Here is a 41,361-nt window from a genome sequence, read left to right as displayed (position 1 = left end):
CGTTTGTCTCCACCCGCATAGCGGGTGGGTTGAAGCTGGCCGCTGCGCGCCCAGCAGACTAAAGTCTTGAACCAAAAAGCCCGAGTGTCACTGAGACACCCGGGCTCGTGGAAAGGGGTTGATCCTTATTCGGACTTAGGCGGAAACTGCAGCGGAAGCAGTGTTGGTCTCGTCCTCGTCGGTCCAAGCGTGCTTGGGCATAGGACGGAAAATCTGGAAGAGCATCGCGACCAGCAGCACGATAGCCACAACCGTCCAGAAGCCAAACTGCCCAAGGACAAGCAGGTTATAGAACTGGTTGATGAACAGGCCGATCACCCAAGCGAAGGCGCACTCGTAGCCGAGGGCAATCGCGGTCCACTTGCCGGAATCCATCTGGTTGCGGATGGTACCCATAGCGGCAAAGCACGGAGCGCACAGCAGGTTGAACGCGCCGAAGGCAACGCAGGCGCCCATGGTGGGGAACATGCCGGCAAACGCGGTCCACAGGCTCGGGTCGGTCTCGCCCGCGTCGGCGACGGACAGCAGCGAGCCGGCGGTGGCGACGACGTTCTCCTTGGCGACGAGGCCAGAGACAGTCAGCGCGGTTGCCTGCCAGGTGCTAAAGCCGAGCGGGGCGAAGATCCAAGCGACCAGATTGCCCAGCATGGCGAGCACGGAGTAGTCCATGAACTCCTCGGGGATGCCGTCCATCGCAGGCAGGAAGCCAAAGGAGCCGTTGTAGCTACCAAAGTTGGAGAGGAACCAAACCACGACGGTGGACGCGAAGATGACCGTGCCGGCCTTCTTGATAAAGGCCCAGCAGCGCTCCCACACGTGCAGCGCCCAAGAGCGGATCGCCGGGAAGTGGTAAGCAGGAAGCTCCATAACAAACGGCGTCGGGCGACCGGCGAAGAGCTTGGTCTTCTTGAGCATGAGGCCCGAGGCGATGACGGCAAAGACGCCCAGGAAGTAGAAGAGCGGGCTGATCCACGCGGCGGTGGTGGAAGAATCGCCGATGATGGAACCCATGAGCAGGGCGATGATCGGCAGCTTAGCGCCACAGGGAATGAACGTGGTGGTCATGACCGTCATGCGGCGGTCCTTCTCGTTCTCGATGGTCTTGGTAGCCATGACGCCGGGGACGCCGCAGCCCGAGGACACGAGCATGGGGATAAAGGACTTACCGGACAGGCCAAAGCGGCGGAACACGCGGTCCATGATGAAGGCGACGCGGGCCATGTAGCCGCAGTCCTCCAGGAAGGACAGCATGACGAACAGCAGGAACATCTGCGGCACAAAGCCGAAGATGGCGCCCAGGCCGCCGACGATACCGTCGCAGACCAGCGAATCGACCAGGCCACCGTCCTCGGTGCCGCCCGCCACAAGGGCGTCGTGCACCACGGTGGTGATGCCGGGGACATAGGGGCCGTACTGTGCCGGGTCGACCGAGTCGGCATCGTCGCCCGCAGCCTCAACAGCTGCGTCATAGGCGTCGCGACCCTGACCGAGCACGTACCAGCCATCGGTACCAAAGAGCTGGTCGTTGGTGAAGTCGGTCACCGTGCCGCCCAGGGTGGAGACGGCGATGTAGTACACGCAGAACATGATGACCACAAAGATCGGCAGACCCAGGATACGGTTGGTAACCACGCGGTCGATCTTCTCGGAGGTGCTCATCTTGGCAGGAGCCTTGGTCATGCACTCGTCGATGATGTGGGCGATGACGCCGTAGCGCTCGCCGGTGATGATGGACTCGGCGTCGTCGTCGCAATCCTGCTCGCACTGGGCGACCAGCTGCTCTACGCGAGCGGCCTTCTCCTTGCTGAGGTTGATGAGCTTGCAGGCGTCCGCATCGCGCTCGAACAGCTTGACGGCGTAGTAGCGGCGCTTGTTGGCGGGAACGCTCGCCGGAAGGTTGTTCTCGATGTGGGACAGAACGTCCTCGATGGAGGAGTCGAACTTGTGCTCCGGCACCTGGCCCTTGGTGGCAGCGGACTTCTTGACCTGCTCGAACAGCTCCGTGATGCCCTTGTTCTTAAGAGCCGAGATCATCATAACCGGGCAGCCGAGCTTCTTGGAAAGCTTGTCGGTGTCGATCTTGTCGCCGTTCTTCTCGACCAGGTCGGCCATGTTGAGGGCGACGACCACGGGCAGGCCGGTCTCGATAACCTGAAGCGCCAGGTACAGGTTGCGCTCGAGGTTGGTGGCATCGACGACTTGGACGACCACATCGGGCTCGCCGCTCATGAGGTAATCGCGCGAGCACTGCTCCTCGGGGCTGTAGGGGGAAAGCGAGTAGATGCCAGGGAGGTCCGTGATGGTAACGTTCTTGTCGCTTAGGAGCTTGGCCTCCTTTTTCTCAACCGTGACGCCGGGCCAGTTGCCAACGTAGCCGTTGGCGCCGGTGATCAGGTTGAAAAGCGTGGTCTTGCCGCAGTTGGGGTTACCCGCCAGCGCGACATGGATCTGAGAATCCGCCATTCAATCCTTCTTCCTTGTGTGCCCGCGCTGCTTTCTCCGCGCAGGCTGGATAATGTGCTTCAAAGATGCTGCATTAAGTTAGAAAAACCTAACTTTATCTGCAGAAATATGCGCCACGAGTCCTTACTGAACCTCGACGACGGCGGCCTCCTCCTTGCGGATGGAAAGCTCGTAGCCGCGCACGTTGATCTCGACCGGATCGCCGAGCGGTGCAACCTTCACGACCTTGAACGAAGTGCCCTTGATGAGCCCCAGGTCCATAAGGTGGCGGCGAAGCGCACCCTCACCGTGAAGCTTGACGATGGTAGAGCTCTCGCCCACCTTAACGTCACCCAACGTCTTCATCCTCTTGTCCCCCTTTCGGTTTTTATGAAATGCTGCAGACTAGCCGACGGTCATGATGTGCATGGCAACCTTGGAATCGATACCAAAGCGTGCGCCCAGCACAGTGACGATGATATTGGCGCCACTCGAGCTCACCACGTGGATTTCGCTGCCCTCGACAAAGCCGAGGTCCTTGAGGTGGTGTTTCATGTCCTCATTGCCCTTTACACGGGACACGCGTACGGTTTCGCCCGCTTTTACCATCGAAAGCGGCATGGCCGGCATCTGCGGTCCGCAAGACATGAGTTGCTCCTAACGTCAGTTCGTCCTCAACATCGACGCGATAAAAGTTAACCACGTCTATGTTCGCTTTAGTAAACTAACACGTGGTTAACTTTTTGGAAAGGGTCCCCATTCAGATTTCGAAAAAGTTTCCTATACGAAACAAAAGGGCGCGGCAAAGGACCATCCTTTACCACGCCCTGTCATGCTTAAAGCGAGAGATTTCTGATCGATGCGACACAGGAGGCCTCATCTACGCCAGAAACGCGGAAGATGATGTCTTCGCCACATTCGCCGCAGAGTGCCATGAGCCCTATAACGTCGCGGCCATCGGTGTAGCGGTCACCAATCGAAACCGACACGTCACTACGGTGCTTGGCAATGATGTCATAGAGCAGCGCAACCGGGCGGGCATGTAATCCCAACGGATCTTTAATCGTCTTCGTAAACTCGACCATGTCCCCTCCCGCGGCATCGCACATTCGGCCGGCAAACCCAGCCACGTGGTAGTTATTGTAGCGTTAGATGCTTGTTGAGGGCGGGACGGAAATCGCATCCCATTTCGAGCGTCAATGATGGGACACAGTTTCCGCCAGAAGGCTCAACCGGAAAGTGCGACCCGTTATTTGGCTGGATTCTGGGACGCAGTTTCCGCTGAGCGACCCTGGCGGAAAGTACATCCCATTCTGGACGCAAATTCCGGGACGCAGTTTCCTCGACGTCCGGTCACCCCATGCCCTCACAACCTCGGCGCATAAAAAACGAGGGAAGGCACGCGTCCTTCCCTCGTTGCGGGCAATATGTAGCCGCTCGCCTACATCAGGCGCAGGCTGACGTCCTTGAGCTGGGCGCCGGAAACGGCACTCGGGGCGCCCGACATAAGGTCGGAGCCGCTGGCCGTCTTGGGGAACGCCATGACGTCGCGGATGGAGTCGGAGCCGGTGAGCAGCATGCACACGCGGTCCAGGCCCAAAGCGAAACCGCCCATCGGGGGCGCACCAAACTTGAGAGCCTCCATGAGGAAGCCAAACTGCGACTCGGCGCGCTCCTCGGTAAAGCCCAGGAGCTTGAGCATGGACATCTGCATCTCGGCGTTGTGGATACGCATACCACCGCCGCCGGCCTCAAAGCCGTCCATGACAAAGTCGTAGGTGCAAGAACCGGCCGCCAACGGGTCGGCCTCGATCTTGGCGATGTCAGTCTCGGTCGGCAGGGTAAAGGGCTGATGCTCGGCAGCGTAAGCCTTGCGGTCCTCATCCCAGTGGAACAGCGGGAAGTTGACGACCCACAGGAAGTCGTGGCCCTCGCGCTTGATCTCGAGCGCGTTGGCCATGTGGGAACGCATGCCACCCAGGATCTCGTCAGAGAGCAGGCGCGGGCCGGCGGCGAACATCACAAGGTCGCCGGGCTCGACATCCATGCGCTCGCGCAGAGCCGCCATCTCCTCGTCCGAGAAGAACTTGACGATGGGGCTGTTGATGGAGCCGTCCTCGCGGAAGGCGATCCAGGCCAGACCCTTGGCGCCAAACGTGGAGGCCACGCCGGCAAGCTTATCGATCTTGGCACGTGCCCAGGCACCGGCGCCCTTGGCGTTGATGGCCTTGACGACAGAGCCCTCCTCGTTTGCGGCGGTCGCAAAGACCTTGAACTTGGAGTTGGCAAAGATGTCGGTCAGGTCGACCAGGTGCATGCCGTAGCGGGTATCGGGCTTGTCGGAGCCATAGGTGTCCATGGCCTCCCAGTAGTTCATGCGACGCAGCGGCGTGGGCATCTCGACGCCCATGCGGCCGAAGGCATCGGACAGGACTTCTTCGAGCGCGCTCATGACATCGTTCTGGTCCACGAAGGACATCTCGATATCGACCTGGGTGAACTCGGGCTGGCGGTCGGCACGCAGGTCCTCGTCGCGGAAGCACTTGGCAACCTGATAGTAGCGCTCGACGCCACCGACCATAAGCAGCTGCTTCAGGAGCTGCGGGGACTGCGGCAGAGCGTAGAAGTTGCCCGGCTGAATACGGCTGGGAACGATGAAGTCGCGAGCGCCCTCGGGCGTGGACTTAAACAGGGAGGGCGTCTCGACCTCCATGAACTCACGGTTGTGCAGCGCCTCGCGAATGGCAAAGGTGAAGTCGGAGCGCAGCTTGAGGTTGGCCATCATCTCGGGACGGCGGAGGTCCAGATAGCGATAGCGCAGACGGGTGTCCTCGCTGGTCTCGATGCCGTCCTCGATCTGGAAAGGCGGGGTGACAGACGTGTTGAGCACCTCAGCGTGGTCGGTCAGGACCTCGATCTCGCCGGTCGCGAGCTTGGCGTTGGTGGTCTCCTCGCCACGGGAGCGCACGACGCCGTGAATCTTGATGGGCCACTCGGGACGCATGGTCTCGGCGATCTTAAAGGCATCGCCGTCGGAGTGCTCGGGGTCGAAAGTGAGCTGCGTGATGCCCTCGCGGTCGCGAAGGTCGCAGAAGATAAGGCCGCCGTGGTCGCGGCGACGGCTCACCCAACCGGTGAGGGTGACCTCTTCGCCCACGTTCTCGAAGCGAAGCTCGCCGCAGGTACGGGTGTGCATGGAATGCTCGTCAATGGGACGGGTCTGGCTCATACCAGTGATCCTCCTTTATGGATCTGTGCCGCCCCGTGTCGTTCCGGGCGGCGTCGTACAGATTTGCCCAGCCTGCGTAAACCGCGCAGCCAGACATGGCGTTCTATGTTATCGCACCCGCGTCGATGTGCCGCGAAAAAGTAGCTCTTACCCAAAGACTTGACGGAGACGAAACAATTGACGCACCGCGGCACCCGCCCGCGCTATTCACGTGCGACAATATGCCCCAATAAAACAGCACTTGGAAAGGCCCATCATGACTGCACGCCTCATTGTTATGGATATCGACTCCACGCTCATCAACCAGGAGGTCATCGACCTGTTGGGCGAGGAGGCCGGCGTGGGCGAGCAAGTTGCGCAAATCACCGATCGCGCTATGCGCGGCGAGCTGGACTTTAGGCAAGCGCTCGAGAAGCGCGTGGGGCTGCTCGCCGGCCTGGACGAGAGCGTGTTCGAGCGCACCTTTGAGCGCGTGACGTTTACCCCCGGCGCGTTGGAGCTTGTGCGCTCGGCACACAGCAAGGGCTGGAAGGTCGGCGTGGTGAGCGGCGGCTTCCACGAGGTCGCCGACAAGATCGTGGCCGCCGCGGGCATCGACTTCTGCCTGGCTAACCGCCTGGAGGTCGTGGACGGCAAGCTCACCGGTAAGTTGGCGGCAGACATTGTGACCAAGGAGTCCAAGCTCATCCAGCTGCTGGATTGGGCAGTCGAGTGCGGTGTCGATATGGCCCATACCGTCGCGATCGGTGACGGCGCCAACGACATCCCCATGATTCAGGCCGCAGGCACGGGCATCGCATTTTGCGCCAAGCCCAAGACGCGCGAGGCCGCCCCATTTGCCATCGACGAGCGCAACCTGATGCTCGCCATGGACATCATCCTGCGCGACTAGTCAGTTTGCCTCACAACTTCATCTAATCTGACATGTCAGATTTCCGAACAATTATGCTCTAATGTTCGGAAACAACCCTTCGCGTGCTAAACTTTTCTGCGTCGAAGGGAACTTATATGGACAAACGAGATCTTGAGCAATTGCTAAGTGACGTGGCAGACGGAAGCATTATGCCGGCCGATGCCCTCATGCGCATCCAGACGGCGCCGACCGCCGACCTGGGCTTTGCACAGCTCGATCTTTCGCGCGGGGTGCGCCAGGGAGCCGGCGAGGTTGTCTACGGTGCCGGTAAAACCGCCGAGCAGATTACCGCCATTATCGAAGCGCTGCGCGATGCCGGCCAGGAGCGCGTCCTGGTCACGCGCCTGGACAGCGAAAAAGCAGCCCGTACCTCGGAGCTCCTCGGCAACGGCATCGACCTGGGATATATCCCGAACACACAGCTCGCCCTCGTGGGCGGCAAGCCCTCCCCTACTGGCAACGGACGCATCGTCGTCGCCTGCGCCGGCACGAGCGACTTGCCCGTCGCCGAGGAAGCCGCGTTGACGGCCGAATTCTATGGCAACGAGGTCGACCGCCTCTACGACGTGGGTGTTGCCGGCCTGCACCGCCTGCTCGCGCATGCCGAGGAACTTGCACAGGCGCAGGTGGTCATCGCCATCGCCGGCATGGAGGGCGCGTTGGCGAGCGTGGTCGGCGGCCTGGTGAGCTGTCCGGTCATCGCCGTTCCCACCAGCGTGGGCTACGGCGCAAGTTTTGGTGGCGTAGCCGCACTGCTCGCCATGCTCAACTCCTGTGCCAGCGGCGTATCGGTCGTCAATATCGACAACGGCTTTGGTGCCGCCTACCAGGCAAGTCTTATCAATCATCTGAGCGCCGGCACACCCCGCGCCCGCTAAGGAGCATTCCATGTCCAATCATCAGCACACACTTATCATCGACGGCACCTCGGGCATCAGCGGCGATATGACCGTCGCGGCCCTGCTCGACCTGGGCGCCAGCGAGGAGCACCTGCGCGAACAGCTCGCTACGCTGCCGGTCGACGGCTTTACGATCGCCGTCACGCGTGCAAACAAGCATGGCATCGACGCCTGTGATTTTGACGTCCAGCTTGCAGAGGAGCTCGAGAACCACGACCACGATATGGCCTGGCTCTACGGCAACGAAGCAGCTGCCGAGCACACGCACGAGCACGAGCACGGGCATGAGCATGAGCATCACCATCATGATCATGGCGGGCACGAACACGAGCACTGCCATGAGCACGACCATGAGGGCCACGCCCATGAGCACGAAGATCATCACCACACCCACCACCATCACCACCGTTCTTTGGCGGATGTCGCCGCCATCATCGATGGCTCGCAGTTAAGCGATGGCGCCAAGCGCCGCGCGCTCGCCATCTTTACCGCGCTCGCCGCCGCCGAGGCCAAGGCCCACGGCAAAACGCCCGAGACCGTCATGTTCCACGAGGTAGGCGCCATCGACTCCATCGTCGACATCTGCTCGGTCGCCATCTGTCTCGATGACCTGGGTATCGAGGACATTGTCGTCGAGTCGCTCTCCGAGGGTCACGGCACCATCCACTGTGCCCACGGCCTTATGCCCATCCCGGTGCCCGCCGTCGTCAACCTATGCCAAGCAGGCAATATCGCCCTCACGCCCGCACCGGTCGCCGGCGAGCTCGTGACGCCCACGGGCGCCGCCATCGTCGCCGCACTGCGCACGTCCGAGCACCTACCGGCCCGCTACCGCATCGAGGCCGTCGGCTACGGCGCCGGTAAGCGCCCCTACGAGGGTTGCTCCGGCACGCTCCGTTGTCTGCTCGTTCACGTGGATGCATAGCCATGGATGCCCGCAAAGAAAAAAGCCGCGCTGCCATCGTTGCGGCGTTCTCCGAGCTGCTACGCGAAGTGGACTACGGCAAGATTACCGTCGGCGACATCATCGCGCGCGCTCACGTAGGCCGCGCGACATTCTACGGCCTCTTTAAGAGCAAAGACGACCTACTGTCCGAGCTCGTGAGCGACATCTGTACCCACGCCCTCGACGACGATGGCACACCGCTCGACGACCCACTCGTGCAGGTCGAGCATATCCTCAACAACCTCTGGGAGCGCCGCCAGGGCGTTCGAGCCCTCGTAGCCGGCGCCGGCTCCCGCGCCTTCGCCGACTGCTTACGCAAGACCATCATGTCACGAGCAGCCGAAACCGTCCCCGCCGACTCCACAGGCCCCGCTGGCACCATGGACCGCAGTTTCTTACTACACCACATAGCCTCAAGCTTCGTAGCCACCGTCCAATGGTGGGCCTGGCACAACTTCCAAGCAGACAAAGCCGACGTAGCCAAAGACTACTTATCAGCCATAAAGCCCCTCTTCAACTAGGTAACCACTCCACCCCAAAGAAAAACTTCATCCCAAAGCACCGCCCCACCCCAAGGCGCCACGTATCCCAAAGTGCCACTCTCACCCCAAAGCCCCGCCCAACCAAAAGCACAACCCATCCCAAAGTGCTAGCAGCAGCCCAACGCCCCTACCAGCAACAAGCCCCTCCCACCCAAATTCAGATATATATGTAGTGTTGCTTGTCCCAACGCGACTAAGATCCCGCAGCTGGCCGCATAGGGTAACTTCCCAGCGCATTCCGCAGGACGAAAGAACCCCCGCCGCACGAAGTGCGCAGCGGGGGTTCTTTCATGTCCGAGGACGCGCTGGGAAGTTACCCTATGCGGCCAGCGGACAACTATGTAGCCTCGGACTAGAACATGCCCAAGAAACCATGCACAAACAGCGCGGCCAGAGCGGCACCGACAAACGGAGCGATGCCAGGAACAAGCAGGCCGTACTTCCAGTTGTTGTCAGCCTTGTTCTTGATCGGCAGCACCTGATAGGCCATGCGAGGACCAAGGTCACGGGCCTGGTTCATGGCGAAGCCAGTGATACCGCCCATGCCCATGCCAACGGCCCAAACGATCAGGCCGACGCAGATGGCGAGCATCAAGACGTTCTCGCCAGCACGGTTAGCAGCAGCAAGGATGGCGCTGATGAACACAAAGGTGCAGATAGCCTCGCAGAAGAAGTTGCGGGCATAGTTCGTACCCTCGGTGGTGGGGTTGGTCGAGAAGATGTTGCGCTGGGCAATGGGATCGACGACACCATCGGAAGCCTTGAACTCATCGGCATACATCAACCACGCGATCACGGCACCCGCAAAGCCACCGAGCATATCGGCAATCATGAAGGGGATGCAGCTGCTCCACGGCACCAGGCCCACGATGCACTGGGCAAGCACCATGGCGGGGTTCATGCACACGGCGCCGCCAAAGATAAACAAGGCGACCGAGATGCCAAAAGACCAGGTGGTGATGGCAAACATGTGGCCGGAGCCCTGATACTTGGTGCCCTTAAGCACGGTATCGCAGTGCACGCCCACGCCAAAGATGATCATGAGGGCCGTTGCGCCGAATTCGCAGAGGAGTTTGGTAAGCATAAAACCTTATCTTTCTTGTCGGTTATAAACGATTCGTTTAGGCCGCGTACTAGTGCTGTGCGACGACAACGCCCAGGCCATCGGGAATGACGGCCACCTTGGCATCGGCACCCTTCATCTCAAAGGCGAGCTTGAGCGCCTCATCGAGGGTGTTAACCGGCGTCATGTGCATATCCTTGATCATCTGGTGATCGCACAGGTCGGTAACCATGATCACAGGGTGATGCGCCAGGATGCGGGCAAAGATCTGGCTCGTCCACTGATCGGGCAGGGTCTCGTCCTTAGGACGGTCGATGCAGGCGCGCTCAAACTCTGCCGGATCATTGTCGGCGATGTTGTGATAGAAGCCCTCGCCACCGTGACCGTCGGCACAACCGGCGACATCGATGATCACGCCGCCCTCGGGAAGCGTAGCCTCGGCAGAGCACATGCCCTTCACGGCCTGATAGATGTTCTGGTCGAGCGGGTAGCCGCCGTTGGTGGTAATGGCAATCTCGCACTCGACGGGCTCAACGCCGGCAAGGCTCTTCACGAACTCGCAGCCAGCCTCGTGCGCCTTGTGGATGTCGCCGGCAAAGGAGCCGATGACCTCGTGCTTGCCGTTGAGCACCACGTTGAGCACAAAGGCAAGGTGAGCCATCTCGGCAGCGGCAAACATGTCCTCGCTCACGTGGTTGTGGCACAGGTTGCCGGCACGCGAATGGGAATCGTTCACAAACTGACCGTTGTGGTTGTACATGATGGTCTTGTAGCTGGCGATACCAGGCAGGACGGACTTGCGGCTACCAGAGAAACCGGCAAAGAAGTGCGGCTCAATAAAGCCCTCGGCAAGCAGCAGATCGCAATCGGCAGCAATCTTGTTGATGATGCACTCGCCGCCAGAAGGCAGGGTGCCGATCTTTTTCATCATGCTGTCATCGGTCGCGACGTGCATAACGATTTCCTCGTTGGCAACGATCTCCTCGCCGTACTTGTTGACGAGCTCCTCGTGCGTCGACGGACGATGCATACCCGTAGCAACCAGAATACGCACGCGAGCCTCGGGCGCAGCAGAATGGATGTGATGCAGCAGAATAGGCATCGTCACACGCGAGGGAACGGGACGCGTATGATCGGAGCTAATGATGACGATATCCTTCTTGCCAGCACAAAGCTCCTCGAGCGAAGGCGAGCCATAAGGATTGGCAAGCGACTCCTCTACCAGCTCTTCCTGCGATTTCGTGGTCTTAAACTCGTTTTGATGACCTTCCATCACACCCGCGAAGTTCTTATCCTCGAGCTCCAGATGCAACGTCTTGTGGTCAAACGGCAGTTCACATTCAAACAATGACGAGCGCCCTCTTCCTTTTCAACTGACACACTAGATAAACCGTTGGAAGGATACGCCGCTCACCGAAAAACACCACCGTCCACCGACTCATTAACACAACGTTCATATTTGACCCACAACAAAACGACCGCGATCCCAAACGGAGCCGCGGCCGCTACAGTCGTAAGGCGAGAAGCGCGCCTTTCTTCTCCTCAGCTTTAATTCCAGAAGACCGAGGACGAAGGGGCCCGAAGGGTTTCCCTCTGAATGCATTCCGCAGCACGAAGCCCCCTTATCCGCAGCTCCGAAGGAGCAGGATAAGGGGGCTTCAAGTGCGAGGACGCATTCAGAGGGAAACCCTTCGGGTCCCGGTGAGAGCCACAGGGCTATCGATTACCCCGTGTTCTGCAATCCTGCCGAGACGCCGGTCACAGTCGAAAGAATCAGGCTCATGTACTCGGCCTTCTTCTCCTCGGCCATCTCGTCCTGGTTCATACGCACCTCGCGAAGGGCGCGGACCTGGGCGATGGACAGGGCGTCGACGTAGGGGTTACGCACGCGAACGGCGCAGCCGAGCACGCGGCGGCGCTGCAGCGGCCACTCGTCACCGACGATGGCAAGGACCCACTTACGCGTGAGCTGCATCTCGGTGAAGACCTTCTCGGACAGATCCTGGCGATCGCCCAGGTGCAGATACATCTTGGCGATGCGCTGGTCGGTCTTGGCAATCGACATCTCGATGTTGTCGATGAACGTGCGGAAGAACGGCCACTCCTGGTAGGCAGCCTTAAGCTGGTCAAGGTCGCCCAACTGCTCGCAGGCGGTGCCCAGGCCGTACCAAGCGGCCAGGTTAATGCGCGCTTGGCTCCAGCTGAAGATCCACGGAATGGTACGCAGGTCGTCGAGCGACTTGGCACCCAGACCGCGCTTGGCGGGACGCGAGCCGATCGGCAGCAGACCGACTTCGGTCAGCGGCGTCACGGTCGAGAACCACGGTGTAAAGTCCTCGGTGTTCAGCAGGTCCAGATAGCGCTCGTGGCTTGCGGTGTTGAGCTTCTCGGCCATACCCCAGAACTTCTGCGTGGTCTCGGTGTTGGTCTTCTCGACACTCGGGGCCGACTGCAAAAGCGTTGCGGCGGCAACGGACTCAACATGGCGCTGAGCCAGCGTGCGGTTGCCGTAACGGGCAAAGATGACCTCGCCCTGCTCGGTGAGCTTAAAGAAGCAGTTGACCGAACCCTTGGGCTGCGCCAGCACGGCCTTGTTGGCCGGGCCGCCGCCACGGCCCACGGCACCGCCGCGACCGTGCATGAGCACCAGGTCGATATTGTTCTTCTCGGCCCACTTGGCGATGCGCTCCTGCGCGGAGTGCAGCGCGAGCATGGCCGTGGTAGGACCGGCGTCCTTGGAGGAATCGGAGTAGCCCAGCATAACCTCCATGCGGCGGTTGGTCTGGGCAAGGCGCTTTTGCACCACGGGCAGCGTAAGCATCTGATCGAGCACGTCGACGCAGCCCTCGAGGTCCTCGAGCTGCTCGAACAACGGGATCACGTCGAGCTCGGGGACATCCTCCTCGTGTGCAAAGGACAGGTGCGCCAGCTCAAAGACGTCGGCCACATGCTGAGCGCTCTTGGTAAACGAGATGATGTAGCGGTGCGCCATCTTCTTGCCGTAGCGCTTTTGGATGGAGCCGATAGCGCGGAAGGTATCGATGACCTCGCGCGTCATGGGCTGCAGGTCGCCATGGATACCGTTCTCGTGGATATCCTTAAGGGCGCGGGCATGCACCACGGAGTGCTGACGGAACTCCATCTCGACCATATGGAAGCCGAAGGACTCGACCTGCCAGATGATGGTTTGGACCGGGCCGTAGGCAGCACGGACGGCACCGCAGGCGGCCAGCGAACGCTGGACGACGCGCAGGTCATCCAGGAACTCGTCGGCGCTGTGGTACATGGTGTCGGTGATACGACGGACGGTGGCGTTCAGGCGGTCGGCCATGACGAGCATGACGGCGCGATGCGGCTCGTGCTCGGAGATCAGCTCGGCGCGGGCCGTGTAACGAGGGCTCATCTCGACCTGATGGTTCCACAGGTTAATGAGCTCGGCCGACGGCTTGCTGTAGGTAGCCTCGAGCGTGAGGTTGCGGCCGATGTGGCGGCACTTGTCCTCGAGCTTGAGCACCATGTGCGTAAAGTACTTGGCGGCGACCTCACGGCTCACCTTGGCGGTGACGTTGGGGTTACCGTCGCGGTCGGAACCGATCCAGCTGCCGGGATGGAAGAACGCCGGGCACAGCGGCGGCACAGTACCGGCCTTGTCGCCCAGCACCCAATCGTCAAAACGACGATAGATAACGGGGATGACGTCGAACAGCGTGTTATCGAAGATGTCGATGATGGTATCGGCTTCCTCGACCGGCGTGGGCTTCTTGAGCGCGATGGGACTCGTACGCACCAGGGCGTCGATCTCCTGCAGCATATGGCGCTCGTTCTCCACCAGGTCGGAGCCGCCCAGACGCGGACGCTCCTCCAGCAGGTTGGAGATACGGCGGATCTTGCCCTCGACGGCCTTACGACGGGCCTCGGTGGGATGTGCGGTAAAGACAGGGTGGAACTCGAGCTTGTCGAGCAGCTCGTTGGCACCCTCGACACCCAGCTCATTCACCAGCTGGTGATAGGCAACGGTAAGCTCGTTGGCAGGATCGACCTCGGTATCGGTCGACGCACCGGCCTCGCGCTCGCGCAGCTGCGCCACACGGTAGTTCTCCTCCGACAGGTTTGCCAGATGGAAAAAGCTCGTAAAGGCGCGAACGATGACCTGCTGCTTATCGAGCGGCAAGCTGTCGATCAAATCGACGACCTCACGAAATGCCACGGCAGTGGGCTCGTCGGCGGTGGGCACGCCCTGCTCGTCGACGGCTTCGTCGGCAGCGCAGGTACCGGGGTTGCCGGCATTGACCACAATCTCGGCTGTCAAAATCTTGTCGAACAGGTCCGCGATCTCAGGATCATACTCGCTAAGCACACGGCGCTCCAGGCGCAAGAACAGCGCCAGATTGTCGCGCAGCTCCTCGGGGATCTCGATCTCGGCGAGACGCTCCCTGGACTCGGCATTCGAGCCGATTCGGTTAACGAGGCGGTTGACCACGGCAGCGACGCGCGCCGCGGCTTCGGGTACAGACTGGTTGCTTAGGTTCTCAGCCACGTTTCCTCCCATTCCTCCTTCTATGCACGTAACATGCGGTATTCATTATAGGCGCTTGAGAAATACTTTCGACACTGATTGCGCTTTACCACACAAAAGTATTTTCTGCATTGCAAAGGTTTTTGCCCTAAATGGTCGTATTTCTCGGTGGGCGGCATACGTAAACGGGGGCATTCCGCATAAAAGCGAAACACCCCCGTAACAATCGCTCTCCATGAGCAGGGCACGTTAGCAGGCCCGAAGCTCAAAAAGATGCGCTACAGGCGCTCGCGAACCGCCTCGACGACGTTGGCCAGATCGGCAAGGACCTCTTCATGGCTCTCCATGTCGCGCACCTTGACCTTGCCGGCGGCAAGCTCGTCGCCGCCCAGGACTAGGATGAGCTTGGCGCCTACCTTATCGGCCTGCTTAAACTGGGCCTTGAGCGAACGGCCCTGATAGTCGGCCTCGGTCACGATACCTGCGGCGCGAAGCTCCTGCGTAATGGCAAAGACGTTCTGGCGCAGCTCCTTGCCGGCGTTGGCGACATAGACGCACGGGGCCTCCTCGGCACCCAGATCGCTGCCAAAGGCCTGCAGGGCCAGCAGGGCGCGCTCAAAACCGACGGCAAAGCCGACGCCCGCCGTGGGCTTGCCACCCTCGAGCTCGACCAGACCGTCGTAGCGGCCGCCGCCGCCGATGGAGCCGACGCCGGCGCCAGGGGCCTCGACCTCAAAGACAGTACGGGTGTAGTAGTCCAGGCCGCGCACCAAGGTGGGATCCTCGACATACTCGATACCGGCGGCATCCAGATAGCGCTTGACCTGCTCGTAGTGCTCGCGGCACTCATCGCACAGGTTGTCACCCATCAGCGGAGCCTCGGCCATGATCTCGCGGCAGTGGTCGTTCTTGCAGTCGAAGGCACGCAGCGGGTTGAGCTCGGCGCGCTCGCGGCACTCATCGCACATCTCGTCGGCGTGATCGAGGATGAACTGCTTAACCTGCTCGCGATAAGCCGGACGGCACTGGGCGTCACCCATCGAGTTGATGAGCAGACGAAGCTTGGAAAGATCGAAGCCCAGGCGCTTGTAGAACTCCATGAGCATGATGATGCACTCGGCGTCTGCCGCCGGATCGGGAGCGCCGAGCCACTCGATGCCCACCTGGTGGAACTGGCGCAGGCGGCCCTTCTGGGGACGCTCGCCGCGGAACATGGCCTCGGCGTAGTAAGCCTTAAACGGCGTGGAGCCCTGGGGCACCAGATTGTTCTCGACGACGGCGCGCACCACGCCGGCCGTGCCCTCGGGGCGAAGTGCCAGGCGCTGCTTGGGCTTGAGTTTGGTGTCGGTGCCCTCGGTAAAGACGCGCTCCAGGTTGGCACCGCTGAACACGCGGAACATTTCCTTGCGCACGACGTCGGTCGACTGGCCGATACCGTGGACAAACACGTCAACCTGCTCGATCGCGGGCGTCTCGATGGGTTTAAAACCAAACGGCTCGAACACGCCGGCCGCAATCTGCTGCATCTTTTGCCAGGCGCGCATCTCGGCGCCGATAAGGTCGCGGGTTCCCTCCGCCTTCTGTGCCTGCATGGGCAAACACCTTTCTTTTGTATCGCGTCATAGGTAACGGTCATTATACGGCACAAAGCAGCAACGCGGCGGCGCGTCTGACCGAACGAGGGTATGGGGACTCGTTCGGCCAGACGCGCCGCCGCTGTTTGTGATCCGTTTTCCTCCGTCCCCTTCGGATCACGTGATCTGTTGGGGACGGAGGAAAAGGGACCATTTCGTAGGCCCGTGGCCGCCTTGGAAACCGAATGATGGTACGAGCATCCATTCGGCTTCCAAGGCGGCCACGGACAGAACGGAGCGAACAGAAAAGAGCGACGGACGTCTACTCCCCCGCCACGCTCGCGCGCAGCTTGGCGGCGATGGGCTCGGATGCCAGCAGGAACACGAGCATGACCACGGAGCACGCCAGGCACACGATCCAGGTGCTCGCAAAGGAGCCCGTGGCATCGAACAGCACGCCCGAGACGATGGCGCCCACGGTGCCCAAGATTGCCTTGAAAGACAAGGGCATAGGCCTTATGGCCATGCCCGCAGGCTTGAAAGACAAGGTTGGGCGCTACCGGTGGTCGGCGATATAGCCCAAAGCGACTGCCGCATAAGCCGCGGCGCCGAGCGGCAGCTCGGCATCGCTAAAGCGTGCCTTGGGATGGTGTTGGGCAAAGTGCTCGTCCGTATCGGTCACAGCTGCGCCCACGGTAAAGTACGCACTCGGGATCTCGCTCGAGATCAGCGCGAAGTCCTCGCTCGCCATGGCGTGGAACAGCGGCAGGAAGGCGGCCTTGGGCAGCACCGCGCTCACGTAGCCAAGCGACGCCTGGGTCATGTCGTCATCGAGTACGAGCGGGGGAACATCCGAGAGTGTCTCGAGGGTCGCCGGCGTGCGATACGTTGCGGCCACGCCGTTAACGACCTCGGCGATACGCTCCTTGAGATGAGCCATGAGCTCGACATCGAAGCCACGCAGCGTTCCCTCGAGCACACAAGTGTCGGGGATGACATTTGCGGCCTGACCGCCGGCGAACTTGCCAACGGTAAGCGCGACCTCCTTAGCCGCCGGCACTTCGCGAGCGATAAGCTCCTGAAGCGCCAGATGCACATGCACGCCGGCCGTGATGGGGTCGATGCAAATCTCGGGGCTCGAGCCATGGCCGCCCTTGCCCTGAAGCGTGATACGAAAACCGTACACGCCCGAGAGCGCCGGGCTGCCGTAGAGCACCAGGCCGAGCGGCGACTGGCTATTGACATGCATGGCAAAGGCGACCTGAGGACGCGGGTTCTGCAGCAGACCGTCGGCGATGGCGGCGCGGGCACCCTCAAAGGTTTCCTCGCCCGGCTGGAACAGCAACTTAACCGTAGCGTTGGCATCAACAAGCTCTGCCTCGCGAGCTTTGAGCATACGAGCCGCACCAAGCAGCGCCGTCGCGTGCATATCGTGACCGCAAGCGTGCATGCAGCCGTTGGTGGATGCAAAGGGCTCGCCGGATTCCTCGGCAACGGGCAGGGCGTCCATGTCGCCACGAAGCATGATGACCGTACCGGCCTGCTCATTCGTGCAGACGCCATTGCCTTGGGCCGCGGCGGCACCGGCGCCGACAAGGCCCACAACGCAGGAACCATCGACGAGCGTTGCAAATGGGATGTCCATCTCGGTCAGGCGCGCTTGGATATACGTAGAGGTCTGCGGGAGGCTATTACCCAGCTCGGGCATCTGATGTAAATCGTGTCGCCACGCAGCGAGCTCGTCTGCAAAAGCCTGAGCTTCTGCAACAAGACCGTCACCGATAGCGGTCTGCGCCGCCGCGGTGGCCTTGGGCGCTGATTGCGGTTGAAGATCGGACAGTGCTGGTGCCATAGATGCCCTCCAGTAACGTTTTTGCAGCAAGCACTTTGATAGCGTAAAGTGCAAGGTACTACTTTAAGGGCGACGCATAAAAAATGCCGCCCCGGGAGGCGGCGCAACAAATTGTTTACAATTGCGGACGCGGCTTTCGACGCAAAAAATCGAAATGCGTCTCGCTCAAGATAATCGAAAGAAAGATGAGCGCGAAGCCGGCGAGCAGGCGCGAGGCGAGCGCCTCCCCCATCAGCAGCACCGAGAACAGCACGCCCGAAGGCGACTCCATCGAAAGGAGCAGTGAGCCCGTCGAGGCCGAGACATGCGCCAGGCCGACGTTTTGGATGAGCAGAGCCGCGCATGTGCAACCAACCGAGAGAAACGCCATCGCGCTGATAAAGCTCGGCGTCCACACGGACAGAGGCGCTTGGGTCTCGAATAGCAGCGACGTTGCCAGGCTCAGCACGCCGTTGCCCACAAACATCCAAAACGTGATGACGTTGATGTCCATTTTGCGACCGTACTTGGCAGTCACCGCCATCTGGATGGCGAAAAAGACCGCACCCGCCAGCGTAATGACATCACCGATGTTGAATTCAACGCTATCGAGCGCCACCAAGCCAATGCCCGCCAAGCACAGCAGCGCCGCGCCCAGGTTATAGCGGGTGAGTTTTTCGCCGCTCAGAAAATAGCTCGCGAACGGCACAACGATGCAATACGTGCCCGTCAAAAAAGCATTCTTGCCCGCCGTGGTGTGCGCCAGACCGACTGTCTGCAGGGCGTAGGCGGCCCACATAAGTGCGCCCATGCCAAGTCCGACGATAAGGTTGCGGGCGTTGAGGTGCGCGATGATGCGCTTGTGGAAGATGAAAAACATGACCAACGCCGCAGGCAGAAAGCGCACGTAGAGCAGTTCGAACACCGGAATGGTGTCGAGCGCGTCCTTCATGGTCGTAAAGGAGTAGCCCCAGACGACTGCCACCGAAAGCAGCAGGACTTTCCAGAACAGCGGCGAGCGAGCGCCGGCGCCGCGGGAGGTGCCGCCCGCGCCCAGGTCCTCGCGAGCAACAGGGCTATCGGGCATCATTTCGATATTGTCAGTGGCATGCTGGGCCATAGGGCATCCTCGCGCTCAATCTGGGCGTGGTGTCCGCACGCGCATGGCTGCGTGCCGCCTCATGGTCAAATAAAAGCAGGGCGCACCGGACCCCCGGCACGCCCCGCTACTGTAGCAACAACCAAGCAGCCCGTGCAATTCACTACGCTAAAGCATCGGGTTGGAAGATCTCGATGTTCCGACGGTGTTTACGTTGCTGAACTAAATCAATTTGGTTGACTCCAGTTTTTCGATGATCCAGTCGTTGGCTTTGATGACCGGGCGGCGGAAGACGACGCCCAGGGCCAGCGACGGAATCAGATAGCTCGCCAGAATGCCTAGCTCAATCCAATACTCCATATGGTAGGCACCGGCCATAGCGGCGTGCATGGCGTTGATGCCGTGAGTAAACGGCAGGAACGGATAGATCGCCTGGAACACGGGGCCGGTCATCTCGATGGGGAACGTGCCGCCCGAACCGCCGACCTGCATGACCAGCAGCACGACGGCGAGCGCCTTGCCGATATCGCCAAACGAAACCGTAAGCGTGTAGACGATATTGGAGAACACGAGACTCGCGACCCAGCCCGCCAGCACAAACTGCAGCGGGTCGTCGCACTGGATGCCAAAGAACAGGATGTCGCCCGCGCACACGAGCGTTGCCTGCAGCAGGGCCAGACCGCCAAAGAACAGGTAACGGCCCAGGTAGATCTCGTGCAAGCGCACGGGGATGAGCTCGTTGATAAGCTCATCGTCAACCGAGACCTTCATCATGGCCGCCAGCACGATCGAGCCGACCCAGAGCGACAGAATCGTGTAGAACGGTGCCATGGCCGAACCGTAGTTGCGGATCGGATAGACCGGCTTGCGATCGAGCGCGACGGGGCCGGAAAGCGACACGGCCAGACCCTCGGGATCATTGCCGATCATCGTCTTGATCGTAGCGAGGTCATCCGACATCAAGGCACCGTCGAGCTCGTCCTTAAACGCACTGATCTTGTCCGACGCCTCGCCTAGCTGATCGGAAGCCTTGTTGACCAGCTTGGCGGCCTTGGAGAGGCCCTTCGCCAACGAGCCGGATGCATCGGTGAGGCCGCCTACGGCGCTATCCAGGTCGCCCGAGATGCCATCAAGCGAGTCCAGAATGCCCGAAACCGTCTTCTTGAGCTCCTTGGCCTTAACCGAGAACGTGGAATCGTAATCGGATTTGGCACCCGCGATGCCGGCCTTGGCATCAGCGATGGCCTGATCGACCTCGGCACGCGAGTTGTTGACCTCGGCCATGCTATCGGAGAGAGACTTCGCGGTAGCCGCCAGATCCTTGGCATTGTTGCGGTACTCAACGGCGATTCTGCCCAGCGACGTCGCGGCGGACTTGAGGCCGTCTTTGAGCTTGTCATCACTCACCTGGTCGGCAAGGTTGCGGAGCCGATCGGCCATCGCATCGATATCGTCAGCACGCGTATTGAGCGCCGCTGCGGCTTCGTTGAGCTGAGACACCGTAAGGTCAACATGCTGGTTTGCGGTGTCGAACGCCTTCGCGAGCTCGGCAGACACATTGTCGAACGAACCCGCACTTCCATCGATTGCGGCATCGATGGCATCGTTTGCCGCCTTAAGCGCTTCTTTGGAATCATCGATGCCGCTTTTGGCATGTTCCATGAGCTGCTTTGTCGACTCATCGACGGCACCGGTCTGCTTGAGCATGCCGCTCGCCGACGTCAGCGAATCGGACGTGGAGCTCAAAATGCCCGCCAGCGACGAAGCATTTGCCTGAACGTCTCGCAGGTCCTCAATCGAATCGCCAAGCGTCGAGGACAGGTTGGCGATAAAGTTGCTGACCTGGTCGGTGCTCATGTAATCGAGCAGGCTGGACACCGTCTTAAGACCGATGCTCGTAATGGTCTCGGTAAAAGTTTCGTTAACCTGGCTCTGAACGGCACTCGAACCCTTCTCGGTCACGATCTGCGCAATGGCGTTGGCCTTCTGGTTCTCGTAAAACTCGATATCGGCGTGTTTCACGTCGGTCGAGAAAAGCGTCATCATGTCAGCGCTAAACGTTTTGGGGATAACGACGGCAGCATAGTACGCGCCCGACTTAACGCCCTCGATAGCCTTTTCGCGATTGTTGAGCACAACCCAATCGAAGCTCTCGTTGCCGCGTAGGGTGGCGGTCACGTTTTCGCCCACGTTAACCTCGACGGGGATCAAATCGCTCTCGTAACCCTCATCGGTGTTGACCACGGCGATCTTAAGATTGCCGGTGTTGCCGTACGGATCCCAGCTGCCGGCGATGTTAAACCACGCGTACAGACACGGTACGATAATGAGGCCCATCACGACAACCAAGCCGATCACGGAGCGAGACACGTTTTGGACATCGCGCTTAAACAGATGCAGGATGTTCTTCATTTATGCCTCACCTCCTTTGGAGTGCTTGCCAAGCGCGGTGGTATCTCCATCATTTGTGGCTGTGCTGTCGCTGCCCTGAGATTTATGGTGCGAGCCGATATGCGGCAAGCGGCCCGTGGACTGATCGCCGCCCTTGGCACCACGCTCGCTGGCGTTGAGGCCAAACATGTGGCGGGCGGCAGGAATGGCGGCCGTGTGTTCGCGCATCTCGCGACGCAGGTCCTCATCCGAAAGCGCCGAGATGCGCATCTGGGTATTGAGGCTCGCTCGGATATATTCGATATTGATCAGCCAGCCGCAGATGGCAATAACCGAGATGATCCAAATGACAAGCAGGATGATCTTGCCGTTATTGTCGATATCGAGAACCGTCGACAGGACAAAGAGCAGGACCTGAACGCCCACCACGGCGGCAAAACCGCCCTTGATGTAGTACGGGTAGCGATGTTCAAAGGCGACCGCATGATCGAGCAGTTCGCGACGGTACGAATCGGAATCGAGCATGACGCGCATGGCCGTGCGCAGCGAGTAGCGCTGGCGCGGCAGGTCGTTGGACTCGCAAATCATCATACCGGTCGTGGAGAGCTGTTTATCAAAGAGCAGGTTAAGGTTGAGCAGCAGCGGACGCAGCTGCAGGCCGATAAAGAGCGCCACGATCAAGAACACGCCCAAGATGCACAGGTTGAACAGGTAGTTGAACGAGTACATGCCGCCGACGGTCTCGCGCAGCAGATTGATGCCGTAGGTAAAGGGCAGCAGCGGATGCAGCCATTGGAAGAAGCCGGGCATCATCTCGATGGGATACATGCCCGACGAACCGGGAATCTGCACGATAACCAGGATGACGCCAATCGCCTTGCCGATATGCTTAAACGTAGTGGACAGCGCATAGATGATGTTGACGTACGTAAACGAGATGGCGATGCCACCCAGCACGAACAGCAGTGGGTTGACGCACTGTACGCCAATGACCAAATCACCCACCGTAACGATGATGGCCTGCAACGCGCCCAGGATCACCAGGAGCATCCAACGACCGAAGTAGCCCTGGCGCGCCGTAAAGCTGCCAATGCCCTCGCGATCGACCTCGAGCTTGTAGATGGCGATGAGTACGTAACCGCCCACCCAAAGCGCAAGGTTAGTGTAGAAGGGGGCGATACCCGAACCAAAGCTCTTGACCGGATAGATCGACTTGGACGCGAGCTCAACCGGAGATGCCATGAAGTCTGCGACGTCATTGACGTCGACGCCCATCAGGTCGGCCAGCTCGCCCATGGACTCGGAGGTCTGTAGCGCCGCGATGTCGTTGGCGGCGGTTGCGAGCTTGTCCTGGACCTTGGCAAGCGAGGAATCGGTCTGGGACAGCGTGGTCTTGGCCTGGCCGAGCGTAGCGCTAAGCTGCGCCAACGTGCCGCGCGCATTTGCAAGTGTAGGTGTCATACCCGAGACGATACCGGTCAGGTCGCCCGAAACGGCAGCAAAAGAGTCGAGCGCGCTCGAGGCCTTCGGCAGCGCGTTTTGGCCCAAGTCCGTCTGGGCTTGGCCAAGGTTGGTCGCACCGGTATGAATTGCGTTATTGATAGCGTCACTGGCACCCGAAACAGCCGCTGCGTCATTCGCCATGGCGCTCGACTGCGCGGACAGACCGTCCTTGATGCTCTGAAGCTTTTCATTCTGCTCTCGAAGCAAATCGATGGTCGATACAATGCGCGCGTCAATTTCCTCGGAACCTGTCGACGTGTCATTGGCGAGAATCTCCAAGTGCCCGATAACGGCCTTATTGTGGTCGATCGTCGCTTGAAGAGACTCGAGCGAGTTGTCGATACGGGTGGTCGTAGATGTGACCGCGCCCGTCAGCTTGCCGATGGCAGCGTTCGCAGAGGCCGACGTCTTGGTGAGCGCAAGGCTGCCTTCCGAGAGCGCCTTGGAGAGCGAGGTGATGGAGTTGCCCGCCGTGGTGCGAGCTTCGCTCAGCAGGTCGTTGCCCTGGGAGATCGCCTGCGTCAGCGACGGTGCCTGGCCTTGCAAGCCGGCAAGTGCCGCATCAGCCGAGGCGATAGCGCCACTCGTCTTATCGATGGCGGCATTCATATCGCCAATCGAATCGCGCACCTCGCCCAAGGTGTCGGACGCCTCGGACACCGAACTTGCCAGCGAGTCCTGAGTCTGGGTTGCCTTGTCCTTTAAATCGACTCCGGCATCCTTGGCAATGCTGGCAACGGTCTCGCCCACCGTGGAGACAAATTCCGAGTTGATCTGCTCCTCGATGGTGCTTGCACCGGTGTCGGTAACCTTGGGCGCAATAGCGCTCTTCTTCTCATTGACGTAGTACGTAAGCTTGGGCTGATGGTAGTTACCGTCGAGCATCGAAACCAGGTTATCCGAGAAGTTCTTGGGGATTACGATGGCCGCATAGTACTCACCGCTCTCGACGCCCTCCTTGGCATCGGACGCCGAATCGACGAAGGTCCAGCCCAGCTGATCGTTCTCCTTGAGCTGATCGACGACCTGGTCGCCCGCGTTGAGCTCGCCCACCAAGTCGTTTTGGGTGCCCCGATCGTTGTTGGCGATGGCAATCTTGATACCCTGGGTGTTTCCGTACGGATCCCAGTTGGCCACGATGTTGTACCAGGCATACAGCGAGGGAATAACGCACACGCCAAGGGTAACCACCAAGGCGACGGGGTTCACAAGCAGTCGCTTAATGTCGCGCTTAAATATCGCAAAGGACACCTTTGCATTGGATAGTTTGCTGCCGAGACTCACGCTTGGACCATCCATCCTGTCGTTAAATCGAATCGTACTATCGACAACCATTGTACGTAGGCGCTTTAGCGTCTCAGAGCACAATGGTATTGAGTTTTGCGGGTAGCAATATACTACGAAGACAAATTAACGTACAGTTGTACAGTATCTTAAATTTCAGCAGGTCACAAAACCACAACCCGCACAAATTAGCAATTCAAATAGTCATCGGGGACGTTCTTAAATGACTAGTCAAACAAGAACGTCCCCAATGACTACTTAGGACCACGGCAACGTCGATGTTTTGGCAATGCCAGACACTATGACCCAATCCAGGGGCACGGAAACGACAGGAGCCCCCGCTCGTGACCGCGGGTCGGGGCTGCGACAATGTTGTTGAAGTGCCAGAGGCGCAGCCGCGCCGCAACGAGGTTGGGAGGCTCCCGTGCCTAGATATTCTACCGCCTTCGGAATGGACGTACACCTCAGGTCCACCACCGTCTGCGCGCTCGACGCGGAGACGGGCGAGGCAGTGACGAGGAGGTTCCGCGGCAACCCGTGGGGCGAGGTCGCGGAGTGGATGTCGGGCTTCCCCGGCCCGTCGCTCGCCGCCTACGAGAGCGGCTACCTCGGCTTCGCCCCGCAGAGGGAGCTGTCGGCCCTCGGCGTCGACTGCGTCGTCGCGGCCGTCTCCAAGGTCCCGAGGTCGGCGGCAGACCTCTCGTCCAAGAACGACCGCAACGACGCGGCCAGGATGGACAAGGCGATACTGTCGCACGATATCTCCCCGGTATGGGTGCCGTCCCCCGAGATCGAGGGGCTCAGGGACCTCGCCGGGGCCCACGACGCCGCGACTGCGAGGCTCGCGGCGGCGAAGCAGCGGCTCCTGGCGTTCCTGGCCCGCCGCGGCTACGCCTACGGCGGCACGACGCCGGCCGGCAACCCCCGGAGGTACTGGACGTACGGCTTCCTCAGGTGGCTCGACGGCATACACCCCGCCGACGACGGCGGCATCCGGGCGCTTGCGGCGCTGAGGAGCGAGGTCGAGGCGGCCGACGAGACGAGGGAGGCCGTCCTCGCCGAATACAGGGCCGCCGTCGCGGCGGGCCCCCTCTCGGCCGAGGTCGAGGCGCTCCAGTCGATCAAGGGGTGCGGGTTCGCGCTCGCCGCCGCCTTCGCGGCCGAGGTCGGCGACTTCTCGAGGTTCCGCTCCGGCAGGCAGGTGACGGCCTACTTCGGCCTCGCCCCGAAGCAGAGGTCGAGCGCGGACTCCGTGCGCCTCGGCGGGATCAGCGGGGCCGGCAACGCCCTCGTCAGGAGGCTGGCCGTCGAGGGGTCCTGGAGCTACGTCCAGGCGAGCCACCAACCGAAGCTGATGCCCAAGGGCAGCGGCGTCCCGCTCGAGATAAGGATGCACGGGAGGAAGGGTTCCGAGCGCCTGCTCCGGCGCCGCGAGGAGATGCTCGCCAGGGGCATGCCCCAGGCGAAGGCGAACGCCGCCACCGCCGCCGAGCTCGTGAGGTGGCTGTGGGCCCTCGGCGCGATGTGCCGGGAGGCAACCGAATAGACATAGCCACCGTCCCGGCGAGCCGGGCAGCCTTCGGGGATACCCCCGTTCTCGCTGTGCGCGCGGCGGCCGCCGCATCCGCGTCGACAGACTTGGGGAGCCCCGCCGAAGGAGAGGATTGCGGGCCGCCGGAGCGGTATCCGCGGATATGAGACTGAGCCGAAGGCGTCGACGACATGCCGGGGGCGGACCGGGACGGGTTCAACGGCAGGCCCCGCCGACCGATTGCAAGCGGTCGGCGGGGCCATTGTGACTCTTGACAGCGGATTGGGTCATATGAGCGAGCGGGCGCCAGAGCGAACAAATTGGCATGAAAAGAGGACGGCATAGACCTTCTGGTCATGCCGTCCTCTTTGAATGACAAGTTGTCGCTCTAGCGCCCGCGCAGCGTCGACTGGTCCGCCGTTCGTTAGAACGGCGGAACTGAGGGCAGCGTCGAGCCGTTACGCGGTTTGGTAAAACCGCGTAAATACCTAACTACATCAAGTTGCAAACAGCCGCCGCGAAGGCAACGGGATCCTCGGGGAGAATGCCCTCGACCAGCAGGGCCTGGTCATAGAGCAGACCGGAGTACTGCTTGATCTTGTCGGCGTCGCCTGCCTTCTGGGCAGCGACAAGCTTGTCAAAGACCGGGTGCTTGGCGTTGAGCTCGAGCACGCGTTGGCTCTTGGGCATGCCGTCGGGCGCGCCCTCGGGTCCCTTCTGGAGCACCTTCTCCATCTCGAGCGAAAGTGGGCCCTCGGTGGTGATGCAAGCGGGGGCATCGGTCAGACGCGCGGAGACGGCAACTTTCTCGACCTTGTCACCGAGTGCCTCCTTCATAGCGCTAAAGAGGTCCTCGTTTTCCTTGGTGGCGTCCTCGGCCTCCTTCTTCTCGTCCTCGGTCGCCAGATCAAGATCGCCAGTCGCAACGTTCTTGAGCTCCAGATGACGATCCTCGACCTCGGGCTCGGCACCGTCGGCCACAGCCTTCTCGGCAGCCTCGCGGGCAGCATCGTCCTCGTAGATCTTGGGCATATCGGCAGCAACGTACTCACGCATAGCTTGGAACGTGAACTCATCCACATCCTGCGTCAGCAGCAGCACGTCATAGCCGCGGTCGAGCACGCCCTTTACCACGGGCATCTTGGCCAAGCGCTCGCGCGAATCGCCGGCGGCGTAGTAGATGGCCTTCTGATCCTCGGGCATGCCCTTGGCATACTCGGCCAGGGTAATCATCTTCTGTTCCTTGGCAGACCAGAACAGCAACAGGTCGGCGAGCTCATCGGCCTTCATGCCATAGCTCGAGTAGATGCCGTACTTAAGGCCGCGGCCAAAGTTCTCAAAGAACTTCTCGTAGGCCTCGCGGTCGTTGTCACGCATATCCTCAAGATCGGCAGTAATCTTCTTCTCCACGCGCTTGGCGATGGCCTTGAGCTGACGGTTCTGCTGCAGCGTCTCACGCGAGATGTTGAGCGACACGTCGGCGGAATCCACGACGCCGCGGACAAAGTTGTAGTAGTCGGGCAGCAGGTCGTCGCACTTCTCCATGATCAGGACGTTGGAGCTGTAAAGCGCCAGGCCCTTCTCGTAGTCCTTGCTGTACAAATCGAACGGCGCGCGTCCCGGCACAAACAGCAGGGCGTCATACTCGAGCGTGCCCTCGGCGTGGAAGCTGATGGTGCGCGCAGGATCGTCAAAGTCGTGGAACGTGGACTTGTAGAACTCGTCGTAGTCCTTCTGCTCGACATCGGAGCTGCGCTTCTTCCAGATCGGTGTCATGGAATTGACGGTCTCGAGCTCCTGGTAGTCCTCGTACTCGGGCTTGTAATCGTCGCCAGCGTCCTCGGGCTTGGGTTTCTGGCGGCTCTTGGACACCATCATCTGAATCGGGTAGCGCACATAGTTGCTGTACTGCTGAATCAGGCTCTTGAGGCCCCACTCGGTCAGGAAGCGATCGTAGGTCTCGGCCTCGCCGTCGGCATCGAGCTTCTCGTTCTCGCGCAGCGTCAGGATGACATCGGTACCGTGCTCGGCACGCTCGCCGTCCTCGATGGTGTAGCCCTCAAGACCGTCGGATTCCCACACATGGGCGACATCCTCGCCGTAGGCGCGGCTGACGACCTTCACATGGCTGGCGACCATAAAAGCCGAGTAGAAGCCCACGCCAAACTGGCCGATGATGTCAACATCCGAACCCTGCTGCTCGGCGTTCTCGGTCTTAAACTCCTCGGAGCCGGAATGGGCGATGGTGCCCAGATTGCACTCGAGCTCCTCGGCGGTCATGCCAATGCCGTTATCCGAGATGGTAATGGTGCGGGCGTCTTTATCAAAGGAAACGCGAATAGCCAGGTCGCCCTGGTCGATCTTGACGCTCGGATCCTGCAGGCTCTTAAAGTTGAGCTTGTCGACGGCGTCGCTCGCGTTAGAGATAAGCTCGCGCAGGAAGATTTCCTTATTGGTGTAGATGGAGTTGATCATGAGGTCGAGCAGTTTTTTGCTCTCGGTCTTAAATTGACGCATGTGCAGTCCTTTCGCGCTACCCCTGTCCGCAAAAACGGCCCGGTCGCCCGAGCCGCATCGCAGACCTGCTATGTTCAGACTTAGATTTTATAACCCATTAACGCGCATATATACATACGGAATCGAAAAACTGTATGTCCGAGCGCTCCAATGCGTCAATTGCCAAGGAGTGTCCCCAACTGCCGGCAGAAAAGGAACGTCCCTATCTGCCATCTACGCGCTTGGCCATCCAGGCGTGGGGCTGGCCTTCGTCTTCGTAATCTACCGGGGCAATTTGCGTGTAGCCCGCCTTTACATAGAGCGGCAGCACGTATTCCTGCGCATGCAGCTTAATAAGCTTGGCGCCGGCATCGCGTGCACACGCAGCACTGGCCTCGACGATCGCACTCGCCAGTCCGCGACGACGCATAGCCGGCAGCACGGCGACGCGCCCCATAATGTAGGTCTCCCCCGCCGCAACGCCTTCGTCCATGTCGCATGCCGGCAACACTGGGGCCTCTGCGTCAGCCACGCGCTCAAGCTCTTCGGGAAACACGCGCGAGCAACCGGCAAGCTCGCCGTCTACATAGAGCGTCACATGAATGCAGTTCGGATCCTCGTCGATAGCGTCGAACTCATTCTCGTAGCCCTGCTCGTCCATAAAAACGACGCGGCGCACCAACGCCGCGTCATCAAAGCATCCCGTCTTAAGTTGAATATCCATGGCTGCCCCTTCATTCAATGCGAACGTTAGGAACAGATTTTAGCGAAAATGAGCTCCGCGTACGCTAAACTTCGCGCGAGCCTTTGCCAGGCAGTCGTAATGACCCACGTTATGGGCATCGCTCGCGATATAGCTGTACAGGTTCTGATCGAACAGACGCTGTGCAGGCTTTTTCTCGCGACCAAAACGACCGCCGGCAATAAAGTCCGCCGAAGCCTGCAGCTTACAACCCATATCGACCAGACGCTCCGCCACGCTCACATCCTTTTGGACCGCGCGATAACGCTCAGGATGAGCGATGATCACCTGGTAGCCAAGGCACTGCAAATCGTAAATCGTGTTCTCGTACTCTCTAAACGCATACGCATCGGCATGGGTCGAAAGCTCGAGCAGAAACTCATTGGTCCCATCGAAATGCAAGTGCTCCGCGGCATCAATACCAAGCTCGACAAGCTTACGATGGTTGACCTCAAAGCCCATCTGGAGCGGAAAACCATCGGCGTTATCACGCAGCAGCTCAAAGGCATCCCACATTTTGTCGTAATCAAAATAAGGATCACGACAGTGCGGAGTGCAAACGATTCTGGTAACACCGGCCCGCTTGGCAGCCTCGAGCATCGCCAGGCTCTCATCGAGATCGGCGGCGCCGTCGTCTACACCCGGCAAGATATGGCAATGAATGTCACGCATAGATCGGCCTTAATCAGCTAAACGTTTGCTCGGTTGGTGAAGATGCCCTTTTTGGAAGCACCCTGATCGTCAGAGCCCTTCTTTACCTTCTTACCATCCTTGGTGTAGTAAGAATAGTAGTACTCGCTGGTCTCGGTCTCGCAATAATTCATAACGGTACCGATGAGCTTGACCTTCTCGGACTTCTTGAGCTGGCCGATAGCGTTGAGTGCCTCCTCGCGCTTGGTAAAGTCCTCGCGCACCACGAACAGCGTACCGTCGGTCAGGCTGGCGATCTCGGCAGCATCAATGAAGGTGCCGACCGGAGGAGCGTCGAAGATAACGTACTGGAACTTAGCAGACAGCGCCTTTACCAGCTTGGAAAAACGATGGGAGACGATGATGTCGGCAGGATTGGGAATGTGCGGCTCGGCATCGAGGAAGTAGAAGTTCTTCTGACCCGTCTCGACGATTGCCTGGTCGATGGAGATCTGCTCGGACAGGACCGCGTAGAGTCCGCCGCGCGAACGGACGCTGAGCATATCGGAAAGGGACCTGCGGCGCATATCGGCCTCGACCAGGAGCACGGACTTGCCGCTCGTGGCGATTGCCTGAGCAAGGTTGATGGAAACCGTAGACTTGCCCTCGTTGGGAATCGAGGACGTAACGGTGATGGTACGAATGGGATCGTCCACGCTCGCAAAGCGGATGTTGGCCAGAAGGGTCTTGGCGGCATTCTGTACAACGAGCTTATCGGTGTTCTTTGCCTTAGCCATGCCTATTTACCACCTTTCATAGCCGGAATTCGGCCAACAACGGGAATACCCAGGAGCTCTTCTGCCTCTTCGGCACCGCGGATGCGGGTGTTGAGCATGTCTGCCAAGACGACATAGGCAACTGCGATAAAGATGCCCGCGAGGAACGCGACGGCAACGTACAGCATGCGCTTGGGACCGCTGGGGGCCTCGGGGGTCTTGGCCTCGTCGATAACGTTGATGCTCTGAGCAGCGCCGACGTTCTGGGCGACCGTACTCACCGAGCTGGCCATGGCCTTAGCGACCTCAGCCGTCTCCTTGGCATCGGTGCCGGTGACCGAAAGCGTAATAACGCGCGTGGTCGTCTCGGAGGAAACAGAGACCTTGTAGTCATCCAGATCGGAAAGGCCCAGCTCATTGGCAGCGCCGCTCTTAACGCTATCGCTATCGAGCAGCGTGGCGATATCGTTGGAAAGCATCTGGCTCGCCGAGAGGTCGTTGTAGCTCATCTGACCGCTATCGTCGGTCTTGGCGAGAATGTACATGCTCGTCGTGGCGGTGTAGGTGTTATCCATCGCAGCGAGGGACACGATGCCCATGGCGATCGCGCAAACCACCGGAAGGGTGATGACCAGCTTAAGGTGCTTTTTCAGCAGCTGGAACAATTCGAGAAGGGTCATGCAGCTTGCCTTTCAGTTCCCCAGTTCGTATTGACAAAACTGTCCGTATGTTATCGCATCTTTTTACCGAGACCAAACTCTATACATAAGAAACAGCCTCTACGGTAAAAATGCCAGAAGCATCCGTAAAATTGCGCAACAACAACGCCGCACCTGAAAGACAGATGCGGCGTTCACGTCAATATCCATATCGTTGCCGTTACGCAAACGGCTCGTCCTGTTGCACGGGAAACGTCACCGTGATGGTGGTTCCCACGCCCAATTCGCTCGACAGATCGAGCGTTGCGTGATGATACAGGGCGGCATGCTTGACAATGGCAAGCCCCAAGCCAGTTCCGCCACGCGCCTTGGACCTGCTCTTGTCCACGCGATAGAACCGCTCAAACACCTTGCCCTGCTCTTCGGGCGCGATGCCGATTCCCGTGTCGGCGACCGCGAGGAACGGATGGCCCTCGTCGTTGGTACCGCACTGCAGCGTAACCGTACCGCCGGGTCGGTTGTAGCGGATGGCGTTGCTTGCCAGATTATAGATGAGCTCGTCGATCAAGCGCGACACGCCTTTGATGACCACGGGCTTGGTCTCATGACTTATCGTCACATTCGCCTGACGGGCGACCTGTTCAAGACGCTGCTCCACCGTCAAGATGGCACGGGAGAGCTCAATGGGCTCCGTGGACCCAATGGGCACCGCCTCGCCCTCGGTCGCACGCTCGGCCTCGTCCAAGTTAGATAGCGTAAGGATATCGTTGACGAGCGCCGCCAGACGGCCCGCCTCGCGATAGATGCGACCGCCAAAGTTGCGCAGGTCATCCTCGCCCTCGACCATACCGTTTGCAATAAGCTCGGCATAGCCCGAGATCGCGGTAAGCGGGGTCTTGAGCTCATGGGTGATATTTGCCGTAAACTCACGACGCATGCGGTCGTTATCCGCCAGCACCGCCATCTGGCGCTTGAGCTCCTGGCGCTGCGACTCAATGCGTTCGAGCATGGGGACCATCTCGGCATAGGCGTGCTCATAGCTACGGCGCGGGTGGTCCAAATCCACCTCTTGCAACGGCGCGATGATGGCACGGGATTCACGGCGTGCCATAAAAAACGAGAGCACCGCGCCGGCTGCCGCGATAAGCAACATCGGCGCCACCATCGACAGCAAAATCGCCGCAACGCCAGGCTGAGCTTGCGCCAGGCGGACAACTTGACCGTTATCGAGCCGGACGGCGCGGTATAGCATGATCTCATCGAGCGTAGAGCTCGAGCGCTCCGCGGAGCCCGAGCCGCTCTCGAAGGCCTCGACGACCTCGGGGCGATCACCATGGTTGGGCAGCATGGCAGGCGACGCCTCGTTGTCGTAGGCAACCGATCCATCCTTGTTAATCAGCGTGATGCGCAAGTCCTCGCGATCGAGGCTACGCAAGAACGGGATGGGCTCCTGCTGCTCGTCGAGGGCGGCAGCAATGAGCTCGGTTTCCTGCGCCAGATTGGCACTCGTGGCATCCGCCAAGGTGTTTTGCACAAAGAACGCACCCAGCACCGTAAACGCCACGATAACCGCCATAGCGCAGACAAAGATCGTCGCAAAAACGCGGTGCGACAGCGTGTGTTTTCCCTGGGGGGCAAAGACCACGGGTTACTCCTCCGATGCGGTGGCCGCGGCATCGTCACCTTCGGCACCATCACCGGCCGAAAGCTCGGCCAAGCGGTAGCCCACGCCGCGCACGGTCTCGATGGCACTGGCATGCTCGCCCAGTTTTTGACGAAGCGTCTGCACGTGCACGTCAACGGTGCGCGAACCGCCGTCGAAATCCCAGCCCCATACGCTCTGCAGCAACGACTCGCGGGTAAAGACCACGCCGGGCTTGCGCATGAGATACTCAAGCAGGTCGAACTCGCGCAGGGTGAGCTTGAGCGGCTCGCCGGCAACGGTTACCTCGCGGTGGCTAGGCGAAAGCACGATATCGCCCACGCTCAGCACATCGCTCGCCTGCTTGACCATGCCGCCGCGACGCAGCAGCGCGCGGCAACGGCTGGCAAGCTCCATGAGCGAGAACGGCTTGGTCAGGTAATCGTCGGCGCCGCCATCGAGCGCCATCACCTTGTCGAGCTCGGTGTCCTTGGCGGTGAGCATCATGATGGGCACCGTCGCCGTCAGGCGATCGGCGCGCAGGCGACGCATAATTGCCAGGCCATCGGTATCGGGCAGCATGATGTCGAGCAGGACAGCATCGGGCACCCGTCGCGCCACGGCAGCTTTAAACTCGCCATCGCACGAAAAGCCCTCGGCCTCGATCCCCTGCTTGCGCAGCGCATAGACCGTCAAATCCCTGATGTTGTCATCGTCCTCGACGTAATAGATCATGTTGAACCCCTTTGCGGCCGGTATGACCGCATCTTAACCCTAAAGGCGCCTGCACTCGATAGTATCAGCCAAAACGGCCCGTCAAATAATCCGCCGTACGCGGATCGGTCGGATTCTTAAAGAGCTGCGCGGTGGGCGCATGCTCCACCAGCTCGCCCAGCAAGAAAAAAGCGACCGAATCGGAAATGCGCGCGGCCTGCTGCATGTTGTGCGTAACGACTACCAACGTGCAGGTCTCCTTGAGCTCGCAGGCCAGCTGCTCAACCACCAGCGTCGACACGGGATCGAGGGCGCTCGTGGGCTCATCCATCAGTAGGATGTCGGGCTGCACGGCAAGAGCACGAGCGATGCACAGGCGCTGCTGCTGTCCGCCCGAAAGACCCAGACCCGACTCCTTGAGCTTGTCCTTGACCTCGTCCCACAGTGCGGCGCGGCGCAAGGAGTCCTCGACGAGCTCGTCCAGCACGGCGCGGTCGCGCACACCCATGCCGCGGGGACCGTAAGCAACGTTGTCATAGATGCTCATGGGAAACGGATTGGGGCGCTGGAACACCATGCCCACACGCTGGCGCAGACGGCAGATGTCGTAATCGCCCAGGATATCCTGGCCGTCGAGTGCAATCTTGCCCTCGATGCGACAATCCTTGATGCCGTCGTTCATGCGGTTAAAGCAGCGCAGCAGCGTGGACTTTCCGCAGCCCGAAGGCCCGATGAACGAGGTAATCTGCTTGTCGCGGATTTTGATGTTCACGTCCTTGAGCGCATGATGGTCGCCATAGAACAGGTCGAGGCCCTCAACATCGATGCGCGTCGGCGAGGCCGCAAGGTCCTCCGCCGTGGGACGAGTCGCATCCCCAACTTCGCGCTCGTGCGCGGCCTCTGCCTGCGCCTCCATGAGTTCCTCAAGCTCCGTGGGCTCCGTAGCCGCAGCAGCCGTCATACCGCATACCTCCACGTCGATATCAATTCAGCAGTATCGATAGTAGAAATTGCGGCTCATACGCACGTGAGCGCATTGTCAAGTGTTTGTAAGGACACGCTGGCTATGCGGCGGGCAGCTCAATGGTAAACACCGTGTGTTCGGGCGTCGATTCGCACACGATGGTGCCGCCGTGTGCCGCGACGATTTCCCTGGCGATGGCAAGACCGAGCCCGGCGCCACCGCGATTGGTCGCACGCGCCGCATCCAAGCGATAGAACTTCTCAAAGATAACCTTGAGCTTGGCCTCAGGGATAGGATCTCCCTGGTTGATAAAGCGCACGCATGCGCCGCCATCGTCCATACGTCTGGCCTCGATCGTAATGGTCGAACCTTCGTAGCTATAGGCGATGGCGTTTTTCATGATGTTGTTGAACACGCGGGCCATCTTGTCGCCATCAATAAGCACCGTCAGATCCCCGCGCACATCGACTTGTGCTTCCTTGTGCTGCTCGTTGAGAATGGGATAGAACTCGTCGGCCACCTGCGCCAGCAGCAACCCCAAGTCGACGTAGCCGCGCGTGAGCACGATATCGTGGAAATCGAAGCGCGTGATATCGAAGAACTCCTCGACAAGGGCGTCAAGCCGGTGCGCCTTGTCGAGCGCCACGCCCGTAAAGTGCGCGCGCTGCTCGAGCGGCAGCTCGGGAGCCTCCTGCAGCAGCGAAAGGTAGCCCACCACGCTGGCAAGCGGCGTGCGAAGGTCATGTGCCAGATAGGTAACCAAATCGTCCTTGCGATGCGACTCGTCACGTAGGGCCTGCTGAACCTTGCGCTCTCGATCGCGCACGCAGTTGAGAGCGCCCTCGACCTCAAGAAAGTCGCCGTCGATGTTATCCCACGCATCGGGGTGATCGATCAGGCGGTCCTGGATACGGGCGGCAAGCAAACGGTCGGCATGCCGTTCACCCTGCTCATAGCCTTGGTAGTACAGGGCGCGACCGCAAAAGAACAGGACGCACACGGCAAGTGCCAGCACAAAGCCGAGCATGTTGAACACAAAGCCGGCATCAAAGAGCACCGGCCCCTCGATGTCGCCGAGCGCCATGGCGCCGATCGCCAGTGTCATAACCCACGCCGCCCCGCCGATCGCCACGCAGCGACGTACGATTTCAAAGCGATCGATCAGCAAAAAGCCGATGAGTAGCACCGCCAGAATACCGACGATATTGTCGATGCCGACCAGCAACAGGCTCAGCAAAAAGAGCAGCACCGTCGCAAGTGCGCGGTTATCGACGACCGCCTTTACATATTCAAAGAGTCGATCGGGGGCCTCAAATGCCTGCCTATCGTCTTTTTCCATATCAAGATCCTCACAAGCGAAAAGCGCTATTCGATGATGTAGCCGACGCCCCAGACGTTTTTGATAAAGCGCGGTTTTTGGGCGTCGTCGCCGATCTTTTCGCGCAGATGGCGAATGTGCACCATCACCGTGTTGTTGGAGCCGGGCATAAAGTCCTCGTTCCACACCGCGCGGAACAAGTCCTCCACGGCCACCACGCTGCCACGGTGCTCGGCAAGATACAGCAGGATGGAATACTCGATGGGCGTCAGGCGAACCTGCTTGCCGTCTACCGTCACGGCGCGGGCGTCACGATTGATCTCGAGACCGTCGAGCTGAATGAGCGGGGACTCGGTCGCTTGTGCGCGGCTGCCGTAGCTGGTGTAACGGCGCAGCTGGGCACGCACGCGCGCGACGAGTTCCAACGGCCGGAACGGCTTGACCACGTAATCGTCCGCACCGAGCGAAAGCCCCTCAATCTTGTCTTGTTGGGCATCGCGCGCCGTCAGCATAATTACCGGATAGGTATGGCTGGCACGAATCGTGCGCAGCAGCTCAAAGCCGTCGATATCGGGCAGCATGACATCCAGTAGCGCCAGATCAAACTCTTGCTCCAAGATCGCCTTGGCCGCATCGGCCCCGCTGTAGGCGATCTGGACGTCAAAGCCCTCTTTTGTAAGGTAGATGCCGACCAGGTCGGCAATGGCCTTCTCGTCGTCGACCACCAAAATGCGTTCGTTCATGCGTGCTCCTCTCGCGCTCCATTATGCCCGAGGGGACGCTTACCACACACAACAAGCGCGGGCGATTAAGCCGACCTTAAGCACCGACATGCCCGTTCGGGCGCAGACGCAGCCCGCGCACGCACGCGATGACCGTCATCACCGCCAAACGATATACTCTAGAGCCAGAAGAGACCGTCCCGTCGAAAGCGAAATCTGTGAAGTCCCTCACCTCTTTTGCAAAGCGCTCTACCAAGCTTGCCGCTAGCTTTGCCTGTGCCGTTGCCCTTGCTCTTGGCGTACCCACCGTTGCCGGCGCCCAGGTGCTCACGACCGACAACGTGTGCGGCAAAACCGCCGATGCACGCGGCATCACGGCCGAGAACCTACCCGATATCGATGCGACCAATGCCCTCGTCATGGGCAAAGACGGCACCGTCTACTATGGGCGCGGCGCCGATGAGCAGGTCAAAATCGCCTCGATCACCAAGGTCATGACCGCAATCCTAACCGTCGAGAATTGCAAGATGGACGAGAAGGTCACGGTGAGCAACGCCGCAGCCACCGTGGGTAATTCGACCGCCGGCTTGCTCGAAGGCGACGAGCTTACCGTGGAGCAGGCGCTGCGCGGCCTGATGATTCCCTCGGGCAACGACGCCGCCGTCGTGCTCGCCGAATATGTGGGCAAGAAGATCGAGCCTAAGACCAAAGACGCCGAGGCAACCTTTGTGAAGGCCATGAACGAGCGCGCTAAGAAGCTCGGCTGCACCGGTACGCTTTTTGAAAACCCGCATGGTCTGGACTTTGATGAGTGGGCTGGCGATATGCACTCAACCGCACACGACGTAGCGCTGATGATGCAAGAGGCCATGAAGAACGACACGATCCGCGAGGTCGTAGCGAGCGAGGATTCCTGGATCGAGGTCACAGGCGCCGACGGCACCGACCATTCGCATTCCATGGACACGCATAACTATTTGCTGGGCCAAGATGGCAACATCGGTGGCAAGACCGGCACCACCGACGATGCAGGCTATTGCTTTACGGGTGCCTACAACCGCGATGGCGACGAGATCTACACCGTCGTTTTGAACTCCACCACCACCGACCAGCGCTTTACCGATACCGCAACCCTTGCCAATTGGTACTACGGTCACAAGGTGACGGTCGCAATCGCCAACACGCAGGAAAAGACCGCCAACGGCAACCCGCTTATGGCGCGTATTGGCCAAGCCGACTGGACGGATAAGACGATCGACGCCACACTCGCCGATCCTACGGCGCAAGCGACCGTGTTTTCCCTTGCCGGCGAGGTGACCGAAAAGGTTAGCTACGACGATCTTTCGGGCACGGTGCATGTGGGCGACAAGGTGGGCAGCGTTACGCTCAAGCAGGACGGCACCAAGATCGCCGTTATGGATCTGGTTGCCGACGAGGAAGGCGCAGGGCCGAATCCCATTGAATGGCTACTCGTGAAGCTCGATCGCTTGGGCCGTCGCATCGACAACCGCCCACTCACAGCCGAGAGCGAGACCGTCGCCAAGGCGCCCGAGGTGTAGGGCCGGAGCGATTTCACATCGAACCAAATGAGGCGTCCAACGGGGCGCCTCATTTTTGAGGGTTCGAATCCCCAGTGCCCTTTCTCGATAATAAAAAAGGGCCCCCAATGGGACCCTTCTTTAAAGTTAAACTGGCGGAGAGCTGGGGATGTCCGGGCATGCTGCGCATGCCCTCCGGCTTCAAAGCCTGGCGGCTTTTCGCCCACGGGCTACAAACGCTTTCGCGTTTGCTTAACGCCCGTGCCCTCTCGGGTTCGAATCCCCAGCCTCCTTTCTCCACACAAAAAAGGGCCCCAAATGGGACCCTTCTTTCAAGTCATACTGGCGGAGAGCTGGGGATTCGAACCCCAGATGCCCTTTTGGGGCATACTCGCTTAGCAGGCGAGCACCTTCGGCCTCTCGGTCAGCTCTCCGTAACAGCCGTTCTATAGTAACCAAACAGCCAAGGATGGGCAAGAGGAAATTTTCTAATTGCCTAGCATCCGTTCCTCCTTGGAAGCTTCGCCTACCCCAGCGAGCGGTTGAGGGAGCCGAGCTCGTCGTTGCCCATGGTGCGCCACATTTGGAAGATACAACCGCGTGCCAGGAAAAAGAACCCGTTGTCGACCAGTTGCACAGCGGCATCTGCCAGTTGATTCGTCACGGCGGACACTGGCGGCAGCTCGAGTCCAGCCTTGTGGATGGTCTCGACCGCTTCCTCGAACGTCGGAGGCTCGCTGACACCCATCTCGTTCATAAGGCCCTGCATTTCTTCCAGCGCGCTGCTGCCCGACTCCTCGCCGCGCGGCACCAGACGGTAACAAGCCAGTGCCAGGTCGAGCTGATCGCAATTCCAATAGGCAAACGCCAAGCGATAGAACAGGTAGCCGATTGCAGAACGATCGCTGGCAATGCGCAAGCCGTGGCGCGCCACCTCGATAATCTCGTCAAAGCGCTCCAGACGCGCAAGTACGTTGATGAGCGCAAAGTGCGACTGCATGGACGAGCGCGCCAGATCGTAAAGATGGCGCACCTCGGGCAGTGCTCGTTCAAAGTCCTCTTGCTCGGCGTAAAAGCTGCAGATCTCGTGCTGGGCAAAGTACAGCGCATCGGGCGCACGAAGGATTCGCACAGAGCGGTCTTCTTCCAACACCGGTAGCACCATGCGCACCAGCTGGTTATCGCAAAACTGCGTTTGAACCGGACCTGTCGCCAAAAGCTCGGCGACGGCGCACTTAGCCTCCAACTCCTCAATAAGACGGGAAAAGCCTTCAAAAGCACCTGTACGGTCGACTTTTGCCTGCTCGCGCAATTCAACAACACGGGCCACGTATGGGTCGTCGTCCTCTTCCATGACCTCCAACTCGTCAGCCGTATCGGCAAGCAGCAAATCGCGCAGCGCCGGCGGCAGCGTGCGATGGTCATCACGCGGACGAGCATGAACCTCCGCCGGTTCAATCGTCTCCGGAGCGGTTGACTCATACGCCTCAAGCACACGCTTGCACGGCATATCGTCCATGTCCATGCTCTCAAGATCCTTGGCGACAGGCACGCAATCGGCCAGATAGGCCGCGCGCCCAAAGAAATACGTTGCGACAACGCGCTCGCCCTGCTCACTGTCGGGAGCAGCAATCTGCACATAGCAGCGCGTGATGCAGGTGCCCGCGGCAAAACACGCTGCCGCAAGCGTGAGTGCCACGCGCGCATCGTGCTCCGCGGCCCAGATCTCACGCACACCCTCGTCCAGCTCGCGCCAGGCGTCATCCTGAGCATCGTATTCACGTTGCGGCATGGCATCCACGACAGACTGCCCAAACCGAACGAGCATAATCCCCTCGGCAACGTTTGCCCGATAGGTATAGTCGAGCCGTGTGACCACGTTAAGCGCCTCGACGATACGCGCGAAGCGGGTACGCACATCCCACTCACCGCCCGGCTGGCAAGCCACCGTACCCGGTTTGCCCCACGGGTTATCGCTCGAGGCCGTATCGAGCAGTCGGGGAACATCGTTGGTCGTCTTGGCGATATGCCACGCATCAAAGAGCGCGCAGCCCTCAAGGCTCGGCGAGGATGCCGCAGGGACCAATCCGGCCCCGATGCGCTCAAGGATACCGGAGAGGCGGTTGAGACGGCACTCGATGGCAAGCAGCATGTCAATCTCGTCCTGGTCCAGCAGGCTGCGATCAAAATTGAGATAGAAAAGCTTTGAGCGATCGATGCGAGCCAGGCTCATCTCGGACTTAGCGGCGATGGTGCGCAAGCGAGGCAAGTCAATTTCACTCATAAGGGCGGCGGCATAGCGCTCGATACCGCTCGGATTCTCGGCATGGTCAACGCGGTAGAGCAGCGTCTCGATAGCGTCAGGTAGCGGTGTCGTGTTAAAGCCCAAAAACACCTCGACCGGCTCGGGCAGCTTTACGAGCTTGATCTTGTCGACATCGTTTTGCATACCCTCGTCGAGTCCGTCGGCGTCCGCCGTGCTCGCAATGGTATTTTCGGAGTCAGCGAATATCACGTAGCGCAGGAACATCGATGCCATGAACTCACCGTAAGGAAGGGAGCGGGTCGAATTCCATGTCTCGTGATCGGACTGTTCGCGCATGGGACCTTCGGGAGAGCCGACGGTTCGCGCGCACGCGCGCATCGTGTCGTTTGCTCCCCTCACCATAATCTCACCAATACCGGAGTCCGACTCGTCAAGGACCAGTTCCATGTCGGGATCGTTGGGCAGCGGAGCCTCGCTGACGGGGCGGTCCACCTTGTACACCTCACCCGAAACGCTTACGTAGCCCAAAAGCGACACATGGCTTTTGCCAACGAATTCGACGACATAACAAGATTCATGCTGATCCTCGCCAAAGAGTTTCCAGACCACGCCATATGAGCGTCCCGCAGGCTGCTCGGGCATCGCCGGAAAGCGCTTCTTGGGATCGAGAAACCTGAGCTTGTATGTCGGACGCTCTGCCACGAAATATCACCCTGATCGGTCGCTTGAGAAGGAGTGGTCGCGAATAAGTCGCGACATCTACTCGGAATCTTACACGAGTCGACAGGAAATCGTCCCTTTGGACAAAAGCACTCAAGCTGGCGCAAAAGAAAAGCCCCCGTTGCCGGGAGCTTTAATCTCAAATGGTGCGGCGTATAGGATTCCGCGCATCCGCTGCGCGGATCCGCACCGGCTTCGCCCGCCTGCCGGCGCGCTCGCCCGCGGGCTAAAAACGCTCCGCGTTTTCTTTACGCCCGCGCCTCGACCGAGGTTCGAATCCATGCGGTGTTTACGTAAAAGAAAAGCCCCCGTTGCCGGGAGCTTTAATCTCAAATGGTGCGGCGTATAGGATTCGAACCTATGACGTTCTGATTCGTAGTCAGACCCTCTATCCAGCTGAGGTAACGCCGC

General features: G+C 60.0%; 31 protein-coding genes and 2 tRNA genes. 6 read left to right on the top strand and 27 right to left on the bottom strand.

The window, feature by feature from the left end; all coding sequences use genetic code 11:
• Positions 1–135: 135 nt before the first annotated feature.
• From feoB to aspS, 5 genes are all read right to left on the bottom strand, one after another.
• Positions 136–2,463 (bottom strand): ferrous iron transporter B, encoded by a 2,328-nt coding sequence (gene feoB / locus AB5Z14_RS08825; RefSeq protein WP_368131103.1) that lies wholly within the window; start codon positions 2,461–2,463, stop codon positions 136–138.
• A 123-nt stretch (positions 2,464–2,586) separates the two neighbouring features.
• Complete coding sequence (locus tag AB5Z14_RS08820) at positions 2,587–2,808, bottom strand: FeoA family protein (protein WP_006234774.1); 222 nt, start codon at positions 2,806–2,808, stop codon at positions 2,587–2,589.
• A 39-nt stretch (positions 2,809–2,847) separates the two neighbouring features.
• Positions 2,848–3,090: a FeoA family protein gene (locus tag AB5Z14_RS08815; protein WP_040358815.1), complete on the bottom strand. Its 243-nt coding sequence runs from the start codon at positions 3,088–3,090 to the stop codon at positions 2,848–2,850.
• Positions 3,091–3,278: 188 nt separating this feature from the next.
• The gene (locus AB5Z14_RS08810; protein WP_368131102.1) at positions 3,279–3,527 is read right to left on the bottom strand and encodes an HPr family phosphocarrier protein; all 249 of its coding nucleotides are present in this window, start codon (positions 3,525–3,527) and stop codon (positions 3,279–3,281) included.
• A gap of 356 nt (positions 3,528–3,883) precedes the next feature.
• Positions 3,884–5,671 (bottom strand): aspartate--tRNA ligase, encoded by a 1,788-nt coding sequence (gene aspS, locus AB5Z14_RS08805; protein ID WP_368131101.1) that lies wholly within the window; start codon positions 5,669–5,671, stop codon positions 3,884–3,886.
• Positions 5,672–5,882: 211 nt separating this feature from the next.
• On the opposite strand from aspS, the gene serB reads away from it, so the two are divergent.
• From serB to AB5Z14_RS08785, 4 genes are all read left to right on the top strand, one after another.
• On the top strand, positions 5,883–6,563 hold the full coding sequence (gene serB, locus AB5Z14_RS08800) for a phosphoserine phosphatase SerB (protein WP_368131100.1): 681 nt from the start codon (positions 5,883–5,885) through the stop codon (positions 6,561–6,563).
• Positions 6,564–6,679: 116 nt separating this feature from the next.
• Positions 6,680–7,462 (top strand): nickel pincer cofactor biosynthesis protein LarB, encoded by a 783-nt coding sequence (gene larB, locus AB5Z14_RS08795; RefSeq protein WP_368131099.1) that lies wholly within the window; start codon positions 6,680–6,682, stop codon positions 7,460–7,462.
• Positions 7,463–7,472: 10 nt separating this feature from the next.
• Positions 7,473–8,408 (top strand): nickel pincer cofactor biosynthesis protein LarC, encoded by a 936-nt coding sequence (gene larC, locus AB5Z14_RS08790; RefSeq protein WP_368131098.1) that lies wholly within the window; start codon positions 7,473–7,475, stop codon positions 8,406–8,408.
• A gap of 2 nt (positions 8,409–8,410) precedes the next feature.
• Positions 8,411–8,950 (top strand): TetR/AcrR family transcriptional regulator, encoded by a 540-nt coding sequence (locus tag AB5Z14_RS08785; protein WP_368131097.1) that lies wholly within the window; start codon positions 8,411–8,413, stop codon positions 8,948–8,950.
• A 373-nt stretch (positions 8,951–9,323) separates the two neighbouring features.
• On the opposite strand, the gene larD is transcribed toward AB5Z14_RS08785, so the two are convergent.
• The 9 genes from larD to AB5Z14_RS08740 all read right to left on the bottom strand — a co-directional run bounded on the left by larD (position 9,324) and on the right by AB5Z14_RS08740 (position 24,232).
• Complete coding sequence (gene larD, locus AB5Z14_RS08780; protein WP_195234155.1) at positions 9,324–10,055, bottom strand: D/L-lactic acid transporter LarD; 732 nt, start codon at positions 10,053–10,055, stop codon at positions 9,324–9,326.
• A 49-nt stretch (positions 10,056–10,104) separates the two neighbouring features.
• Positions 10,105–11,382: a nickel-dependent lactate racemase gene (larA, locus tag AB5Z14_RS08775; protein ID WP_022093875.1), complete on the bottom strand. Its 1,278-nt coding sequence runs from the start codon at positions 11,380–11,382 to the stop codon at positions 10,105–10,107.
• A gap of 375 nt (positions 11,383–11,757) precedes the next feature.
• Positions 11,758–14,571: a phosphoenolpyruvate carboxylase gene (locus AB5Z14_RS08770; protein ID WP_438265668.1), complete on the bottom strand. Its 2,814-nt coding sequence runs from the start codon at positions 14,569–14,571 to the stop codon at positions 11,758–11,760.
• 257 nt (positions 14,572–14,828) lie between these two features.
• Entirely contained in the window at positions 14,829–16,142 is a 1,314-nt protein-coding gene (gene hisS / locus AB5Z14_RS08765) for a histidine--tRNA ligase (RefSeq protein WP_195362008.1), read from the bottom strand.
• A 304-nt stretch (positions 16,143–16,446) separates the two neighbouring features.
• A complete protein-coding gene (locus AB5Z14_RS08760; protein ID WP_349127208.1) occupies positions 16,447–16,629 on the bottom strand; it encodes a hypothetical protein in 183 nt (60 codons plus the stop codon).
• 51 nt (positions 16,630–16,680) lie between these two features.
• Complete coding sequence (locus tag AB5Z14_RS08755) at positions 16,681–17,976, bottom strand: M20 family metallopeptidase (RefSeq protein WP_368131096.1); 1,296 nt, start codon at positions 17,974–17,976, stop codon at positions 16,681–16,683.
• 115 nt (positions 17,977–18,091) lie between these two features.
• Positions 18,092–19,075 (bottom strand): DMT family transporter, encoded by a 984-nt coding sequence (locus AB5Z14_RS08750; protein WP_368131095.1) that lies wholly within the window; start codon positions 19,073–19,075, stop codon positions 18,092–18,094.
• A gap of 201 nt (positions 19,076–19,276) precedes the next feature.
• Positions 19,277–21,466: a YhgE/Pip family protein gene (locus tag AB5Z14_RS08745; protein WP_368131094.1), complete on the bottom strand. Its 2,190-nt coding sequence runs from the start codon at positions 21,464–21,466 to the stop codon at positions 19,277–19,279.
• Positions 21,467–24,232, bottom strand: a complete 2,766-nt coding sequence (locus tag AB5Z14_RS08740) for a YhgE/Pip domain-containing protein (protein ID WP_368131093.1) — start codon at positions 24,230–24,232, stop codon at positions 21,467–21,469. It lies immediately after the preceding gene.
• Positions 24,233–24,656: 424 nt separating this feature from the next.
• Here AB5Z14_RS08740 and AB5Z14_RS08735 point away from each other — a divergent pair, with 424 nt between their 5' ends.
• The gene (locus AB5Z14_RS08735; protein WP_368131092.1) at positions 24,657–25,778 is read left to right on the top strand and encodes an IS110 family RNA-guided transposase; all 1,122 of its coding nucleotides are present in this window, start codon (positions 24,657–24,659) and stop codon (positions 25,776–25,778) included.
• A 477-nt stretch (positions 25,779–26,255) separates the two neighbouring features.
• On the opposite strand, the gene htpG is transcribed toward AB5Z14_RS08735, so the two are convergent.
• The 10 genes from htpG to AB5Z14_RS08685 all read right to left on the bottom strand — a co-directional run bounded on the left by htpG (position 26,256) and on the right by AB5Z14_RS08685 (position 36,447).
• Entirely contained in the window at positions 26,256–28,280 is a 2,025-nt protein-coding gene (htpG, locus tag AB5Z14_RS08730; protein ID WP_368131091.1) for a molecular chaperone HtpG, read from the bottom strand.
• Positions 28,281–28,482: 202 nt separating this feature from the next.
• Positions 28,483–28,983 carry a GNAT family N-acetyltransferase gene (locus AB5Z14_RS08725; RefSeq protein ID WP_368131090.1) on the bottom strand — a complete coding sequence of 167 codons (501 nt, stop codon included), beginning with the start codon at positions 28,981–28,983 and terminating at the stop codon, positions 28,483–28,485.
• Between the two features lie 39 nt (positions 28,984–29,022).
• Positions 29,023–29,673 carry a tyrosine-protein phosphatase gene (locus AB5Z14_RS08720; RefSeq protein WP_368131089.1) on the bottom strand — a complete coding sequence of 217 codons (651 nt, stop codon included), beginning with the start codon at positions 29,671–29,673 and terminating at the stop codon, positions 29,023–29,025.
• A gap of 17 nt (positions 29,674–29,690) precedes the next feature.
• On the bottom strand, positions 29,691–30,428 hold the full coding sequence (locus AB5Z14_RS08715) for a CpsD/CapB family tyrosine-protein kinase (RefSeq protein ID WP_368131088.1): 738 nt from the start codon (positions 30,426–30,428) through the stop codon (positions 29,691–29,693).
• Between the two features lie 2 nt (positions 30,429–30,430).
• A complete protein-coding gene (locus AB5Z14_RS08710) occupies positions 30,431–31,087 on the bottom strand; it encodes a YveK family protein (RefSeq protein ID WP_368131087.1) in 657 nt (218 codons plus the stop codon).
• 199 nt (positions 31,088–31,286) lie between these two features.
• Positions 31,287–32,711 (bottom strand): sensor histidine kinase, encoded by a 1,425-nt coding sequence (locus AB5Z14_RS08705; protein ID WP_368131086.1) that lies wholly within the window; start codon positions 32,709–32,711, stop codon positions 31,287–31,289.
• A gap of 3 nt (positions 32,712–32,714) precedes the next feature.
• The gene (locus tag AB5Z14_RS08700; RefSeq protein WP_368131085.1) at positions 32,715–33,443 is read right to left on the bottom strand and encodes a response regulator transcription factor; all 729 of its coding nucleotides are present in this window, start codon (positions 33,441–33,443) and stop codon (positions 32,715–32,717) included.
• Between the two features lie 64 nt (positions 33,444–33,507).
• A complete protein-coding gene (gene pstB / locus AB5Z14_RS08695; protein ID WP_368131084.1) occupies positions 33,508–34,383 on the bottom strand; it encodes a phosphate ABC transporter ATP-binding protein PstB in 876 nt (291 codons plus the stop codon).
• 103 nt (positions 34,384–34,486) lie between these two features.
• A complete protein-coding gene (locus AB5Z14_RS08690) occupies positions 34,487–35,725 on the bottom strand; it encodes a sensor histidine kinase (protein WP_368131083.1) in 1,239 nt (412 codons plus the stop codon).
• 26 nt (positions 35,726–35,751) lie between these two features.
• Positions 35,752–36,447 (bottom strand): response regulator transcription factor, encoded by a 696-nt coding sequence (locus tag AB5Z14_RS08685; protein ID WP_368131082.1) that lies wholly within the window; start codon positions 36,445–36,447, stop codon positions 35,752–35,754.
• Between the two features lie 197 nt (positions 36,448–36,644).
• Here AB5Z14_RS08685 and AB5Z14_RS08680 point away from each other — a divergent pair, with 197 nt between their 5' ends.
• On the top strand, positions 36,645–37,985 hold the full coding sequence (locus AB5Z14_RS08680) for a D-alanyl-D-alanine carboxypeptidase family protein (protein ID WP_368131081.1): 1,341 nt from the start codon (positions 36,645–36,647) through the stop codon (positions 37,983–37,985).
• A 322-nt stretch (positions 37,986–38,307) separates the two neighbouring features.
• Here the strand turns inward: AB5Z14_RS08680 and AB5Z14_RS08675 are convergent.
• The 3 genes from AB5Z14_RS08675 to AB5Z14_RS08665 all read right to left on the bottom strand — a co-directional run bounded on the left by AB5Z14_RS08675 (position 38,308) and on the right by AB5Z14_RS08665 (position 41,361).
• A tRNA-Ser gene (locus AB5Z14_RS08675) sits at positions 38,308–38,398 on the bottom strand.
• A gap of 92 nt (positions 38,399–38,490) precedes the next feature.
• Positions 38,491–40,932, bottom strand: a complete 2,442-nt coding sequence (locus tag AB5Z14_RS08670; RefSeq protein ID WP_368131080.1) for a tetratricopeptide repeat protein — start codon at positions 40,930–40,932, stop codon at positions 38,491–38,493.
• A 352-nt stretch (positions 40,933–41,284) separates the two neighbouring features.
• Positions 41,285–41,361, bottom strand: a tRNA-Arg gene (locus AB5Z14_RS08665).

The organism is Collinsella aerofaciens, from assembly GCF_040910265.1.
Lineage (GTDB): Bacteria > Actinomycetota > Coriobacteriia > Coriobacteriales > Coriobacteriaceae > Collinsella > Collinsella aerofaciens_BK.
Note: the sequence above shows the minus strand (reverse complement) of the source record. Positions and strands in the feature narration are given on the sequence as shown.

Excerpts from the sequence above, each read along its gene's own strand:
- pstB (WP_368131084.1), bottom strand. The coding sequence starts at position 34,383 with ATGACGGCTGCTGCGGCTACGGAGCCCACGGAGCTTGAGGAACTCATG.
- AB5Z14_RS08750 (WP_368131095.1), bottom strand. The coding sequence starts at position 19,075 with ATGGCCCAGCATGCCACTGACAATATCGAAATGATGCCCGATAGCCCT.
- AB5Z14_RS08710 (WP_368131087.1), bottom strand. The coding sequence starts at position 31,087 with ATGACCCTTCTCGAATTGTTCCAGCTGCTGAAAAAGCACCTTAAGCTG.
- AB5Z14_RS08685 (WP_368131082.1), bottom strand. The coding sequence starts at position 36,447 with ATGAACGAACGCATTTTGGTGGTCGACGACGAGAAGGCCATTGCCGAC.
- AB5Z14_RS08715 (WP_368131088.1), bottom strand. The coding sequence starts at position 30,428 with ATGGCTAAGGCAAAGAACACCGATAAGCTCGTTGTACAGAATGCCGCC.
- AB5Z14_RS08700 (WP_368131085.1), bottom strand. The coding sequence starts at position 33,443 with ATGATCTATTACGTCGAGGACGATGACAACATCAGGGATTTGACGGTC.
- feoB (WP_368131103.1), bottom strand. The coding sequence starts at position 2,463 with ATGGCGGATTCTCAGATCCATGTCGCGCTGGCGGGTAACCCCAACTGC.
- hisS (WP_195362008.1), bottom strand. The coding sequence starts at position 16,142 with ATGCAGGCACAGAAGGCGGAGGGAACCCGCGACCTTATCGGCGCCGAG.
- AB5Z14_RS08745 (WP_368131094.1), bottom strand. The coding sequence starts at position 21,466 with ATGAAGAACATCCTGCATCTGTTTAAGCGCGATGTCCAAAACGTGTCT.
- aspS (WP_368131101.1), bottom strand. The coding sequence starts at position 5,671 with ATGAGCCAGACCCGTCCCATTGACGAGCATTCCATGCACACCCGTACC.
- AB5Z14_RS08815 (WP_040358815.1), bottom strand. The coding sequence starts at position 3,090 with ATGTCTTGCGGACCGCAGATGCCGGCCATGCCGCTTTCGATGGTAAAA.
- larD (WP_195234155.1), bottom strand. The coding sequence starts at position 10,055 with ATGCTTACCAAACTCCTCTGCGAATTCGGCGCAACGGCCCTCATGATC.
- AB5Z14_RS08725 (WP_368131090.1), bottom strand. The coding sequence starts at position 28,983 with ATGGATATTCAACTTAAGACGGGATGCTTTGATGACGCGGCGTTGGTG.
- larB (WP_368131099.1), top strand. The coding sequence starts at position 6,680 with ATGGACAAACGAGATCTTGAGCAATTGCTAAGTGACGTGGCAGACGGA.
- AB5Z14_RS08755 (WP_368131096.1), bottom strand. The coding sequence starts at position 17,976 with ATGGCACCAGCACTGTCCGATCTTCAACCGCAATCAGCGCCCAAGGCC.
- AB5Z14_RS08720 (WP_368131089.1), bottom strand. The coding sequence starts at position 29,673 with ATGCGTGACATTCATTGCCATATCTTGCCGGGTGTAGACGACGGCGCC.
- AB5Z14_RS08785 (WP_368131097.1), top strand. The coding sequence starts at position 8,411 with ATGGATGCCCGCAAAGAAAAAAGCCGCGCTGCCATCGTTGCGGCGTTC.
- htpG (WP_368131091.1), bottom strand. The coding sequence starts at position 28,280 with ATGCGTCAATTTAAGACCGAGAGCAAAAAACTGCTCGACCTCATGATC.
- larC (WP_368131098.1), top strand. The coding sequence starts at position 7,473 with ATGTCCAATCATCAGCACACACTTATCATCGACGGCACCTCGGGCATC.
- AB5Z14_RS08690 (WP_368131083.1), bottom strand. The coding sequence starts at position 35,725 with ATGGAAAAAGACGATAGGCAGGCATTTGAGGCCCCCGATCGACTCTTT.
- AB5Z14_RS08820 (WP_006234774.1), bottom strand. The coding sequence starts at position 2,808 with ATGAAGACGTTGGGTGACGTTAAGGTGGGCGAGAGCTCTACCATCGTC.
- AB5Z14_RS08810 (WP_368131102.1), bottom strand. The coding sequence starts at position 3,527 with ATGGTCGAGTTTACGAAGACGATTAAAGATCCGTTGGGATTACATGCC.